Below are 57,671 nucleotides of genomic sequence, written 5' to 3' on the forward strand. Positions count from 1 at the left end.
GTGGCGAATGCTTTGAGATACGCGTTGGTGATCGCGGTATTCGGTGCCGGCTTGAGCTTGACCGGAATTGGTATGTCATCATGAGAGAAGCGCGATTCAACTTGAGGAGTAAAGATATTTACCAAGTCCGGTTCGTCTAACGACAAGCAGAGGGAAAGTCATCCGTGCTGACTTTTCCTCTTATCTCTTCACTAAGGACACGATTTCTGGCAAACCTTGGACACCTAACACTGTCATATTCCGGCCAATATGGGTTGGCAGTAACACGGATATGCTCAACCGAACCGGAATCTCGACACCTAAAGCGCAATCGTTAACTCCGAAATTGGCGGGCGGGCCGGAACGCCAGCTTCGGAAGCCCTCCCCGATGTCCCTTGCGGACTTGCGCAGCAAATACCGCAGCACCTTTCTTCTTAGCGGTCCCGCTTCAAAGCGCGAAGTGGCTTTAACGTTCGACGACGCGCCCGACGCGAACTTTACTCCGAAGGTATTGGATGCCTTAAAAAAAGAAGGCGTAAAGGCAACCTTTTTTGTCGTCGGAAACCGGGTCGAAGCCCATCCGGATATCGTAAGGCGCATGGTTCAGGAAGGGCATGTGATCGGGAACCATTCGTACAGCCACGCCAACCTCCCCAAGTTGTCGAACTCCGCCTTTCGGGAAGAAATCACGAAAACGGACAGCCTGATCAGGACATACACCGGGTATACCCCTCATCTTGTAAGACCTCCATACGGAAATATCGATGAGGATCAAATCCGTTGGCTGAGCAGCCAGCACAAAAAAATCGTGAACTGGAATGTCGATTCGCTGGATTGGAAAGGGTTAAGCACGGAGCAGGTCGCCACCAACGTTCTCGCGCATGTCCATCCGGGATCGATCGTCCTGCAGCATGCCGCAGGGGGAGCCGGCGAAGATTTGTCGGGGACGGTGAACGCTCTTCCGGAAATGATCAAGAAGCTGAGGGAAGACGGCGTCAAGCTCGTGACCGTTCCCGAGTTGCTTGACATATCGCCTTGAAGGGAACGTGTTCATATTGACCAAACGAACGGATTCCTTTGGGAATCCTTTTTCGCATGGGAAAAAGGGCGGCGCGTTCAAAACAAAGCGGACAGAAGGCGCGCGAACGTTTCCTTCGCCTTCAGGGAAGCCGGCCGTGCTCCGAATTCCTCGGGCTTTATTTCTTCGCATTCGTTCAGATCGCAAAAGAAATCCGCATGCAGGCGGTTGACAACCTGATCGTCAAAGAACATCGCGTTGATCTCATATTGGCCGGTAAAACTGCGCATATCCAGATTGGCGCTGCCAGCGCACGCGACGTCGTCGCACAGGATGACTTTGGCGTGAATGAACCCTTTTTGATATCGGTAAACCCGTACGCCTGCGTCCAGCATTTCCTGAACATAGGACAAGGAAGCCCAGTAGACAAGCTTCGTATCCGGAACGGCAGGAATGACGATGCGGACATCGACTCCGCGCATGGCAGCCGTTTTTAAAGCCAACAATACGCCGGAATCGGGCACAAAATAAGGGGTTTCGATGTAGATTCGCTTCTTCGCGGAAGCGACGAACGTGAAAATAAGCTCGAGAATGGTTTCATCCGGGCCGCTTTTGATGATTTGGATAAGCTCGTTTCCTTGCGCCGGCTGAACGGGATAATAAACCGGATCGGTCAGCAAGCGCCGTTTGACGCAGAACCAATCCTTGGCAAAGGTATACTGAATCCACAACGCCGCATCGCCTTGTATTTTGAAATGGGTATCCCGCCAATAGCCTGTTTTCGCATTCTTTCCCAAATATTCATCGCCGATGTTTAAGCCTCCGATAAAGCCGACTTGTCCGTCCACCACCACGATTTTCCGATGATTGCGATAATTGATTCGCTTGTTCAGGAATGCGGACAACGGGGGAGCGAAGCAACCGGTCTCCACGCCGGCATCCTGCAGCTCCTGCAAATACGTTTTCCGCAATCGATGGCATCCGATCCCGTCATATAAGAGCCGTACCTTCACTCCCTCCTGCGATTTGCGAATGAGCAGTTGTTGAAATTTCTCGCCAAGCCCATCGTCGCGGATGATGTAAAATTCAATGTGGATATGATGTTTCGCCAAGGAAAGGGATTCAAACATCGCCTCAAAGGCTTCCTTCCCTTCCGAATAAACCGTTGTTTGATTGCCTGCGGTAATGGGAAGGAAATTTTGGTTTTGCAGCATCGCATATAAACTGTCGTTGCCGGGCGGCCCGACCGGTTCGAGCGCCATCCGGCGCATGCAACGCTTCGCAATCTGTTCTTTTAGAGGAGCCAGCGTTCGGTTCACTTTGCGGTTTGCGGGATGGAAACGGGAATATTCTTTGGCGACGAATCCATAGGCCACGAAGCCGACAAGCGGAAAAACGTACAGCAAGACAAGCCAGGCGACCGCCTTTTGCGGACGGCAATATTCATTAATGAGAACGACTGCCATTTGGCTGATCATAAGCAAGAGGGCCAAAATAATCCAGAGCAAGGGTATCGTCTCTCCTCCATGGCCGCCAAAGCGTATTTGTGCGCTTAATAAGCATGGGCTCTGATTAACTTGTCCCAAATAAGTTCAAACCCGACATGGGAACTTCCGGTTTGGGATAAAATCGTCCCATATGTACAACCTAACCATGTCATAGGACTGGAAAAAGGAGTTGACCGTTATGGGATACGGCAAGCAAGGCAATTTAATCATCGGCATGGATGTGGGTTCAACCACCGTTAAAGCCACTGTTGTGGATCCCGAAAATAAACAAATCCTGTGGTCGGACTATCAACGCCACCATACGAAACAAGCGGAAAAAGTATTGGACATGCTGGTTGCGATCGGCAATGAATTTCCCGACATCAAACAAGAAAACATCCGCGTCTTTGCGACGGGTTCCGGCAGCGGTCCCATTGCCCCGCATATTGGCGCGAAGTTTGTGCAGGAAGTGAATGCCGTCACCATGGCGGTCGAGCATCTTCATCCGGATGTCGGGAGCGTCATTGAATTAGGGGGACAGGACGCGAAGATCATCATTTTTAAGGAGAACGAGGAGACGGGGAATAAGCAAGCGCTGACCTCCATGAACGACAAGTGCGCATCGGGGACGGGGGCCACCATCGACAAGTGCATGATCAAAGTTGGAATGCCCATGGAAGAAGTGGGAAAGCTGCATTTCGACGACAGCAAGCTGCACCATGTGGCCGCCAAATGCGGGGTGTTCGCGGAAACGGATATCGTCAATCTGGTGAAAAGCGGCATTCCGTCGCCTGAAATCATGTGCTCTTTGGCGGATGCCATCGTCATGCAGAACCTTTCCGTCCTTACACGCGGCAATACGCTGAGGCACCGCGTGCTCCTGCTGGGCGGACCGAATACATATCTGCCTTTCCTGCAAGAATGCTGGCGGAAGCGGATTCCTCAGACTTGGAAGGATCGGGGATATGCTTATCCCGAAGATATGCCCATCGAAGAATTGATTTTTGTGCCCGACAATTCGCAGTACTATGCGGCTTACGGCGCCGTGTTGTTTGGCATGCACGAACCGGCCGGCGTCGGCACCTATTCCGGACTGGAAGGGCTCAAGGAATTTATTGCCCATGGCCGGAAGGCGAAGCTGGGCGAGAAAGCGGGGCCTCCTCTGGTCACCAGCGAGACGGAACTGGATGAATTTCGCCGGCAATATCGCATTCCCCGTTTCACTCCGGCCTCTTTCGCACCTGGGCAGAAGGTGAGAGCCGCGATTGGTCTTGACGGCGGTTCGACTTCCTCCAAAGCCGTTTTGGTCGATGAGCAAGGAACCATCCTGCTGAAGGAATATCAGCTCTCCAAAGGCAATCCGCTTGAAGACACGAAAGAAATGTTGAAGCGGATTCGGGATAAGGTGAAAGACCAGGGAGCCGATTTGGAGATCATCGGTTTTGGCGCGACGGGATATGCCGCGGATGTGCTGGAAAAAACATTAAATGCGGATGTGAATATTGTGGAGACGGTCGCGCACATGATGAGCGCCGTCCATCAATTTGGCGATATCGACGTGATTTGCGACATCGGCGGGCAGGACATCAAGGTCTTGTTTCTGAAAAACGGGGATATCCGCAATTTCAAGCTGTCCAATCAATGTTCCGCCGGGAACGGGATGCTGCTGCAGGCGATGGCGGATCAGTTCGGCATTCCGGTTCAGGAATATGCGGACACCGCCTTCAGCGCCGGCTTAAGTCCTAAATTTTCCTACGGCTGCGCCGTATTTTTGGATGCGGATCGGGTGAATTTTCAGAAGGAGGGTTATTCCAAGGAGGAATTGCTCGCAGGTCTCGCCATGGTGCTGCCGAAAAACGTATGGCAGTACGTCGTGCAGATTCCCCGCATGTCCGAATTGGGGCGGAAATTCGTATTGCAGGGAGGAACCCAATATAATTTGGCTGCGGTCAAGGCGCAGGTCGACTATATCAAACAGCGTGTGCCCGACGCCGAAGTGTACGTTCATCCGCATCCCGGAGAAGCAGGAGCGATCGGGGCCGCCATGGAAACGCTGCGCGTGGTGAAACGGCGGGGGTATTCCACCTTTTTGGGACTGGATACCGCTATTAATCTGCGTTATGTATCGCGTAACGACGAATCGACCCGGTGCAATTTCTGTCCGAACCACTGCAGCCGCACCTTTATCGATTCCGAGACGCCGGACGGAAAAACCGCACGCTACATCTCGGGCTTCAGTTGTGAAAAAGGAACGGTGGAAGACCAAGATGCGGTCGTCAAATTGACCAGGGAGCGGCAAGAACTGAAAAAGCATTATCCAAACCTGGTGGAATACGAAGCACGCCGTATGTTTCAACATTTCTACGATCCGGATCCGCTGCCCGAATCGGATGCGCCGGTGGATGACGCAAGGCTTAAACGTGGTTGGCTTGGGCTTGGCGGAATGCGAAAAGACCGGTACCGCCGACAATTCAAACGCTCTTCAGCCGAGGCCATGGATCGGAGAAGCAAGCTCCGCATCGGGATTCCCCGGGTGCTGAACATTTGGTCTACGGCGCCTTTTTGGCGAACGTATCTCGAGACGCTCGGCGTGGGCCAACGGAACATCGTATTCAGCGACTATACGAGCGAAGAGATGTGGCAGGAAGGGGGCAAATACGGCTCCATCGATCCTTGCTACCCTTCGAAAGTGGCGCAGGCTCATGTGCATAACCTGTTGTTCAAACACCACGAAAAAACGCCGCTCGATTATGTTTTTTTCCCGTGCATCACCCATATTCCAACCCATCTGAACAATGTAATGGATTCCGCCAGCTGCCCGATTGTGGCCGGCGCTCCGAATGTGATCAAGGCTGCCTTCACGAAAGAAGTAAACTTTTTTGCAAATAAAGGGATCGTTTATTTGGATCCGGCGGTTACGTTTACCGAACCGAACCTGTTGAAGAAACAGCTGTATGAGGCATTCGCGGAGCATTTGCAGATCACGGAGGACGAAAGCGACTTTGCCGTGAACCAGGGATGGAAAGCGATGCAGCTGTTTGACGATGAAATGCAGGAGAAGGGCCGCATGATCCTGGAGCAGGTGGAACGGGAAAACCGCCTCGCCATTCTGATGATCGGCCGTCCCTACCACTCCGACCCCGGTCTGAATCACGGCGTTCTGGAGGAATTTCAGGTGCTTGGCTACCCGGTTCTTTCCATGCGGTCCATTCCCAAGGACGAGGCTTGGCTGCGCCGTTTTTTCGAGGGCGACTTGCAGAGCGGCCGGGTGCAATACGCGCTTGAAGTTACGGACGTATGGCCGGAAAACTTCAGTTCCAACAGTGTGCAGAAGGTATGGGCCGCCAAATTCGCCGCCCGCCATCCCCATGTGGCGGTATTGGACCTGTCCAGCTTCAAATGCGGACACGATGCCCCCACTTACGGGCTGATTGACTCCATTATCTCGGCCGCAGGCACTCCGTTCTCGGCGCTGCATGATATTGACGCCAACAAGCCTAGCGGTTCGATCAAAATCCGGGTCAAGACCTACGCGCACAGTCTGGGACTTCATGAAGAGCGGCTGCAGGATTTGGCCCGCAAAAAAGCGGAATTGCAACAACGTCTGGATCAAAAACGCGCCGAATTGCTGGGCAGTCAGCAAAACGAGCGAGCCGGGGTTATCTAGATACTCAAAAAATCAAAAAGGAGCGACACCAAGCATGGCGATTGCCAAAAACAAGGATAAGTCCGAGGATCGGCTGTCCATTGAAGAGAAACTGCTGCTGTATCAAAAGGAACAGGAAAAGGCGTTAGGCTTGGATTAGGCAAACAAGAACCAATGGTTCGATCCCGTCCCCCGCCAATTTCTGTCCAAAGACAAATCCACGACGACCCTGCTGTTCGGGGGACTGACGATGGCCCACGATTATTTGATCGAGGGAGCGCTGCAAGGGCTCGGGTACCGGGTGGAGCATCTGGACTGCCCGGATAACGAATCGCTGCGCTACGGGAAAGAGTTCGGCAATAGGGGACAATGCAACCCGACGTACTTCACCGACGGCAATTTGATCAAGCACCTCCATTACCTTCACGAAGTCGAAGGGAAATCCAAGGAGGAGATTATCCGCAACTACCTGTTCATCACGAGCGGTTCCTGCGGTCCTTGCCGCTTCGGCACCTATGTTACGGAATACCGGAAAGCGCTGCGGGATGCGGGATTTGACGGTTTTCGGGTTCTGCTGTTCCAGCAGACGGACGGCTTGAAACAGGCTACCGGAGGGGAATGTGCCCTGAAATTGAACACGTCGTTTTTCCTCAGCTTTTTGAAAGCCGTTCTGCTGGGGGATATTCTAAACGCGCTGGCTTACCGCATCCGGCCCTATGAAGTGGCGGCCGGTTCGACGGACGCCGCTCTGGAGCGCTGCAAGCAGTATTTGTACGAAGCCTTAAGCAGGCGAAAGCGGCTGAGACCGGCGCTGATTCGATGCCGCAAGGAGCTGCAGGCTGTTCAGGTAGACCGCACCCAGGTGAAGCCGAAAGTAAGCATCATCGGCGAGTTTTGGGCCATGACGACCGAAGGCGACGGCAACTATCAGCTGCAGAGGTTTCTGGAGACCGAGGGAGCGGAGGTTGAGGTACAGTCGGTGACGGCCTGGATCTTGTTCCTCATTTGGTCGGGCCGCTTCGACACCCTGAGGCGAATGAACCTGCGTGAAGCGGATTCCGGAAAATACGGACTGAAAGGAAAAAATCCGGCGCTGCGCCTGCGCATGCTGTGGCTCGCCGACCGCGTCCTCCGCGGCATGTTCCAAAGGTACGCCAAAACCATGGGGCTGTATCATTATCACCTGCCCGACATGGAAGAAATCGCGCGTGTCGCCCATGAACACTACAACAACCATCTGCGCGGCGGAGAAGGCCATATGGAAGTCGGGAAACTGATTCTCAATGTGGTCAAGCGCAAAGTAAATATGACGATTTCCGTCAAGCCATTCGGCTGCATGCCTTCTTCCGGCGTATCCGACGGAGTTCAGTCGCTGATTACCGAGAAATATCCCGACGCGATCTTTCTCCCGATCGAGACAACGGGAGATGGGGCGGTCAACGTTTACAGCCGGATCCAGATGATGCTGTTCAAGGCCAAACAGGCTGCGCAGAAGGAGTTTGAAGAAGCCTTAATGAAAAAAGGTTTGACGGTTCAGCAGCTTGTGAAAGCAGCAGGCCGATCCAAAATAACAAATTCGCTGCATACAAGCCGTCATGTCGTAGCTTGTACAGCGGCAAATGTAATCTATGGCATGCGCGGTATGCCCAACCGATTTACGTTCCATCGAAACAAAGAGGAAATTCAAGGAGTATAGGAGGCTTCCCATATGCCGGAAAACCGTGAAACGGAAATCCATTCGCCCGACCATCCGGAAATCGAACAGCAAAACCTTCCCGAGTTCGAACAATCGACCGTTCACCCGCAAGGGGATGATCCCCAAGCCCGGTCAGACAATCGTTGCGTTACGTAAACGCCTTTACCTCGCACGGTTCGCTGAGATTAAGCCGATCATTCCTTGTTCATGGGAATGCATCGGCTTTTTGTCGTTTCTTCTCCAGCCATGCCTAACTCAACGCGGCAGGCATGAAAAAATTAGTCCATACGCCAATTGTTTGCATATTTGGTGCGTGAACAATCCATACTTAGGAAGAACAACGATGATGCCGAATTTTTCAAAGAGGGGATTGTTATGGGTAAAAAAAAACGTTCTTGAGCCGTTTGCTGCGTGGCAAAAGGCGGCCGCCTGCAAATGACGGATTGCAGGTCAATAATCCGCAGCCCCAAATAGGTTTTTCCGAAAACCTGAACGAAACCCTTCAGCTGCTTCAGGCCGTCTATGCCGATTGTACCGATGTCATTTTTCACGAATTTTTCATTGGCGAACGAACTAAAGCCGTGCTTATCTACATTGATGGTCTTACGCATATCGAAGAGGTCGACCAGCATGTGCTTGCGCCGCTTCAGCAGGATTTCCCTCAAGAGCATACGCTTCCGAACATTCGCAAAAAAATCGCCGTCTCGTCCATCAAAGATGTGCAAAGCGTAGATGATGTCATTGCCGAAATATCCGGCGGAAATCCCGTCCTGTTCATGGAAGGAGAAAACCGGGGATTGTCGCTCGGATTGTCCAAATTTGAGAAACGGTCAATCGAAGAGCCGACGGCCGAGTCGGTTTTGCGGGGGCCAAGGGAAGGCTTCATTGAAACGCTGCGTTCCAATACGGCTTTGCTGCGGCGGAAAGTCCGAAGTCCGAATCTGAAAATCAAATCGTTGAACCTCGGCACGTATTCCGGAACGGCGGTCGCCATTGCTTACATCGAGGGGATTGCGGCTCCCGAATTGGTCGAGGAAGTGATGAGCCGGCTGCGGCGAATCGAGAACGACGGCTTATTGGCGAGCGCTTATATCGAGGAATTTATTGAAGACAATCCGGCGTCTCCTTTTCCTCAGGTTCTTTCGACGGAACGGCCGGATGTGGCAAGCGCCTATTTGCTGGAAGGACATGTCGTCATCATCGCCGACGGAACCCCCAGCGTGCTGATCGCGCCCGTAACCTTTTTTTCCTTGCTGCAATCGCCCGAAGACTATTATGAGCGGTATGTAGTCGGTTCGGCGATCCGTTGGCTGCGTTATCTGTTTTTTGCCATCTCTTTGCTCGGGCCTTCGCTGTACGTCGCCGTTCTTTCGTTTCATCAGGAGATGATTCCGACCACTCTTTTATTAACAGTGGCGCAATCGCGTGAACAAGTACCGTTTCCCGCCCTTGTGGAGGCCGTTCTGATGGAATCCATGTTTGAAGCGCTGCGCGAAGCCGGCGCCAGACTGCCCAAGCAAATCGGATCGGCCGTCAGCATTGTCGGGGCGCTCGTCATCGGTCAAGCGGCCATTGCGGCCGGCATCGTATCCGCTCCGATGGTGATGGTGGTGGCCATTACGGGGATCGCTTCGTTCATGGCGCCCCGGTTTACCGTGGGAATTGCCATCCGGCTCCTTCGCTTCCCCATGATGTTTCTTGCGGGGTTCCTGGGCTTTCTCGGCTTGATCCTGGGAATCATCGTGATTTTGAATCATCTTCTCACCCTTCGTTCTTTCGGGGTTCCCTATTTGTCGCCTTTGGCTCCGATGAAGAGCCGCGAGCTGAAAGACGTGCTTCTGCGGGTACCGCGTTGGATGGCGAACACGCGTCCGCACCTGACCGGAGAATGGAACCCCTATCGGCAAGCTCCCGGACAACGGCCAAGACCCCCTAAAGGGAATAACGGAGGTTAATTCGGAAGGGGATTTTCATGGGTACAACAAAACGAAAAAGCGTTCTTGTCCTGGTTACCCTTTCTATCCATGCGTTATTGCTTGCCGGCTGTTGGGACCGGACGGAACTGAACGATCTGGCCATTATTACGGCAGCCGGTTTGGATCTGACGGAGGATCATCAACTGGAACTGTCCGTCAAAATCTATTTGACGTCCCCTTCCTCATCTTCTCAACAGATGGGAGGGACCTCTGGCCCCGATAAAGGAGCGGCCGGACTGTCGGTTGTTCGTTCGGCGGTAGGCTTGAACATGGCGGATGCGGCATCCCGATTGCAGCAGTTGCTCAGCCGCAGGATGTTTTGGGGGCAGGACGAGGTGTTTGTTTTTGGAGAAAGATTGGCGAAAGAGGGACTTGCCGAACCGATGGAATTCTTGACGAGGCACTACGCTCCGAGGGAACGCGCAAATGTATTCGTCAGCAAAGGCGCTGCGAAAGATGTGCTGCTGCTGAATCCCCCTATTGAACGTTCGGTTGCGGATATGTTGCGGGAAATGTCCAAGTCGCAAACCGGACTGAATGTCAAGATGAAAGAACTGGCGCAAATGATGGCCGGCAGAGCCAAGGCGGCTGTCGTCCCATTGGTGGAGATCGAATCCGAACAGGAAAATCCGACCTCGTTTCCGCTTATTCGTGGAACGGCAGTCTTGAAAAACGGGAAAATGGTCGGGAGCGTGAACGATCGCGCAACCCGCGGAATCATGTGGCTTCGAAATGAAATCAAAGAAGGCACCTTAACCATTTCCCCGAACAACACCAAAGGATATGTTTCTATCCAACTGCTAAGAGCCCATACGGAATTGATTCCGCATATTCAAGGGGACGAATGGAGCATCACCGTCCGAATAAACGCCCGGGACGACATCGTTGAAAATACAACGGATCTCGATCTTTCGAATCCGAAGCATATTAAAAAATTGGAAACGGAATTGGGATACGATATGAAGCAACGCACGGACATGGCCTTGGCAAAGGCGCAAAAAGAATTAAATGCCGATATTTTCCGTTTTGCCGACGCTTTTTACCGCAAATATCCGAAAAAATGGAATGAAAACAAAGATCGCTGGGACGACATTTTTCCTAAGGTGAAAGTCAAGTTGGAGGCCAACCCTAAAATTTCCAGGCCGGGATTGACAGGCAAAAACCTATTTAAGCCGAATCAGAGGTGAGCAAAAAATGGACTGGGCGGCGGTCTTGGGGATTGCAGCGGTTCTGGTTATTATGGTCCGGTACGAATGGCCGCAACTGAAACCGCAAATGAAAAGGGAAAAAACCGCCTATGCTGTTTTAACCGCCGTGGGGGGGGCTCTGGCTTTGTTGCTCGTGTTCTATCCGGAAATGCCGGGACCAACGCAAGGCCTTGATGCCCTGTACAAACCGCTGGTGAAATGGATGGATCATTTTATCGAGAAAAGGAGCGGATAAAAAGATGATCGAAAAAGGGAAAATTTCCGCATCCCAAATGGGAAAGATGCTGTACTTGGCCATCCTCCCTACAGCGATTCTTACTACGCCTGCGATTACGTTCAAATTTGCGAAGCAGGATTTATGGATTTCGCCGATTTGGGCCCTTTGCGGGCTGATCGTCATTTTTGTCTCGTTGCGGCTCCATCGCATGTATCCCGGACTGAATATCGTTCAGGCGTGCGAACGCATCGTCGGCCGGTTTCCCGGAAAAATCATAGGGTTCATTTTCCCGTTATTTTATTTGTATTTCAACGGGATTATCGTACGGGAATACAGCGAATTCGTGGTCGGCGCCTTCCTGATTCGTACCCCTCTTATCGTGGTGTCGGGCAGTATCGTGCTGGTATGCGCCATAGCCGCACGCGGAGGCGTTGAAATTGTGGGAAGGTTTTCCGAGCTCATTTTGCCCGCTTTTATTACGTTATTTTTGCTTATCGTGGTGCCGATCATTCCGGATCTGCAGGTGACGAACATGCTTCCCATCATGCCGGAAGGGATTAGGCCTTCTATTGAGGGGGCCATCGTCCTGCAGACCTGGTTTAGCGAATTTCTCACGGCATCGTTTTTGCTTCCGTTTGTAGCGGATCAAAAAAAGTCGCAAAAAAGCGTCTATATCTCCTTGTTGGCGGTCATCCTGACCCTGATCGTTTCCAATCTGGTGACCCTGCTGCTCCTGGGAGAGTTAACGGGTAATTATACCTATCCCTTTCTGACTGTTGCCAGGTACATCAATTTGGCCGATTTCTTCACCCATTTGGAATCGCTGTTCATGGCCATTTGGGTGTTGGGGGCGTTTGTGAAAATCTGCGTATTTTTTTACGTGACCGTTCTCGGCGCCGCCCAATGGATGAACCTGTCCGATTACCGGCCGATCGTGTTCCCGCTCGGGTTGCTGTTGATTTTGTTCAGCATGTGGGTCGCCCCCAATTTTCAGGAACTGACGCATGCGATCGCCACGTCCGTGACGCTGGCCATTATCACTTTATTCGTGATCATTCCTGGACTGCTGTTCTGCATAGCGTGGGTGAAAAGACGCTTGTGGATCAAGAGCTGATCTTTGGAGTCTAGAGGGAGACTCCTCAAAAAAATATAGCGCTTACACCTAACAATCGTGTCGCTTGAAAGCGTTACCAACCGTGTTACGATACAATTGTAAAACAATCATGGCAGACCAAGCAAAAGGGAGGTTAAACGACAGCATGAGAACGACGATGAACGCCATAGCCGCCGTACTGTTGATCCTTTCGGTAGCGCTTGCAGGCTGTTCGCAACGGCCGAGCGGAGCGGACGGAAGCGCCGGAAGCCAGAGCCCGGCCAGCAGCCCGGCCAATCCGGAAAGCGTTGACGCTTCAAGCGGCGGCGACCAAATCCGGCTTACCGTTTACAGCACGATGAATGAAACGAAAAACCAGGAAATGATGAAAAGCATTGCCGCCGACTTTATGAAAGAAAATCCGAATATTCAAGTCGACTTTCAATTCCCGGGCTCCGAGTACGAGAACATTCTGAAAGTGAAGATGGCGGCGAACGATTTGCCCGACGTATTCGATACCCACGGTTGGGCGGTCATCCGCTACGGCCAATATTTGGCCGATCTCAGAGATGAAGCATGGGTATCGCAATTGACCGATACGATCAAGCCGGTCGTCACCGGCGAGGACGGCAAAGTCCACGCTCTCGTTCTGAGCGAAGCCAAAGACGGCATTACGTACAATGCCGATGTTCTGGAAAAATACGGAATACAGCCGCCGCAAACGTTCGAGGAATTGATGAATGCGGCCGAAAAAATCAAAACCGAAAGCAAAGGCGAAGTATCTCCGTTCTACATGTCCGGCGTCGACAACTACATGATCGGCCAATTCCTCGACCAATATGCGACGTCGCTCTTGATTAGCCCGGAACAGAACGATGCGCAAAGCCTGCTTGACGGGACGTTCGATTGGAACAAATGGACGCCGCTCGCGAAAAGCTTGCTGGAACTGAAAAATAAAGGCTACCTCAACAAAGACGTGCTGACCGCCAAATTCAGCGACATGCCGCAGCGGTTCGCGCAAGGAAAAGTCGCGTTCGTGATCGGCGGACCCTCATTCGCGGACGACGTGTACAAAGTGAACCCGAACGTGAAAATCGGCTATATGCCCGTCACTTCGATGGTGGCCGGCGACAGTCCGAACTTCTCCGGGGGCGAGCGCTATACGATGGGGGCGTGGAAAGACGGCAAACATTTGGCGGAAGCCAAGAAGCTGATCGCCTTTTTCGCCAAGCCCGAAAATATGTCGAAAATCGCGAACGCCACCAAACTGCCGGCCGGATTGAAAAACATCGAATCGAGCCACGAATTTTCATCTTACTACGAGCAATATGCAAACGTACGCGTATTCCCGTACTTCGACCGCGTTTATTTGCCGAACGGCATGTGGGACGTCATGTGCAAAACGGGTACCGCGCTGCTTGCAGGAGGCGTTACGCCGGAACAATTCTCCCAAAAGATGAAATCGGAATATGAACGTCTCCGCAACCAATAATCGGCCGAACGGGAGGGAGAACCCTCCCGTTTGCTCGCCAAGCCACCTTATGCCCAAGGAGGGGATGCCCATATGGCCGCACCGGTTCGGCAAGCTTCGACCGCGCCGCCTGCCAAAGCGGGTTATGTCAAAAGGCTCGTCCGCAGCGGCGCGCCGCTGAATTTGCTATACGCACCGGCGCTTCTTCTTTTTGCCGTGTTTATTTTTTATCCGTTCCTGAAAGGCATTCAAATCTCGTTTACGAATTGGAACGGCTACAACCAGGACTTCAAGTGGATCGGCTTCGGCAACTATTCCCGCCTGCTTGCCGATCCGGATATCAAAACCGTTGTCAAAAACACGTTCATCTACGGGATCGGCAGCACGATTTTGCAGAACGTGGTCGGCTTGCTTTATGCGCTCTTGCTGAACACGAGCATCCGCACGCGCGGCGTCGTCCGAACGGTTGTCTATTTGCCGGTGATCATAAGCGCCCTGATTATGGGCTATATATGGTACTTCTTCTTTCAATACGACGGCGGGGCGATTAACGACATTTTGCTGCTGTTCCAGGACCAGCCCGCGAATCTGCTCGGCAATCCGAAAGCGAACGTATGGGTCATTACGTTCGTCAATACGTTTCAGTATCTGGGCATCGCCATGGTGCTGTTTCTGGCCGGATTGCAGTCGATTCCGAAAGAGTACGACGAAGCCGCTACGATCGACGGCGCGGGTCCCGTATCGAGGTTCTTCCGCGTGACGTGGCCCTTGCTGGCGCCGTCGTTCACCGTCAGCATGGTGCTCAATCTGATCGGCGGCTTGAAGCTGTTCGATGTGATCGCGGCCATGACAAACAGCGGTCCCGGCTATGCGTCCGCGTCGCTTTCCACGATGATGTACCTGCTCTATTTCGGCCGCGAAGATGCGGGTTACGCAGCCACGATCGGCGTGCTCATGTTTGTCATCATATCCGTGATCAGCATCGCGGCTCTTGTAATGTTAAGAAGACGGGAGGTATCGGCATGACAGGCAAAAGCAAAACCGGGTGGCTGACCTTCCTTTCGGTCCTGATTTGTTTGATTCATCTGCTGCCGTTTTACATTTTGATCACGACCTCGTTCAAGGCCCGCGACGACTTGAGCTCCAAGTGGGTGCTTCCCGGCTATCTGTACCTGGACAATTTCGTCAACGCCTGGCGCGAAGCCCATCTGGCCGCCGCCTTCCGCAATAATCTCATCGTCACTGCGCTCTCCGTCCTCTTGATCGTCCTGATCGGTTCGGTCGCGGCTTATCCGCTGGCCCGGCGGCAAACAAGCTGGAACAAGTTCGTCTATGCGCTGTTCGTGTCGGCCTTGATCGTGCCGCCGCTCACCATTTTGGTGCCGCTGTACAAATATATGGTCGATATCGGGGGCATGAACACGTACTGGGGCATCGTCCTGCTGCATGTCACGTTCAACTTGCCGATGACGATTTTCCTCTATACCGGATTTATCGGCACGATACCGCGCGATTTGGACGAAGCGTCCATGATCGACGGCGCCGGAAGGCTCGCCTTGTTTTACCGGATCATTCTGCCGCTGCTGAAGCCGATCACGGCGACGGTGGTCATCTTGACCGGCGTGGCCGTTTGGAACGACTATCAATTCTCCGTCTTTTTCCTGCAAAAGCTAGAGCTGCGCACGTTTACGGTCGCCTTGTCCAGCTTTTTCGGCTCATACACGAACGAAATCGGCTGGGTGGCCGCGGGGTCGCTGATCGGCGCGCTGCCGATGGCCGCGATCTACTTGTTCCTGCAGCGGTATTTCATTACGGGACTTTCGTCCGGCGCGGTCAAAGGTTAGTTTCCGGATTTCCGGGACGAGGCGCATCCGCTAAAATGGTGGAGAGAAGACGGCCATCCATAAGGAGGAGCGCATGCTGCAATCGATCCGGTTCAAATTGTCGATGCTCTTTCTCGCCACGGTTGTCATCCCCGTCGCCGCTCTCGTGGTCACGCTTCCGTCCTATTATCAAAAGCTGATCACGAAGCAGGCGTCCTCCTTGACGGAAGGGACGCTGACCGCGCTGACGCTCCAAATCGAGACCTATCTGGACGACTTGGAGCGCATGACGATCGCCCCCTACCTGAACGATGAAGTGATGAGAGCGTTAAAGGCCAAGACGTCGTCCCAATGGCATTCGCTTACCCCGTACCAGCAATGGTATGCGGATCAGCAGCTTTATTCGACATTGCCGAATTACTTGAAAAATATGCGTCAGGATATTTTGGGCACGATTCTGCTGCCGATGGACGGCACCGTCTACGTGACGTCGCCAAACGGCTACACGAACCAGGCGGTCAAAGGGTTTCCGTTCGAAAAGCAGGACTGGTATATCAAGGCGCTGGAGGCCGATGGAAAGGTCGCGTTCATCAGCGCGCATATGCAGGACTATTTGATTGACGGGGGAGAGAGGGTGTTCTCCGTTGCCCGCCTGATCAAGGACCCCGATTCGCGGCGTCCGCTCGGCGTCATGATGGCCGATGCGGATACGATCGTGCTGGAACGGATGATTCGCGGGATCAAGCTCACCTCCGGCTCGATCGCGGCGATCCTGGACGACAAGAAAAAGATCATCTATGCCAGCAGCCCGCTGCCCGCCGAGATGCAGCGCCAATTGGCGGCCGGGGGGAACGTACTGGCCGATGCGAAGGACCGTTATTCGGTTGTAAGCAAGACGGTCAGCCGGTCCGGCTGGCAGATCGTCGTCCTGTTTCCCGAATCGGCGATAAAAAGCCAGCTCGAACGAATCTATTGGGTCGGCTTTTATGTCGCCGTATCCGGCCTGATCGTGATGCTGCTGCTCTACTTTACCGTTTCGCGCTGGCTGACGAATCCGTTCAAGAAGATGGTGCGCGTCATGAAAAGGGTGCAGCGCGGCGATTTGAACACGTTCTATCCGGTGCGGGGCAAAGACGAGGTCGCCCAGCTCGGCAGCCATTTGAATACGATGATCGCCCGGCTCGGCGAACTGATCGACAGGGAGTTCCGCGCGGAGCTAAGCAGGCGAAACGCCGAATATCGGGCGCTGCAGGCGCAAATTCAGCCGCATTTTCTGTATAATACGTTAAACAGCTTGATCGGGTTGAACCGTACGGGGCAGAGCGTTTTGCTCGAAAGGGCGATTCTGGCGCTCAGCGGCATGCTGCGGTATACGCTTGATCGACACGACACGGTGCGGCTTAAGGATGAGCTGGATTTTATCGCCAAATACGCCGAGCTCCAGCAAATCCGGTTTGCCGAAAAGCTGGACGTCCGAATCGATTGCGATCCGAGAACGGAAAACGCGCGCATTCCGAAGCTGCTGCTTCAGCCGATCGTCGAAAATGCGATCATTCACGGCGTCGAACCGAGCGCCGAGCCTTGCACGCTCACCGTTGAAACGTCGGTCGAGCCGTTCGGCGAAGGCGGCGCCTGCATCGGCATCCGCATTGCCGACAACGGAGCGGGTTTCGATCCGGGCCGGACACGCCAAGGCATAGGCTTGACCAACGTCCGGGAACGACTGAAATTCGCGTATAAGGAAGCGGTCATGCACGTAAGCTCGGCTGTCGGCCGCGGCACGCTCGTCCGCATACAAATTCCGCTAAAGGATGTGAACGGAGAGTGAACCTGGTCATCGCCGATGACGAAAGCCTCGTCAGAGCCGCCCTGACAAGCATGATCAAGGAGATGGAAGCGGCGTGGAGTATTGCCGGCGAAGCCGCAAACGGCGAGGAACTGCTGGAACTGGTCGCCGAACATAAGCCGGACATCGCCATCGTAGACCTCCGCATGCCGAAGATGGACGGACTGGAAGCGATCCGCGCCGGCAAAGCCCTGTCTCCGCTGACCAAATGGATCATTCTGAGCGGCTTCTCCGATTTCGCTTATGCGCAGCAGGCGTTAAAGCTCGGCGTCTCGGACTATTTGCTGAAGCCGGTCGCGCAGGCGGAACTGGAGAAGACGCTGCTTAATCTTTACAAGGACAACAAAGAATATATCCGTTTGCTGAATCAGCAGTTTGAGAACCATTTGTCTGCCCTTTGCAACGGCCTCGCTTCGCTCAGGTACGAGGAACGGGACAGCATGTTTTTCCGCGGCCGCTTTGCCGGCTGGATATTCGTCTTGGACGCGCCGCATCCCGCAAACCGCGTGTCCGCATTGGAATGCGAGTTCTACGAAGAGCTGCGCCGGATCGCGGATCGGCATCTCGCCTACGGCATGAATGCGGCGGTGCTCTCGCTGCCGAGCGGGAAGATTGCCGCCGCGGCGGCGTGGGATCCGGAGAAAGGGCGGTCCGGCGAAGAGAGCGTCAGCCGCTTCTTCGGCAAGGTCAAGGAAGCGGCGGAGAAGCGGCGCAATCCGGAGATGATGATGACCGTGCTGAAGACGGACGAATGCGCGGGCTTTGAAGCGATGAACCGCCAGTTGCAGCAGTTGATGCAGTGGACGGAGCTCCGGGCTCTCTTCGGCATCGGCAGGCATGTGGCTTATTCGGAAGCCGCCAGGGTAGCGGGCGATCCGGAAAAGCTGAAAGCGAGCCGGCTGCTCTCCGCCATCGCGGAGCATGTGCAGAACCGGATGCATCTGCAGGTTCAGCACGCCATTGGCAGCCTGGAAACGCTGCTGGAAGCATCCCCCCTTGCCGAACAGCCCTGCATCCGGCAAGCTGCCCGTCTGTTCATCCGCTATACGATCGGGCTCGAACTGCCGGGACAGGCGCCGGCTTCCGAGACGATCGAAGCGCTTCGCAAGTTCGGGGAACGCTTGCTTCGGGAAGCCAAAGAGCCGGTGCCGGCCAATCTCGCGGATCAGGTGATTCAATATATCGAGCAGCGTTACATGGACGATATCGGCATCGGGCAAATCGCAGGCGAGCTTAACGTTTCGGCCGCTTACTTAAGCACGCTGTTTCACAAGAAAACCGGCGTGACCTTCGTCAAATATTTGACGCGCATCCGCATGTACAAAGCAAAGGAACTGCTGCTGAACACCAATCTGCAAATCAAGCAGGTCGCCGAACGTGTCGGCTATTATAGCACGCGCCATTTTACGAAGCTGTTTACGGAAATGTTCGGATGCTATCCCTCGGAAATCCGCAAAATCGAGCAGAACCGGTTCCCTCGCGAATAAAAATCATATTGCGGTTTGTTTGAAAGAGAAGCTTCAGCCGCCGGCATGAGGCTTTTTTGCGTTTTGCATGGTCAGGGCCGGGCAACGTTTGCAAATGTATAAAACTGGAGACCGGTAGAAATCATATGTTTGGACATGGAAAGAAAAAGGTGATTATCATTCCGCAAATCAACACCGGCAATAAAATTACGCTGTTTCAAGCCTATATCCTGATTATGATGGCTGTCGGCATTTTGAATCACGTCATCATTGTTCCGATATTGCTGACAGCCGCAAAGCGAGACGCGTGGCTATCCGTCCTGGTTACATTGGCGGTCGCTCCGGTCTGGGTCGCTTGTCTATCCTATATTATCAAAGACATGAACGGCACTCCGTTCAGGGTTTGGCTGGCAAGGCAGTTTGGAAAAACGTTGGCCAGGATGATGCTGCTCATCTTTTCGGCCTACTTGTTTTTCATGGGAATCATTTCGTTGAAAGATACGGTAACCTGGACCGTGGCCTCCTATTTGCCGCAAACGCCGGTTTTGGCGATCGTGCTCGCGACCGTCATCGGCTGCGTGTTGGCGGCCAACGCCGGTTTGCGTTCCTTGGCCATCCTGGCCGGCATTCTGCTGCCCGTGGTGATTGTGCTTGGCGAATTTGTCATGTCCGCAAATTTTAAGTACAAAGATTACCATCTGTTGTTTCCCGTCATGGAATTTGGCATGACGCCGATTTTGAATGGGATGGTTTACGCTGCCGGAGGGCATCTGGAACTGATGGGCTTGCTTTTTTTCCAGGAACACTTGTCCAAGCGTCCCAAGTTCGGCAGCCTGATGATCGTCAGCGTTCTGTTGGCCGGTCTGATCCTGGGACCGCTGATGGGGGCCATTGCCATCTTTGGGCCGGACGCGGCGGCCGAGCAGCGTTACCCCGCTTTCGAACAGTGGCGTATGGTACAGCTCGGACAATACTTGGCCCATTTAGACTTTTTTTCTATTTACCAATGGCTTTCAGGCACGTTTATTCGGGTATCGCTGGCGCTGTTCTTGATGGTTGACATCTGGAAACCCAGAAACCGTTGGACTTGGCTAGCTGCCGCGGGGTTGGCCATGATCGTGGCGATTATATGGCCTCTCAGCGACGCCCGTTTTCTGAACCTGCTTAGAGACGTGTATTTTCCGGTTTTTGTTTGCGTTTCCCTGGGATTGACCGCGCTGTTTGTCATCAAAGTCTCGATAGCCAGAATCAGGAGAAGGTGAAATCCAATGGTCCGCCAATCTCTGTTCACCCAAATGCTCAAAAGGTTGATCGCCAAATCGAATCCGCCCGGGAAACGGGAAACCGCGGACCGCCCGCCGATATCGGCCAAGATGTCGGCGGCTCCGGAAGCCGCCGACATCTTGGATTTGTTCAGCCGATGCGGCGACGTCAAGCATCATTTTTACGTATTGAAGCCGGATGATCCCGAGTCGACGGTTCTGTTCGTCAATTGCGAAAGTTTAAGCGATAATCAACTCATGCTTCACGAGGTGGTTCTTCCCCGCCTGAGCCTGTTTTACGAAACGCATGGTTTTAAGGACGCCAATCTGTTGAAGAAAGAGAGCCAGTTGCAGCTGGAGATTTTCCCGGAAGAGGATTGGCAAAGCCAAACCGAGCAGCAGGCGTTTGAAGGCAAACTTATCCTGTACATTCCCGCCCTTCGCGTTATCGGCTCCGTTGACATTGCCTTAACGCCATCCCGAAATCCGGAGGATTCGAATATTGACGTTTCGGTCCGGGGACCCAGAGACGGTTTTGTAGAGGAGGTTTCGACCAATATCGCGCTGATCCGCAAACGGATTCGGTCGGTCTCTCTGGCATCCGAGATGACCACGATCGGCAAACGCACGAAGACGAAAATCGCCTTATTGTATATGTACGATATTGCGGATCCCAAGATCATTCAAGAGGTAAAGCGGCAGCTTCAGACCATCGACATGGATGGAGTCATCAGCGCGACGCAACTGGAGGAACTGCTGTCGCCATCATTCTCCTTGTTTCCGCTGATGCTTTATACGGGCCGGCCGGATTTTGCGGCGACCTGTTTGCTGAACGGCCGTTTTGTCCTGCTGGTGGACGGCACTCCTGCCGCCCTGGTCGCCCCGGCTACCTTGACCATGGTGCTGAAAACGCCGGAGGACAACCATATTTCGTGGTTTTCCGCATCCTTCGGGCAAACGATCCGCTTGCTGGGATTGGTCGTTTCATTGCTGCTGCCCGGATTTTGGGTTGCGCTTTTGGCTCATCATCAGGACCAAATCCCCTTTTTTCTGCTGGCCACCATTACGGTGAATCGGCTGGGGATTCCGCTTTCCATTACCCAGGAAATGTTGCTCGCCTTGATATTCCTTGAAATCTTAAGGGAAGCCAGCGTCCGGCTTTCGCCTTCGATCGGTTCGACGCTGACGGTTGTCGGCGGCCTGATCATCGGCGACGCCGCCATTCGGGCCGGGTTTCTGTCTCCGGCAATCGTCGTCATCGGGGCGATTACACAGGTATTCGGCGCCACGGTTGCCAACGTATCCCTGATCGGAACAGTGAGCACGTTGCGGTTCTTTATTTTTTTTCTGGCCGCCATGTTCGGGCTTTACGGATTTTTTCTGGCCGTATTCGTGCTGCTCATTCGTTTGTCAAGTTTGCAGTCCTACGGCGTGCCGTATTTGGCGCCGTTTTCCCCGATGTTTTTCAAGGATATCGCACACGCCTTTTTCCGGATGCCATGGATATGGAGAAAAAGAAGGCCGACGTATTTGCATCCGGACGATTCGACAAGCGGGGGAGAAGATAAGAAATGAAGCGCCTGAAAGCGCTGTTCGCGCTGCTTTTGATGCTTGCCGCGACCACCGGCTGCTGGAGCAGTCGGGAGATCCAAAACGTAAATTATCCTGCCGCCATCGGCGTCGATTACGAAGAAGGAAATTATATCGTGTATGTGCAGTTGCTGGATTTCTCCTCGGTCGCCAAGCTGGAAGGACAGCAAAAAAAGGAAGAGACGCCTGTCTGGGTCGGCAAAGGGATCGGAAAGTCGTTTACGGATGCGGTGAATCATTTGTATGAAACTTCGCAGCAACACGTGACGTGGGGGCATGTCGAAGCGGTTGTTTTCAGCGAACGCATTTTGAAACTAGACAGATACCGGGAAGCGTTGGAATTGATCGACCGGTACCGGGAAATCCGTTATTTGATTTGGGCATACAGCACCAGGGAATCGCTTGATGAGGTGCTTAGCGTCACCCCGTTTTTCAGATTGTCGCCGAAGTCTTCGATCTTGCATAATCCGGTCGAGCATTACCGGCAGCGTTCCATGGTGCGTCCGATCAGGCTGTACGAGTTCATCATGGCGTTGGAAGAAAAGCCGCGCACGGCCTATTTGCCCTCCCTGAAAATCAATCGCACCCAATGGAAAGAAAGCAGGCAAGAACACGCCCTGTTGGAGTACGACGGTTTGCATCTGTTTCATTGTAATCGGCCTGCGGTTCACATGAAACTGGCCGAACTGGAAGGGGTCCCGTGGGTGAACAACAGCACGGTCCGCATATCGCTTTCAATCGGCCGCGGCGACGAATTGGCCGCCGTGCTTGTGATGGAAGCGCCGGAAATCGACATCAGGCACACGATCCGGAACGGTCGTGCGTATTTCGACATCAACGTGAACGTTAAAGCCGTAATCAACGAGCAGTTTGAAGAAATGACCGAGGGCGAACTGGCGAAGATGGCCGGACAAAAAATCGAAGAACAAATTCGAAACACCTACACGAAAGCCTATCGGCGGAAGGTGGATATTTATAATTTGGGCGAAACGCTTTATCGGCATAATCCGGCCGCGTTTCATCGGCTGGCGGACGAGAATCAGTTTGTTTTGCACGAAGACGCTTTGCGCAATGTTCATGTCAACGTTCACTTAACCAGTACCGGCAGATACAAATTCCACTCCGGTATAAAGTGATGGCGATTCGGAACGGTAACTGTCATTCCCCGCGATCTTTTGCCGGCCGTCCGGCTGCCGCGGCCTATTGACATATAGGGTGGGGGGGTATATGATAAGGGCAATCAAAATATAGGGTGCCGGGGTATTCTGTCATCAGAGAAAACTGTATTTTGCAAGGAGTGAACGCTCATGGAATCGGCAGCATCGTTTGCAACCAGGCAGACCTCGCCGGAAGCGGACGGCAAGGCGGTCGCCCGTTTCAAGCTGGAAGGCATGACCTGCGCCGCATGCGCGAACCGGATCGAGAAGGGTCTGGGCAAGCTGGCCGGCGTGACGAGCGCTTCCGTCAACTTCGCCATGGAAACGGCGCAGGTCGAATACGTGCCGGGAGAAGTCTCGGTCGAAGACATGCGGAACAAAGTGAAGCAACTTGGCTACGAAGCGATCCCGGAGCGGCCGGACGCGCAAACGCCGGACCGCCGCGACCGGCTGGCGCGGCAAAAACGGAAGCTGCTCGTTTCGGCCGTTCTCTCGTTTCCGCTGCTGTGGAGCATGGTCGCGCATTTCTCGCTTGCATCCTGGATTTACGTGCCGGACCTGCTGATGAACCCGTGGTTTCAGCTTGCGGTTGCGACACCGGTTCAATTTTATATCGGCATGCCTTTTTATGCGGGCGCCTACAAAGCCCTGAGAAACCGCAGCGCCAACATGGACGTGCTGGTCGCCCTCGGAACTTCGGCCGCGTATTTCTACAGCCTGTATTTAACGCTCGATTGGGCTGCGCACGGCGGCGGAGCGCATCATATGCCTCCCCTGTATTACGAGACGAGCGCGATCCTGATCACGCTGGTCGTGATGGGGAAGCTGTTCGAGTCGCTCGCCAAAGGGCGGACCTCCGCCGCCATTTACGCTTTGATGAAATTGCAGGCGAAGACGGCCGTCGTGCTGCGCGGCGGCGAGGAGCGGACCGTGCCGGTCGAGGAAGTCGTGCCGGGAGACATCGTGCTGGTCCGTCCCGGCGACAACATTCCGGTGGACGGCACGGTGGCGGAAGGCGAATCGACGGTCGACGAGTCGATGCTGACGGGCGAAAGCCTTCCCGTGTTCAAAACGGCCGGCGACCCCGTTTACGGCGCGACGATCAACAAGAACGGCGCCCTTCGGATTCGGGCGACCAAGATCGGCAAAGACGCGGCGCTGGCGCAAATCATTAAGGTCGTCGAGGAAGCCCAAGGCTCGAAAGCGCCCATTCAGCGGATCGCGGACGTCATATCGGGCATCTTCGTCCCGATTGTGGTCGGCATCGCGGCTTTGGTGTTCATCGTCTGGTATTGGCTCGCCGCGCCCGGCGAACTGGCGACCGCGTTGAAAAACGCGATCGCGGTTCTGGTCATCGCTTGTCCCTGCGCGCTCGGCCTGGCGACGCCGACCTCCATTATGGCAGGCTCCGGCCGTGCGGCCGAGCTCGGCGTCCTGTTCAAGGGCGGGGAGCATTTGGAGCAAACCCATAAAATCGACACCGTCGTGTTGGACAAAACCGGCACCATCACCAGCGGGAAGCCGGAGTTGACGGATGTGCTGGCGGAAGGGGACGAGGCGGAATTTCTCCGGCTTGTCGCCGCCGCGGAAAAAAATTCCGGGCACCCTTTGGCGGAGGCGATCGTGGCCGGCGCCCGGGCGAGAAACCTCGAGATTCCGGACGCGGCCTCCTTCGAAGCGCTTCCCGGCTATGGCGTGAAGGCGACGATCGAAGGCAAAGAGCTGCTGGTCGGCACTCGCAGGCTGATGGAGAAATACGGAGTTGCGGATGCGGCGCGCGCCTATGATACGATGGCCAAGCTGGAGGAAGCGGGCAAGACGGCGATGGTCGCGGCGATCGGCAACCGCTATGCGGGGATCGTCGCGGTCGCCGACACGATCAAGCAAACGTCGAAAGCCGCCGTCGCCCGTCTGAAGGAGATGGGCATCGAAGTCATCATGCTCACGGGGGACAACGAGCGTACGGCGAAAGCGATCGCGCGGCAAGCCGGCATCGAACAGGTGCGCGCGCAAGTGCTTCCGGAGCAAAAGGCGGCGGAAGTGAGGAAGCTGCAATCGATCGGCCGAAGGGTCGCGATGGTCGGGGACGGCATCAACGACGCGCCGGCGCTCGCGGCGGCGGACGTCGGGATGGCGGTCGGCACCGGCAGCGATATCGCGATCGAAACGGCGGACGTGACGCTCATGCGCGGAGACCTGAACAGCATCGCCGACGCCATCGAGATGAGCCGCCTGACGATGCGCAACATCCGGCAAAATCTGTTCTGGGCGCTCGGCTACAACACGCTGGGGATTCCGGTTGCCGCCCTGGGGCTGCTCGCGCCTTGGGTGGCCGGCGCGGCGATGGCGCTAAGCTCCGTTTCCGTCGTGCTGAACGCGCTTCGCTTGCAGCGCGCAAGCTTGCGCCGGTAAAGCCTACTTCCGGTTCAAGGCGAACAAATAGTTGTATTTCGAGGCATGCCTCAATTCGTCCGTAATAATTTCGAAAAGCATATCCCGGTACGGGCCGCCGGCGGGCAGGCATTGCCGGATCCGGCGGTAGTTCTCGACCGCCTTCAACTCGCCGAACAGCGCCGTCCGGATTCCGTCCAGGTAGGAAGAGGGCCGCTCGAACGGCGTTTTTTCCGGGGCCTGGATTTCTTTTCCCGTGAGATCCTTGTAGATTTGGCGGAACATCCGGTTGTGCTTCCGCTCGTCGTCCCGGATGGACGCGATGATGCCCTTTTCCTCCTTGGAAGGAGCCAGGGAAATGAGGTGCTGATAAAACAACTCGTCTTCCCGTTCGCCCTGAACGGCTTCCTTGATGAGCGGCAGCGCCTTCTGCAAGCAGGGCGCTTCGCCGCCGGCTCCTTCCGCGGGCGCAACCCGCACCGGAATCCACCCGTAATAGGCGTACTGTTGGGGATACATGTTCGCGCTCCTTTTTTTATGGTCCTGCATCAGTCTATGCATTGCCCGCCGCCGGGTGAATGCCCGCCTTTCGAAGCCGTTTTCCCGAACGAACGCGAAGCCCGGACCGCTCGAATTTTGCCTTGCTCAGCCTCGGATGGTAAAATAAATATGGTCTTCGGACAAATTTTCCGAATATTGAAAAATAAGAGGGAAGGGGAGCTATGAAAGGCGTATCCGTACTAAATTTCGACCAATCTTTATGTCCTCAGCTTAGTTTTCGCAAGCCGGCGTACGAATGGATCGATTTTACGGATATCAGGCAGACAAACGGATACTGTGTAAAAGATTCGGTCCGCAAAATAGACGCCAGATTGCGAGCGCGCCGAAATCGCGGCGTCACCGTCATCGGCGGCGGAAATTATCATTACGTCAGCTATCTGCTTTTGTCGGAAATGGCCCGGCCTTTTACCCTGGTGTTGTTCGATTATCATACGGAAATGCTGGAGCCGCCGGACGAATCGCTTCTGTCTTGCGGCTCCTGGGTGCTTGAGGCCATCCGGAACAATCCTTTTTTGGCCAAAGTGCTGCTGCTCGGCGTCGGCGAGGAGGGGCTACGGGAGATTCCCGCGTCGGTCGGCTCCAAAGTCGCCGCCTATTCGGTCCGTTCGATCGAGGGATTGGAATCCGACGTCCGGTCGATTGTGTCGCAAATTCCGACGGAGCTCGTCTATGTCAGCATCGACAAGGATGTGCTGAACCGGAACGAGGCGGTAACCGATTGGGACCAGGGCAATGTCACGCTTCGCCAGCTGCTCGGCATTCTGGACGGCATCGCGTCGAGCCGGAAGATTGCCGGCGTCGACATCTGCGGGGAATACCCGTATTCGCCTGTCCATGCTTACCGCAAGGAAATCCGCAGGGCGCTCAACATCAACGAGCGAACGAACCGGGTGCTCGTGGATCGGGCGATCCGGTGGATCGAGCGCAAAGACGCATCATAACCATCCGCTTTCAACATATTTCGACATACTTCGGCATAGTTCAACAAAAATCTTGTCAACAGCTTTCATGACGAAAGCTGTTTTTTCTTTGATTGAAACTGAAAACGCTTGCACAGTATCATGGATTCAGACCGCAGTGGGATACTAATCGAAATCCGCTGCTCCAAATCCAAAGGAGGTTATTTTTCTCATGAATACGCAACCCGGCCCTTCCGGACAGGGGGCGAAAGTGGCCGTCCAGCGGTTCGGACGATTTCTGAGCGGTATGGTCATGCCGAACATGGGCGCTTTTATCGCGTGGGGACTGATTACCGCATTGTTTATTCCGACCGGCTGGATCCCGAACGAAAGCCTGGCTTCCCTTGTCGAACCGATGATCAAATACTTGCTTCCGCTGCTGATCGGCTATACGGGCGGTACGGCGATTCACGGAACGCGCGGCGGAGTGATCGGCGCCGTCGCGACGATGGGCGTCATCGTCGGTTCCGAAATTCCGATGTTTCTCGGCGCCATGATCGTCGGACCTTTGGCCGCCTGGATTTTGAAGCAATTCGACAAAGCGGTCGAAGGCAAAATCCGCTCGGGCTTCGAGATGCTCGTCAACAACTTCTCCGCGGGCATTATCGGCGGCCTGCTGGCGATCGGGGCGTTCAAAGTCATCGGGCCGGTGGTTCAAGGAATCAGTAAAGCGCTCGCTTCCGGCGTGCAATGGCTCATCGACGCGGGACTGCTTCCGCTGATCAATGTGCTGATCGAGCCCGGCAAAGTCCTGTTTTTGAACAACGCGATCAACCATGGCGTACTGGGTCCGATCGCGCTTGAGCAAGCGTCCAAGGCGGGCAAGTCCATTCTCTTCATGCTCGAATCCAATCCCGGACCGGGACTTGGCATTCTGCTCGCGTACTGGCTGTTCAGCAAGGGCAGCGTCAAGCAATCGGCTCCCGGCGCCATCATCATTCACTTTTTCGGCGGGATCCACGAAATCTACTTCCCTTACATTTTGATGAATCCCCGCCTGATTCTGGCCGCCATCGCCGGCGGCGTAGCCGGAGCGTTGACCTTTACCGCTACGGGGGCCGGGCTTGTGGCCACTCCGTCGCCCGGAAGCATCTTCGCCTACCTGGCCATGACGCCCAAAGGCGGTTACGTGCCGGTTCTTAGCGGGGTCTTGATTTCGGCCGCCGCATCGTTTATCGTAGCATCGCTGCTGCTGAAAACAAGCCGCAAGACGCAGGAAGAAGATCTGGATGCCGCTAAGGAAAAGGTAAAAGAAATGAAAGCCGCTTCCAAAGGGGAAGTGCCTGCGGCGGCCGCAGCGGCCGCTGAGGCTGCGGAAATCGTCAAATCGGCTTCCGAAGTCCAAAAAATCGTTTTCGCCTGCGATGCGGGCATGGGTTCCAGCGCCATGGGCGCCTCCATTCTGCGCAAGAAGCTGGAGGCGGCCGGCAGCAAGGTGAAGGTGACCAATTCGGCGATCAGCGACATTCCGGCGGACGCGGACATCGTCATCACGCAAAAAACGCTGACCGATCGCGCCAAGCTGAAAGCGCCGAACGCCGAGCACATCTCCATCGACAATTTTCTGAAGAGCCCTGCGTACGACGAGCTTGTCGAGCGTTTGAAACAATCCTAAACAGCGGCGCTTCGTAAGGCGCACAGGCGCTTGCGCTCAATTCAGAGATGAGGTTTAACCGGAATGAAATTGTCCAATCGGCAGCGCCGCCTGTTGAATTTGCTGCTTGACCGGAAGGAAGGAGCAACCGCAGGCGAATTGGCGGAAAAAGTTCAGACCAGCACGAGAACGGTTCACCGGGAACTGATGGAACTGGAGACGTTGCTGGCCGCCCACGGGTTGTCTCTCGTCAAAAAAACCGGCATCGGCATCGCGCTGGCGGAAAGCGGCGGCGATCTGGACAAGTTCCGGGAAGAGCTGCGCAAATCGGATACGTCGGAATTCTCGGCGGAAGAGCGCAAAGGATGGATGCTTTGCCGGCTGCTGGAGGAAGCCGAGCCGGTGAAGCTGTTTGCGCTGGCCAGCGACGTCCGGGCGGCGATTCCGACGGTAAGCCGGGATCTGGACGAGCTTGAGCCCCTGCTGGCTCAAAACGGCTTGCATTTGGTGCGGAAACGGGGCTACGGCGTGGAAATCCGGGGCCCCGAACGCTCCAAGCGCAACCTGATTGTCTGGATGGCGGAGGAATATTTGGACGCGTCCGATTTCTACGGGTCTTTGCGGGAGCATGCCGACCGCTGGCCGTTTGCCGGCCGGCTGCTCGAACTGGCCGGAAAGCCGTGGTTTCTGGCGGTTGAGCGGTCATTGTGGAAAGCGGGCGAGGATTGGATCCGAAAGTTGCAGGAGCCGGAATATACCCGTCTCCTGCTTCGGCTGTCGGTAGCCGTCGCCCGGATGAAGCGCGGCCATCCGGCGGAGCGTCCGCCGCGGAAAGCCGCCGGCCGCAGGAGAAACGCGGACGAGACCGTCAAGCGGATCTTCGACGCGCTCGGCCTTGAATGGCGCGAGCCGGAAGCCGCGCATCTGCACTCGCTGATCGAGGACGCCAAGGCCTCCGCCGCCGAGACGTCCGTATCCTTTCTTCTTGACGCGAGCGGCTTGGAACTGGCGGAAAAAACCCTCGGGCTGATTCGGCGGGTCGGGGAACGGATCGGGCTTCCGCTCGATCAGGACCGGTCGCTGCTGGACGGCCTTGTGCGTCATCTCGGCCCCGCCCTGGAGCGGCTGGCCCGCGGGGAAGTGCCGAGAAATCCTTTGCTGGCGCAAATCCAGAAGGATTACGAGCGGTTGTTTGCCGCCGTCCGGGAAGGAATGGACGCATTGTGGCAAGACGTGCCCATTCCGGCTGAAGAAATCGGCTATGTCGCGATGCATTTCGGCGCCGCGATCGAGCGGTGGCAGATGGCGCCCAAGCACGTCAGGGCGCTTCTGGTGTGCACAAGCGGCATCGGCTCCTCGAAGCTGCTTGCGGTTAGGATTACCAAGGAAATACCGCAAATCGAAATCATCGGCAATTACTCGTGGTACGAGGCTTCGCGCGTGCCGCAGGATCAATATGATTTCATTATCTCTACGGTCGATTTGCCGATCGAACCCGAACGGTATATCAAACTGAGCCCATTGCTGACCCGGGAGGAGACGGATAAACTCCGGGGTTACATTCGCCGTCTTCCGGGCGACCCCAAGCCGACGGCGCCCGAGGTGCCGGAGGAGGAACGGGGGGCGTGGGAGCGGCTTAAGCGCATGAACCGATCCCTTAACGAAATGGTCGTCGTTCTGGAAAGGTTCCGGGTCTATTCGCTCAACGTGCCGGTTTCCGCGGAGGAAGGCGCGCTTAAGGCCGCGCTTTCCGCCATGCTCGCCAAGCTAAGACCCGGGAAGGCGGTCGCCGACGAAGCCAAGGTCGCGGAGCAGCTTATGGAAAGGGAGCGCCAGGGCAGCGTCCTTCTTCCCGAAACGCAGCTGGCTTTCTTTCATGTCAGAAGCGAGTGGGTTCGCGCTCCCGTCCTTGCGCTGTTCCGGCTGCAATCGCCGCTTCGGACGACACCCGCCACGGAGGCGAAGCAAGCGTTTCTGATGCTGGCTCCCGCCGGCGCAAGCGAAGAGACGCTGGAAGTGCTGAGCGAAATCAGCGCGCTCCTGCTGGATCCGGAAGCCGGCCGCCTGCTTCGGGAAGGCGATGAGGACGCCATCCGGGCGTTTTTCTCGAAGCAGTTGGAAATATACATTAAAACAAAACCGGAATGGAGAGAACCATCATGAGTTTTTTATCCAAACAAAAAATTAAGCTGAACGTAAAAGTCAACGACAAATTCGAAGCCATTCGCCTTGCCGGGCAATTGCTGGTCGAAGCGGGACATGTCGAAGCGGGTTACGTGGAAAAAATGGTCGAGCGCGAAACGCTGTCGTCCACGTATCTCGGCGGCGGTCTTGCCCTGCCTCACGGAACGAACGACTCGAAGCACTTGATCCGTTCCACGGGCATGTCCATTCTGGTGCTTTCGGACGCCGTGGACTTCGGCGGAGAGCCGGTGCGTCTGGTCATCGGGCTTGCCGCCGTCGGCGACGAGCACCTGGAGGTTTTGTCCAGCCTGGCGTTGATGGTGTCCGAGGACGAGGAAATGGAACGCATCCTGAAGGCCTCTTCGGAGGAAGAACTGCTTGCCATCTTTGAGAAAGGACTGCAGCTTTCATGAAGGCCGTTCATTTCGGAGGAGGAAACATCGGCCGGGGCTTCATCGGTCTGCTGCTGTCCCAAGCCGGTTACCGGGTGGAATTTGTCGACGTGAACGACGAGCTGGTCCGGCTCCTTCAGGAGCGGGGAGCGTACACGGTCCGGCTGGCCAATGCGGAAGCGGAAGAAACGGTTGTCCAAAACGTTACGGCGATCCACGGCAATGAAACGGAGCGGGTGGCGCAGGCGATCGCCGAAGCGGAGGTAGTGACGACCGCGGTAGGCGCGGGCGTGCTGAAGCACATCGCCGGCGCCATCGCCAAAGGCATCGAGCGCCGTCTGGCCTTGTCCGAGAAGCCGCTGCACGTTATCGCCTGCGAGAACGCCATCGGCGCCAGCACCCGGCTGAAGCAGCTCGTCTTCGAGCTTCTGCCCGAGGGGATTCGGGAACGCGCCGAACGCTTCGTCGCTTTTCCCGACGCCGCCGTCGACCGGATCGTGCCGATTCAGCAGCACGAAGACCGGCTGGCCGTTACCGTCGAGCCGTTCTACGAGTGGGTGGTGGACCGTTCCGCGATGCTGGACGGTTATCGCGAAATTCCGGGCGTGCACTATGTCGACCGGCTTCAGCCGTATATTGAGCGGAAGCTGTTTACGGTCAATACGGGCCATTGCACCGCGGCGTATCACGCTTATGCCCGCGGCGGTGAAAACGGCTACCGCACCATTCAGGAAGCGATGGGCGACCCGTCCGTCGTCGCGGAAGTGCGCGGAGCGCTCGGAGAGACGGGCGCGGTCCTGACCCGCCAGTACGGCTTCGATGAAGCCGAGCATGCCAAATACATCGAGAACATCCTGGAGCGGTTCCGCAATCCGTTCCTGACGGACGAAGTGGTCCGGGTCGGACGTTCGCCGATCCGCAAGCTGTCGCCGGACGAACGGCTCGTCCGCCCGTTAACGATCGCGCGCGAACTTGGCATCGAAACGCCTTATCTCATCAAGGCGATCGCGGCGGCCCTGCTGTTCGATTACCCCGAAGATCCGGAGGCGAAGGAGCTTCAGCAAACGCTGCGGGAGCTTGGCGTTTCCGAAGCGGTCGCCCGGTATACCGGACTGGCCGAAAGCGATCCTCTGCACGCGCGGATTCTCGATTCCTACGAGACGCTTAAGAACAACAACCCGCATACGAAAGGAAGTGCCGCGCGATGACACGATACTTCAAAGGCATCGGGGCTTCGCCCGGGATCGCCATTGCGAAAGCTTATCCGCTGAAATCGGAAACGTTCGTTCCGGAAAAACGGACCGTCGACGATCCGGAGCGGGAAGTGGAGCGTTTTCGCGAAGCGGTCAAACAGGCGCAAGATGAGCTGGAGCTCATCCGCCGGCAAACCGAAGAGAAGCTCGGCCAGGAAAAAGCGGAAATCTTCGAGGGTCATCTGCTGATTCTGGAGGACCCCGAGCTGATCGATACGATTGAGGGGAACATTCGGGATAACGCGGTCAATGCGGAATTCGCGCTGCACGAAGCGTCGGCGTTTTTCGTCGAAACGCTGCTTCAACTGGACGACGAAACGCTCCGGGGCCGGGCGGCGGACGTTAAGGACGTATGCGGGCGCGTCATGAACCGTTTGCGCGGAACGGAATCCGCCGATTTGTCCGGCATTTCCGAAGCGTGCATCGTGATCGCGTCCGATTTGACGCCTTCGGATACGGCCCAGCTCAATCTCGAAACGGTCTACGGATTTGCGACCGAAGTGGGCAGCCGCACTTCCCACTCGGCGATCATGGCCCGTTCGCTGGGCATACCGGCGGTCGTCGGTGCGGGCGAGGCGCTGCGCGAAATCCGGCCCGGCGCATGGGTCGTGCTGGACGCGGAAGAAGGAGTGGTCGTAGCCGATCCTTCGCCGGAAGAGCTTGAGGAATACCGCAAGAAAAAAAGCCGCTACGACGCCCGCAAGGCGGAGCTTGCAAAATGGGTGGACCGTCCGAGCGTGACCCAAGACGGCCATCGCGTCGAACTTGCCGCTAACATCGGCCAGTTGGAAGACGTGCAGAAGGCGCTTGACAACGGGGCGGAAGGGATCGGCCTGTTCCGCACGGAATTTTTGTACATGGGCCGCGACCGGCTTCCGACGGAGGACGAACAATTCAACAGCTATAAATACGTGCTGGAGAAAATGAACGGCAAACCGGTCGTCATCCGGACGCTCGATATCGGCGGGGACAAGGAGCTTTCGTATATGGAACTGCCGAAGGAAAGCAATCCGTTCCTCGGACAGCGGGCGCTTCGACTCTGCCTGACGCGCCCGGAGCTGCTTCGAACGCAGCTTCGGGCGCTGCTTCGGGCCAGCCGGTACGGCAACCTGAAGATTATGTTTCCGATGATCGCCGTGCTGGACGAACTGCTGGCGGCCAAGCGGATGCTGGAGGAAGAGAAGGCGAAGCTGATCGAAGAAGGCGCGGAGCTGGCGGAAACGATCGAAGTCGGCATGATGATCGAAGTGCCGGCCGCGGCGATCGCGGCGGACCAGTTCGCCAAAGAAGTCGATTTTTTCAGCATCGGGACCAACGATCTCATTCAATACACGATGGCGGCGGACCGGATGAACGAATCGGTGTCGTATTTGTACCAGCCGTGTCATCCGTCGATTCTCCGGCTGATCCGGATGGTCATCGACGCGGCGCGCCGGGAAGGCAAGTGGGTCGGCATGTGCGGCGAGATGGCCGGAGACGAAACCGCGATTCCGCTGCTGCTCGGGTTGGGTCTGCATGAATTCAGCATGAGCCCCGGCAGCATTCTTCCGGCGCGCGAACAGATCGGCAAGCTGTCTTACGGCGAGTGGACTGCGCTTGCCGACCGGGCGCTGCAATTCGCCAGCCAAGACGACGTTCAAACGTTCGTGCGCCAACAACTTTCGGGAGGGGACAACAAGTGATTGCAAAAACGTTCACGGTAGTCAATCCGACGGGATTTCACGTGCGGCCGACCAAAGCGTTCGTCCAGGCCGCCGCTGGGTTTCCGTGCAAAATAACGGTTTCCAGCAAAGGAAAAAAAGCGAACGGCAAGAGTTCGCTCAGCATGCTGACCTTGGGCATTGCCCAGTATGACGAAGTGACGCTGGAAATCGACGGCGAACAAGAAGAACAGGCGATGGAAACGCTGGGTAAACTGCTGACGCAGGTGCACGAATAAGCGGCAACGCAAACGCAGTGGCAGGAACGGGCAAAAGACGCTGAACGGCGCTCTTTTGTCCGTTTTTTTGATGAGAGGGAAACCCCTCCGCCTCAAGCCGGGGCTTGAAGCGGAGGCCGCGAGGGCAATGAGAACGCGAATAATCAGCGGCGTTTGCGCAGGCCGGCGAGGCGCGGTCCGCCGCGGTAATCGTGGGGACCGGCTCCTCCGCAGAAGACGTCTTTGCAGGAGACGGTATAAACGTGGTGCGGAACCGGCACGCAATGATGGCGGCGGATCACTTCAATCGGATGAATCACTTGAACGACCTGCGGATGAAAGTAGTCTTCGTAAACGACTTCCGGCGGATCGACGACGGATTGGGCCGGACAAGGGGAGTGTCCGTGATGGGAAGACAAGGCATTCATCTCCTTTCGTTGGGTTTTTACAATATACGAAAGGATAAATGCATACGCTTGTATGGATGCCTAAAGAGGCCGGAGTCCCGATTATTCCGCGCATGCATAGCTGCGCCTTCGGCTTGATGGCCGGGAAACGAATCGGCTTTGGGAACCCGGCCGCCGAACATGAACCTGCGGATCTCCGGGAATATTTTGGCGGCCGGCTAGCCACAATGATAGAAGATTTGCTTCCAGCGGCAGTCAAGGAGGGTTAAGGAGAAGGTGGAAAACAAAGGACATGCGGCGGACGGATCGATCCGCCGAATTGGGCTGTGGCTGGCTGTGGCCGTGGCGATCGGGAGCCTCTCGGCGGGCTCCCTGTCTGCGGCCGCGGCGGCCGAGCCGATTCCGATGACGCCGGAACCGACCGAAACGTCTAGCCGGATCGCGATCGTCATTGACGATTTCGGCAACAGGATGAAGGGGACGAAGGAAATGCTGGAGCTGCCGGTTCACCTGACCGCGGCGGTCATGCCGTTCCTTCCGAGCACCCGTGAAGACGCGGAGCTTGCCCATGCCAAAGGCCATGACGTCATCGTTCATTTGCCGATGGAGCCGGTGCGGGGCAATCCGAACTGGCTTGGGCCGAAAGCGATTTTGACGTCGCTGCCGGACGAAGAGATCCGCAAGCGGGTCGAGGAGGCCATCGCCGACGTGCCGCATGCGGTCGGCATGAACAACCATATGGGCTCCAAGGCGACGGCCGACGAGCGCGTCATGCGGGTGGTGCTTCAGGTGTGCAAGGAGAAAGGGCTGTTTTTCCTGGACAGCCGGACCTCCTACAAAACCGTCGTGCCGAAAGTCGCCCGGGAGCTCGGCGTTCCGCTGCTGCAGAACGACGTGTTTCTCGACGACGTTTACACGGCCAATCACGTCGCGCGGCAGCTTGCCGTCGTCAGAAAGAAGCTGGAGAAGGACGAGAAATGCGTCGTGATCGGCCACGTCGGGCCGCCGGGGCTCATTACCTCGGGAGCGCTGAAATCGGCCATTCCGGAACTGCAGAAGAAGGTCAAATTCGTTACGCTGTCGCAGATACTGCCGGACGAGGCGCTTAAGACGGGCCAATAACGGCGAGGCTGTCCCTTGCGCAAGTTTATTGCTAAGGGACAGCCTCATGCATCTTTCCGCACCCGCCGGCGATCCGGTTCGTCCGTCTCTACGGGGCGATGCAGCGATAAAAGAAAATGCCTTCGGCAATGGCCGCCGCAACCCGCGTCTGGCCGCGCGGGGACGTCAGCATGGCCCGGTCTCCGTCATGGTTCAGGAACCCGGTTTCGACGATGACGCTCGGCACCTTGATCCGGTTCAGCACATAGTATTTGCCGCCGGATTGCGGGAGGCGGCGCGTATTTTGCTGGCGGTTCAAGGCTTGCTGGATGAAGGAAGCAAGCAGGGCGCTGCGGCCTTCCTTCTGGTGAATGACGAGGGGGCCGCGTTTTTTCCCTTTCGGCGACCAGTTGACATGGATGCTGACAAACAGCTTGGCTTCGATCTCCTCGGTCAAGCTTCCGCGCTGCGACAAATCCCTCATATGGCGCGATGCCCGGTGCCAGCGGTTGTCGTTGCTCAGCGCGTAATCGCCGGTCCGGTTCAGGACCGCCCGAACGCCGCGGCTTTTCAGAATCAAGTAGAGCTTGCGGGCGATGGCCAGATTGATGTCTTTTTCCAAAATATCCTTGTAATGCGTCCCGGAATCGATGCCGCCGTGTCCCGCGTCGATCAGCACATCGGCCACCGGCAGGCTGTGCGGAGTTTGGACGGCCGCTTTGCGATCGTCCTCTTCGAAACTGCCGTCTTCCGGGGTTGCCGCCGCAGGCAGCGGAACGCTCCATGCCAGCGTGGCTGCTGTCAGGATGGCGATGCCAAGCTTGCGAACGATGGAGGACCTCATGGGGATTTACCCTCCTTCCGAAACGGATTTTCTTCCTTTAGCGTGGCTCGTGAAAGCGGCTCCCATGCAAAGAAGGCCAAAATTTCGCCGCGTTTGGGAAATTCGCCGGCCGGACATGATATAGATAGCAAGCCATAAAGGGGGAATTGCGGATGAACGACGGATTGGAATGGCTCAAATGGGTGGCGAACCGGTTCGCGGTTTACCTGACGACTCCGGCCGAAAGCCGAAAAGAGCTTCGGCGGCAGCGCAAGCAGATCCGCGAGCCGTGGGGCGTCCGCTGGTTTGGAATGCTGGCCGTAGGCATCCAGTTATGGTGGCAAGACCGGAGAAAAAACAAGCCGCACGTTCCGGGCTCATAAGCCCGGGACCTGCGGCTTTCGTTCGTTGTCGGAGCTTTTTGCTCTTATTATCGATAAAACAGTCCGAGATCCATGAGCGTTTCCGCCGGAATAAACCGAAGCCCCGCCATGTCCAGCGCAAGATCGAGCCGAGAGGACGACCATTCCTGGTACCCGACGACCGGCAGCGCATACAGCATCGATTCGCCGAACGGCGTGGCGACGAACCGCAGATGGCCCTTCGCATCCAGTCTTTGCTTGAGTTTGGCGCCGTCTGACGCATAAGGCCGTTCGTCCATCAGCCAGGGAAGCCGCTCGTACGGATCGAAGGTTTCGTTCAGCGTAAGGAGGGCCGGACGGTCGTCCGCATCCGGCGCGGGAGGACCGCTTGTCCGGCTTGCGGAAGCGAGCCGGGCCTTGAGCTCCGCCCAGCCGTCCGGCCGGATCGGGAGCAGCTCGGCGGTTTTGGCGTCGAGCCAGTACGTATCTTCTCCCGTGTTCACTTCCCACATGGCGGCGAAAGGATGAAAGTAATGCCGCGTCGCCTGATACGACCCGGATTCGGCATCCCGGGACCGGATCAACCCGTTTTCGACGAGCGACCGCTTGAGCGCCGCAGCGTCGAACAGCGGCTGGGAGCCCGTCCCGTATTCGCCCAATCGGAAGGAGCCGTCTTCGGCGGCATAGAGGATTAAGTATCCGACCGCTCGCCCGTCCTTCAGTACGGTGGCGATCCAGGCATGCGTTCCGGGCCCGAGCGCTTCGATTCGCGAGGCCGCGTTCCGCCATTGCGCAAAAGGCGCTTCCTGCGCCAGCCGGCCGATCCACCGCTCCGCTTCGGCGTTCAGCTTCGCCTCCAAACCCGCCTGCTCGGGCGCCGGCGGTTCCAGAGCCAGCGAAGCGCTCTGCACCGAGGCGAAGCGAAGCGTCTGCGCCGCTCCGCCGGCCGGCAGTGCGGCCGATGGCGTCCCGGAGAGCGCGGCGACAGCGCCCGGCGGGATGACGGCGGCCGCGGCCGCAACGGGCGCCGCGGCGGCAAGCGCGGCAATGAGCATCGCCCGGAGTACAAGACGATTCCGTCCATGCCGGCGGCGATTCACGTTGATTTTCATTTCGATTCCACCTGCCCTTTGATCTTCTTCCCAGCGCTGCGGTCGTTTGCGATGCTGGTCTTCATGCGGACAAGCCATCGGACAATCGGACGGGCGTATTGCCCGTTCTCTTGCATTGTAGCGGACAAGCCTTGCCGATGCTGTTGAAACGTGACCGCGTTTTTTCGCCGAGGAGGAACGGTTGTGTCGATTGGTGCTTTCTATTTCTTTACCCGATTCCCGGCAGGTGAAAAAGACCGCAATTCATGACGGACATCGTCACGCGGGGCCGGTACTGCCAGTCGATTTCTTCGGAGCGCTGCTTCAGCCTCGCTCGGAGCGCCTCCTTCGGCTCGCCTTCCTCCGCTTGATCGATCATCGGCCGGTAATAGGCTTCCAGCCGGGCGAGCTCGTCCAGCCTGCGCTCCTCGGCTTCGGCCGCCCACTGGAAATCGGCGGCTTTCAGCTTGCGCTCCAGCGCATGCTCCAACTGCGCCATCGCCTTGCGCAGCGACAGCCCGTTCGGAAGCAGGTGGACGTTCGGGGGCAGCTTGGGCGTCAGCCGGCGTTCCCGCACCCGCTCCAGAAACGCTTCGTCGATGACGCCCGTCGCCAGCGAAATGCCCCAGCCGTACAGCTCCTCGCGCTTCATGTCGCATTCGTAGCCGACCTTGAAGTTGACGCCGAGCCAAGCCGTATAGGGAACGGAGCCGAGCGGGCCGACGCCGGTCCGCTTGGGCGGCTCCTCGAACATCGTGACGCAGCGTCCGAACTGGCGGACGGATTCGAAGATTTGATCGAGCCGCCGCGAGCCGAAGTAAACGTCGTCGCGAATGACGCGGGGACCGTTCTGCAGCAAGGGCATGGGCATTCCGGCAGCAGGCTGGGTTCCGGCTTGGGGCTGAACCTGCGGCTGGGCCCCGGCTTGGCCATCCCGCGCCGCCTCCGGCCCGGATAGCTCCGCTTCGGACGGATGCACGAAGCTCCAGCGGAACGTCATCGTCTCCGGCTCGGCACCGGTCCGGTCGACAAAGCTCCAGTAATACGGGCGGTTCGTCAGCGCGCGGTCGGCTTCCGGCGACAGCTTCACGGTGACGTGTGTCGGGCTTTTCTCGATAATGCTGCTGCCCGTCGCTTCCAGATAGGAGATGACAAAGCGTTGCACTTGCTTGGCGTTCATGTCCGTTCACTCCCGCTGTCGTTGATTCCGCGTCTGCAGCAGCGCATCGCCGAGACCGTCGATCCGGCTGCGCAGTTCCCGCTCGTCGGCGGATTCCAGCAGCATTTTGGCAAGCCTCCGCTCCAGCGATTCTTCGCGTTCGATCCGCTCCACGATTTCGTCCAGCTCGCCGATCACCGTTTCGAACATATTGATTTTTTCGTGAAGCAAATGCAGAATATGCTCCTCGATCGTCCCGAGCGTGCACAGGTTGAAGATGCGGACGTCTTCGGTCTGGCCGAGCCGGTGCACGCGCCCGATCCGCTGTTCGACCCGCATCGGATTCCAGGGGAGGTCGAAATTGACGATATGGTGGCAAAATTGCAGGTTGATCCCTTCGCCTCCCGCCTCGGTGGCGACAAGCACCTGCGCCCTGCGCCGGAACAGGTCCATCATCCAGTCCTTCTTGCCCCGGTTCATGCCTCCGCGGTACGGCACGGCAGACAGGCCGTGCTCCTTGAAATAACGGAGCAGGTATTCCTGCGTCGCCCGGTATTCCGTAAAGACGATGACTTTTTCGCCGATGTTCTCGACAAGCTTCATGGTGGCCTCGGCTTTGGTGTTCGCCTGGATGCTGCGAATCAGCTCGACCAGCTCCCAAATCCGGGCGTGCAGCGGGGAATCGGGCGGGATTTTTTTCGACAGGTTGATCAAGGTCAGAAAGACGGCGTCGCGGCTTGAGCACACTTCCCGCTGCAGCGTCACGAGCGAGAGCATGCTGGCCAGATCGCCCCGCTCGGCTTGCGCGTGCTGCCGGACATATTGCGTCACGCCGTCGTACAAGGCCTGCTCGTCTGGAGACAGCCGCAGCGGCACGTTGGTGACCGTGCGCTTGGTGAACTCCAGGCCGCCGTCGCTGCGCCGGTTGCGGATCATGACCTGGCCGAGCGCCTCTTGCAGCTTGTCTTCGTTTTTGGCGACCCGGCGGCCAACGACGAAGTTGGCGGCGAACTCGCCCTCGCCTCCCAATTGTCCGGGCTTGAGCAGCGTAATCAGGTTGTACAGCTCGGACAAATCGTTCTGCACGGGCGTGGCGGTCAGCAGCAGGCAGTATTTTTTGCGCAGGTCGCTGACGAATTGGTAGTTGCCGGTTTTTTTGTTTTTCAGCTTGTGCGCTTCGTCGATGATGAGCATGTCGTATTCGCTTCCGTGCAGGAAGGAGCGGTGCGGCTCGCGCTTGGCCGTATCCATCGAGGCGACGACGATGTCGTGCTCCCAGTGATACATTTTTTTGTGCGCGACGGCGGGAATGCCGAACTTGCCGTTGAGCTCCCGCACCCACTGCAGGACAAGCGAAGCGGGGACCAGAATGAGCGCGCGGCGGACAAGTCCGCGGACGAGATACTCTTTCAGCACTAGGCCGGCCTCGATGGTTTTGCCGAGACCGACCTCGTCGGCCAGAATCGCTCTGCCCCTCATTTCGTACAGGACGCGGCGCGCCGTTTCCGTCTGGTGGGGGAGCGGCGTAAATCCGGGCAGCAGCCGCAAGCACTGCAATTCGTGAAAATCGGCGACGCGCCGGGCTTCTTCGGCCTCCCAGGCCATTTGGTACAGCGACCAGTCGTCCCAAGGCCCGTTGCGCTCGATTCGGCGCTCCAGTTCCTCGAACGCGCTCCGGTCGACGTGCAGATCGACGAGCGGATGAAGCTTGCGTGCCGGTTGGGCGGCGCGGTCCGGCGCGGCCGGCGTCTCGCTCCGGGAACCGGAAGAAGCGGCGGAATCGGGTTCGGCGGCGGGCTGCGGGAGACGGTCCTCTTGAATCGCCGGCGTTCCGGACGGTTGCGAAGCGGGTTGAATGGGCACGTGTCGGTCCTCCTTCTCGTTGCTGTCGCAGGGACAATCTTTCTTTGTTTAGTATGAGCAATCGGAACCTTTTCAAAACAAGCGGGCGGCGCAAAAGGGAGAAAACGGGAGCATGCCGGAACAGGCCGCCGCCAGGCTCGGCTGAGCCCGTCTGATGTCGCGATAGGCCGGTGGAAATACAATATGTTGTATATTAAAATAGAATTTACGCACAATATATAGTAAAATGTACATACTTTACGGTATTGTTGCGTAGGATTCGCGATTTGCTTGCGAAAGTCGGTTCGTGATTCGATACGAAGCCAAAGGGAGAGGGTGCAACGGATGTCTACGACGACGAACAAAGCTCGGCTTGAGGGATTGAGCGAAAAAATATTTTTGGACCGTTACGCCTGGAAAAACGCGAATGCGGACGACGCCAAGGTCGGGGATGTCGTTCTCGTGCTGACGAAGGACGATCCGAAGTTTCCGACCAAGGAGGTCGGGGAAATCGTAAGCCGCAGCGGCCGTCAAGTTACGGTCCGCTTAAGAAGCGGCGAACTGGTCGAATCGACCGTCGAGAAGCTTACGCTGACGATCGAAAAGACGCCGGAAGAAATGTGGGACCGCCTGGCGAACGCGATGGCCTCGGTCGAGGCGACGGAGGAGAAGCGGAAGGAGTGGAACGCCAAGTTTCGCTGGCTGCTGGACGACTGGAAGCTGGTTCCGGGCGGCCGAATCGCGGCGGGAGCGGGAGCCAGCGACGAGCTGACGCTGTTCAACTGCTACGTCATTCCTTCTCCGCACGACAGCCGCGGCGGCATCATGAAGACGCTGAGCGAGATGACGGAAATTATGGCCCGCGGCGGCGGGGTCGGCATCAACCTGTCGTCGCTTCGTCCGCGCCGGGCCGTTGTCAAAGGCGTCAACGGCACTTCGAGCGGCTCCGTCTCCTGGGGCGGGCTGTTCAGCTACACGACCGGCCTGATCGAGCAGGGGGGAAGCCGGCGCGGGGCGCTCATGCTGATGATGAACGATTGGCACCCGGACGTCGAGGAATTCATCACGGTGAAGCAGACGCCGGGACGGGTGACGAACGCGAACCTGTCCGTTTGCGTGAGCAACGCCTTTATGCGGGCGGTCAAGGAAGACCTCGACTGGGAGCTGGTCTTTCCGGATACGTCCGACCCCGAATACGACGAAGTATGGGATGGGAACCTGGAGAAATGGAAGCGGCTCGGCAAGACGGTCGTGACCTACCGCACCGTCCGGGCGCGGGAGATTTGGAACACGATCATCGAATCCGCTTGGAAGTCGGCCGAGCCGGGCGTCGTGTTCATGGAATATTACAACCAGATGTCCAACAGCTGGTATTTTAATCCGATTATCTCGACCAATCCCTGCGGGGAACAAGGTCTGCCCGCGTGGGGCGTATGCAACCTGTCGGCGATCAATCTGTCCAAGTTCTACGATGCCGGCAAGCACGACGTCGCCTGGGACGAGCTGGCCCGCGTCGTCCGTTACTCGACCCGTTTTCTGGACAACGTGATCGACAAGACGCCGTATCATTTTCCGGAAAATGAAGCGAACCAGAAAAAGGAGCGCCGCATCGGCCTGGGCACGATGGGACTCGCGGAGCTGCTCATTCGCCTGGAAATCCGGTACGGCAGCCCGGAGAGCCTGGCGTTTCTGGATAAGCTGTACGGATTTATCGCCCGCGAGGCTTATCTGGCTTCGACGGAAATCGCGGCGGAGAAAGGCTCGTTCCCCGCGTTCGAGGCCGACAAGTTCCTGCAAAGCGGCTTTATGAAAAACATGGCCGAAGCGTTCCCGGAAGTGGCGGAAGCGGTGCGGAGCAAAGGCATGCGGAACGTGACCGTCATCACCCAGGCGCCGACGGGTTCCACGGGGACGATGGTGGGCACCTCCACCGGCATCGAGCCTTACTTTGCGTTCGAATATTACCGGCAAAGCCGCCTCGGCCTCGACAAACAGTACGTGCCGATCGCTCAGGAGTGGAAAGAAGCGCATCCGGGCGAGGAGCTGCCGCCGTGGTTTGTGACCGCGATGGATCTGTCGGCCGAAGACCATATCCGCGTTCAAGCGGCCATTCAGCGCTGGGTGGACAGCTCGATCTCGAAGACGGCGAACTGCCCGGCCGACTTTACCGTCGAAGAAACCGCCAAGCTGTACGAGCTTGCGTTCGAGCTCGGCTGCAAAGGCGTCACCATCTACCGCGACGGCAGCCGGGACACGCAGGTATTGAGCACGACGAAGGACGATAAAGGCGATGGCGGCAAGGAAAAAGCCGCGCCGGCGGAGAACGGAGCGTCCGGCGAGGCGGCCGCGGCTTCGGACAACGCGGCGATCGGCGGGCTGAACGCCGCGCTGAACGCGAATGTAACGCCGGAGCAGGCGAAGGTGTTCGACAAGCAGTACAAGAGCCGGCCGAAGGTGCTCCGCGGCGCGACCTACAAGTTCAATACGCCGTTCGGCATGGCCTATATTACGGTGAACGACATCGACGGCACGCCGGGGGAAATCTTCCTCAACGTCGGCAAAGCCGGTTCCGACGTGTTCGCCATGGCGGAGGCGCTCGGCCGCGTCTGCTCGCTGTTCCTGCGGTACGGCGACCACGGCAACAAGGTGCAACTGCTTATCAAGCACCTGAAGGGCATCGGCGGCACGGGAGCGGTCGGCTTCGGACCGAACCGCGTTGAGTCGATCGCCGACGCCGTCGCCCAAGCGCTGGAGCTGCACATCGGCCTTCTGCGGGAGGAGCAGGCGGCGTCCAAGGAGCTTCCGGCCGCAGCAGCGCGCAGCGCCGCAGACGGCGGCAAGGCTGCGGCGGCGGTCCCGCCGGTCGTTCCGTACACGTCGACGGACCTCTGCCCGTCCTGCGGCTCGGCCTCGCTGCTGTACGTCGAAGGCTGCAAGACGTGCGCGAACTGCGGGTACAGCAAGTGCAATTGAACTTGATGAAAATGCGATAAAATATCATATGTGAAATTCCATAATTAATTGGAATTGGTTCAAAATTAGTTAGATATTTTATTGCTGAATTAATAGGATTCGAATAAAGTTTCAAAATGACCAGACAGCGATGCTGCTTTCTGGTCATTTTCCGTTTATCAACCCCATATTTATCAGCAATACGATGGCATTTCTATCTCATGGAACTTACGATTCCACAAACACTCGCCACCGGCGCCTGTTTTGACGCGGGAGCGAAAGAAAGAACTTTCCATTGAATTCCAACGTCTAACAAATAGGATTATTTTCGATTATTTGATGGACGGAGAGGAGACACGGTCGATGGATAAAGGATGGGTACCGACGCTGCTTGCCGTCGTACTCGTAATGATGGTAGCCGGCGCAATCAAACAATCGCTGCAGTATGCGCCTGCAACTCCTGTTTCGAATCAGTATTCGCCCCAGGAAGCGTCTGTCGAGGAGGGCGTCGGAAAAAATGGGGCGGACGCTCCCAAGCCGGCTGACGAGGTCTCCGAAGCAGAAGAAAAACGTGCGCTTGAGCCGGGTGCCGACGCATCCGAAGCGGCGAAGTTATCGATTGTGGTCGGTGACGACGTCAAGTTGGAAACCTCATTGGAGCACGAAACGGCGACGTTCGATGGAACGGAATACACGATCGAGCCCTATGGCGTGATCTTCGCGGTGCGAACGGATATGGGTGAACCTGTTGTAGAGGGCGAGAGAATCGTTTTTTCGAGAGATTTGTCGGGAGAGGCAACGATATCGTATGAAGTGATGGAGAATACGTCTTTGAATGAAGCAGTGGTCAAGGAGCTGCAAGATCACGAGGACTCTTTCTACGGTGAGTTTATCGAGACCACCTCAAAAGGCGGCCTGAATGGCAAACACAATCAATATAAAGATGATTCCGTCTTTTCCGGCGTTTTTTTCTACGAGTTCGATCGACATGTTCTTCGGATCGATTATCGATGTCCGATCGCCGCCGTCGACCCAATGGTTCGAATCGTAAATGAAACCGTAGATTCGGTAAAGATGCGAATATAATCTGCCCGTTAGCTTAATGGCGCATGGCCAGTCTATCCTGAAAATATCGTTCGGCGAGAGAACTAAATTCCCAAGCACCCCGCCGGGAAATTGTCATCCTATATCCAGCCCTATCGGGAACTCCCAGCGCTCGAAGTTCGCGGTTTCGTGGTTCACTTTGAAGTGGGTGTCCGTACCTTGTGGGTACGGGCTTTTTTATGTTTTTCTCACAACATACGATGGTTGCCTCCAGAAAAGGAAGAGTCAAGATGAACCCTAACCTGAATGCCACGCCGTTGCAAGAACGAACGATAGCTGAGGAACTTTTGCCCAAAGGAACGGACACCAAAATGAACATGCATTCATGCGGCAATGCAGGGATGTGCAACACGCAAGGTTTGCAAACCCGTATCGACGCTGCGGGCATAACAACCTTTTTTGAAAAGACGCTTGACATGGAATGCATTTCATACTTTACGCTGTGTGCGAACAGAAGCTCCGGCCCTATGCCGGCAATCGGCAGGCGTTCGTTGCGTTCCGGGAGTGGTGAGGAGGTGAAAATGAAAAGGCTTTCTAAGCTTCATTAAATCAATAAACGTTGTTTTTCCGGTTGCCGCATCGTTAACGCCGCTTGCAAATATGAACCGCTGGAGGGGAATGTCCATGAAACAAGAAAATGCACTCAACAACATATTGGAAGCCGATTTTAAGCTGAATGAACGGCCGAACCATGAACCGCTTCGCGTGCTTAGCGAAGAGGATTGGAAATTCTGGAAGGAAAACGGTTACGTCGTTGTTCCGAATGCGGTCCCGCAAGAAAATCTCGACCGTCTGGTCAATTTGATTTGGGAGTTTGAAGAGAAAGATCCGAACGATTCCTCGACCTGGTATAAGCCCGCACGCCGGGAGATCCAGATGAAAGAACTCGTAAATACGGGAATGGTGGAGCTTTATAACCATCAATATCTGTGGGATAACCGGATGAATGAAAGGGTTTATCAAGCTTTTGTCGATATTTGGGGTACGGAACGTCTTTGGGTCAGCATCGACCGCTGCAACCTGAACCTCCCTATTCGCCCAGGTTATGAATATAAAGGATTTATCCATTGGGACGTAAACACTTCTCTGGATCCGCTTCCTGTCAATGTTCAAGGCATTCTCACCTTGGCGGATACCGATATCGACATGGGCGGGTTTCAATGCATCCCTGAATTGTACCGGAATTTCCATGAATGGGTCAAAACGCAGCCCGCCGACCGGGATCCGTACAAACCGGATACCACCGGATTTACGCCGACCAAGGTGGTAGCGAAAGCCGGAGACCTGATTATTTTCCACAGCATGCTCGCGCACGGCATCCGGGCCAACCATTCCGCCAAGCCGCGTCTGGCGCAATATATTTCCATGTTCCCCGCACAAGAGTATAACGAGGAGCTGCGGCAATCCCGAATTGAATCCTGGAGAGACCGCATCCCGCCGAAAGGGATGGCATTCCCGGGGGATCCGCGAAATTGGGAGCAAACGAAATACGAGAGAGCCAATTTGACAGAGTTAGGCGAAAAATTGCTCGGATTGAAAAATTGGTAACCGGGTTTGCAGCACTTTTTAGATGCCGTGCGAGCGGATTTTGCCTATTCCTTGGCGGTCGGCTCGGGCGGCCTCTTTTTTCGCCGACAGATGATATAAAATAAAAGAAAGGAGGGCTGTTCAGATGGCTAATATTAAAGAAATCGCCAAGAAAGCGAACGTGTCCGTGTCCACGGTTTCTCGCGTTTTGAACGGTCACAATTATGTCAGCGATGAAAAGCGGGAAGCGGTTTTAGCGGCGATCGAGCAACTGAATTACACGAGAAATATGAATGCGGTTCACTTAATTAAAGGGAAAACCAATGTCATTGGCGTGATGCTTCCTTTCATTAACCACCCCTATTTTTCAAGATTGTTGGAAGGGATTTCAGCCAGTGCGTTACAGAAAAACTATCAGTTGATGCTTTGCCAAACCGACTACAAGGAAGAAATTGAAATCAAAGTGCTCGATATGCTGAAAATGAAACAGATTGACGCCGTGATTATTTGCTCGAAACATTTGCCCTTGGACCGGATTGAACCCTATACCCGCTATGGCCCCATTGTCGCGTGCGAAGACGTCGGGGATTCATCGGTGTCGTCCGTTTTTCTAGACCATTACACGAGTTTTTATAATGGGATGCGCTATTTAATCGACCGCGGTCATCGGGCCATTGGATTTTGCTTGGGGAGAAGCAGCGGCGTGAACAGCCAAATGCGCCGTAAGGCGTACGAGGATGCGCTGGCTTTGATTCACGAACCGGTCAGAGAGGAATGGATCTTTTATCAAACTTACCGAATTGAAGACGGCGTGAAATTGATGCGGGACATGCTGCAGATGGAAGAACGGCCTTCCGCGATGCTGGTCACCAACGATCAGGTCGCTGCGGGAATGATTATTGAAGCGAAAAAGAACGGCTTAACCGTTCCGGACGATTTGGCGGTTATCGGGTTCGACAATCAGCCGATCGCTGAAGTTTTTAATTTGACGACGATTGATAATCAACTGTTTGAAATGGGAAGCAGCGCTTTTCAGATTGCGCACGACCAAATTATGAAAACAAGAGATGAACCGGAACATCGGGAGCTTGAATACAGGTTGATTGAACGGTTCAGCGTGTAAATACATAATCAAAAATCCTAGTGAACAATAAAGAATAAGCCTGGAATTTTCACGAAGGCTATATTATCGCCAAAGAAATCCAAAATTTCGGGGTTTTAGTCGTGAAGGATCAAATGAATATCAAGAACAAGTCCGTTAACGAGATTCTGCGGAAAGCCGATCCTCATGCCATTTGGATTTCGACCGACAAAGAAATTATCACTCGGTTGAAGTTGGTGACAAAGTAAATATTTTAATGAACGGAACGGTAATCTTTACGTACCCCGCTCAGTCAACGGGGAAGCTAATCAAGATCGAAACGAATGAGTAGCCATTCAAATATAGGCGCTGTTCCCCAGTTGTTCTGCCAAGACATGATGCGGGACGTTTTTTTCATTTTTGAACCTCTAACGATCACGTCTTCATTTAATCCCCGGTTTTACATCCGTCCCTTCCTAAAGGCCTCGCTATAAAAAATCCGTTTGCATATTGACTTGGAGTTAGCTCCAAATGGTAAGCTCCATTATATCTTCCAGGAAGAGGAGAGGATTGATCAATGGAGTATGTCAAGCTTGGAAATACCGGCTTGGATGTATCCCGGCTTTGCATCGGCTGTATGAGCTTCGGTGTGGCAGAGAGATGGATTCATCCGTGGGTGCTTGATGAGGAACACAGCCGTCCGATTATTAAAAAAGCACTTGAGTTGGGCATCAATTTTTTCGATACGGCGAATGTGTATTCAGACGGAACAAGTGAAGAAATTCTCGGACGCGCATTGAAAGATTTCGCCCGTCGTGATGAAGTCGTCATCGCGACGAAGGTTCATTTCCCCATGCGTCAGGGTTCCAATGCCGCAGGGCTTTCCCGGAAGGCGATTATGACGGAAATCGACAACAGCCTTAGACGTTTGGGAACGGATTATGTGGATTTGTACCAAATCCATCGTTGGGATTATTACACGCCGATCGAAGAAACGATGGAAGCTCTTCATGACGTTGTGAAGGCGGGGAAAGCGAGGTATATTGGCGCTTCGGCCATGTATGCATGGCAGTTTTTGAAGGCCTTGCATGTGGCCGAGAAACATGGATGGACCCGGTTCGTATCGATGCAGAATCATTACAACCTCATATACCGTGAAGAGGAGAGGGAGATGCTGCCGCTGTGCAAGGAAGAAAAAATCGCCGTGATTCCGTATAGCCCGCTTGCCAAAGGAAGGTTGACGCGCGATTGGGAGGAAAAGACGCATCGTTCCGAAACGGACCAAGTGCAGAAAGCCCAATACGATGCGCATGCGAACGCCGATCGGTTGGTCGTGGAACGGGTGAAGACCATCGCCGAAAAACGCGGCGTTCCCCGCGCCCAAATCGCGCTGGCCTGGTTATTGCAAAAGGAACCCGTCACCGCTCCCATCATCGGGGTTACGAAAATGTCCCATCTCGAAGATGCGGTAGCTGCGCTTTCAGTAAAATTAACGCTTGAAGAAATGGCGTTCCTGGAAGAGCCGTATGTCCCTCACCCGATCATTGGTTTTCAGTAAGAATGGAAGTCAGGAGATGAATCCATCCGTATGATGACAATCGCAGAAGTAAGTGAAAAATTTGATCTTTCACAAGATACACTGCGCTATTATGAACGCATCGGACTGATTCCTCGCGTAAACCGCAACAAAAGCGGAGTCAGAAATTATACGGAAGAAGACTGTAAGTGGATCGAATTTATCAAATGTATGCGAGGCGCAGGTCTTCCCGTAGAAGTGTTGATTGAGTATGTCGGGCTGTTTCAGCAGGGCGATGAAACCCTTGAGGCAAGGAAAGAACTCTTAATCGAGCAACGCAATCAGCTGATCATGAGAATAGAAGAAATGAAGAAAACGTTGGAACGCCTGAATTACAAAATCGAAAGATATGAACAGGCTATCGTCGCAAAAGAAAAAACGCTGAAAAGGCCGGAGAATTAATCCTCGCCTTTAGCCTGGTTGCATCCGAGGAGGGAGGAATCGTGGAACGCCTTTGGACGAAGCCGTTTATTCTGATGTCCGCAGGGATGCTTTTCCTGTTCACCGGTTTTTATTTGTTGCTTCCGACGCTTCCGCCGTTCATCAAACAGATGGGCGGCAACGAAGCGGAGGTCGGTTTGGCGGCCGGCGCCTTTATGCTGTCTGCCGTTATGATTCGTCCCATCGTCGGCGGTCTGCTGGATCGGTTCGGCAGGCGTCCGTTTATCGTCTGGGGGCTGCTTCTATTCGCCTTGGCGATGTATATGTACGACTGGATCGGCGGTATTGCCGTTCTGATGGGACTCCGCATATTGCACGGGATGACCTGGGCCGTCTCCACAACCGCCGTTTTCACGGCGGTTACGGATATCATCCCGTCCGCACGCCGCGGAGAAGGCATGGGCTGGTTTAGTACGGCCATGACCTTGGCGATGGCGGTCGGCCCGATGCTCGGCGTTTGGGTGATACAAAGCTTATCGTACCACGCTCTGTTTCAATTCGCCTGCGCTCTTTCTGCCGTAGCGCTGCTCCTGACATATAGCGCAAAAGTGCCTTTCCGGCAGCAAACGGGCGAAAGGAGAATCGAATTTTTCGAGCCATCCGTCTTGCCTGTCGCGGCATCCGTCTTTTTTCTGACCATCGCTTATGGCGGAATTACCACGTTTGTCCCGCTGTTCGCAGACTCGATCCAAGTCAATTCCGGCACGTTTTTTCTGGCCTATGCCGTAACCCTTGCCCTGATCCGCCCCATTGCGGGAAAACTTTCGGACCGGCACGGCGAGTCATTCGTTATTATACCCGGGCTTGCGGTAACGATTTCCGCTTTACTTGTATTAAGCATTTCCACGGGATTGTTCGGCGTGCTGGTTTCGGCGGTTCTGTTCGGGGTTGGTTTCGGATCCGCGCAGCCGGCTCTTCAAGCGGCAACGATACGACTGGCCCGCCCGGATCGGAAAGGGGTTGCGAATGCTTCTTTGTTGACAGCAACCGACCTTGGCATCGGGCTTGGCGCGATCCTGTCGGGCTGGGTTTCACAGCACACGAGTTACCAGGTGTTGTTCACGGTCGGCGCCGCGTCGGTTGCGATGTCGTTGTTGCTGTTCGCGTTCTTTGTGGTACGTTTGGTGAAAACCAGGAGTACGCCTTCTGACACCGATTCTCGCCTGGACATGATGAGAGTCCCCAAACGATTTGAAAGATAATGAACATTGTTCATGGATCGTTTCACTAGCGGTCACACTTTATTTAGGAGAAGGAGTAGAGAAAAACATGTGTAAAATCCATGCTCTAAGCGTCCCAAGGGCAAAAGCGCCGTTTGAAAAGACCACGATTGAACGGAGAGAATTACGTCCGGACGATGTCTTAATCGACATTAAGTATTGCGGGATTTGCCACTCCGACATTCACAATGCTTACGATGAATGGGGAGGCGGAATGTTTCCGATGGTTCCCGGTCACGAAATGGCCGGAGTCGTAACAGCCGTTGGACCAAAAGTTACGAAATTTGCCGTTGGCGATCGCGTTGGCGTCGGTTGCTTCGTCGACTCCTGCGGAGAATGCGAATACTGTCTCCGCGGCGAGGAGCAATTTTGTACGAAAGGCGTTGTCTTATCCTATAATTCGCTAGACTACGACGGCAATCCGACGTACGGAGGATACAGCCAAAAAATCGTTGTAAAAGAAGATTTCGTTGTCCTTATTCCCGACGCACTGGATTTGGATGTGGCAAGCCCGCTATTGTGTGCCGGCATCACCACATACTCTCCATTGAAAAAATGGAGTGCCGGCCCAGGCAAGAAGGTTGCTATTGTGGGAATGGGGGGACTTGGCCACTTGGCGGTCCAATTCGCCCATGCCATGGGTGCTGAAGTAACGGTCTTGAGCCAGTCTCTGAATAAGAAAGACGAAGCACGGAGTTTGGGTGCAGATCATTACTTTGCAACCAGCGATCCCGCTACATTCTCGGCGTTGGCTAGCCGATTTGACCTCATCTTAAACACTGTGTCTTCGAATCTCGATATGGATGCGTATTTATCCATGCTTCGCGTAGATGGAACGCTGGTCAATGTCGGTGCGCCAAGCCAGCCGGACAAATACAATGTCTTTTCGTTAATCATGCATCGCCGCAGCATTGCGGGTTCACTCGTTGGCGGAATTCGGGAAACGCAAGAGATGCTCGATTTCTCCGCTCAACACGGCATTGCTCCTAAGATTGAAATCATCCGTGCCGATCAAGTGGACGAAGCGTATGGGCGTGTGCTTCGCAGCGATGTGCGGTATCGGTTCGTTATCGACATGGCTACTTTGTAATTTGGAAAGATGCACTTTATCCTCTTGGGTTTACTCTAATGAAAGCGTTCATAGGTCCCCCCTTCCGAGGCGAAGGGGGTTTTTCAGGTTGCGGGATGATTCGTCTTGTTCCGGAAGCATGAATTGTGGCATATCCATTTTTGCAAATGCAATACGATAAAATAACGGAGCGATCCAAGGATGAACGGCATGTCCTCTCCGGCAAAGGAATTGATCGGGAAAGGAGGAGGCGATCCATGGAAACCATCGGAAAGAGCGTTTACCGAAAAGAAGCCCCGGACAAAGTTACGGGCGCGGCGAAGTATACGGCGGATGTTCAGAAGCCGGGCATGCTGCATGCGAAATTGGTAATCAGTCCGTATGCTCATGCCAGGATCAAGGACATCGATATTTCCGAGGCGCGGAAAATGCCGGGCGTTCGAGCCGTCCTGACGGGGCAGCCGACACCGCTTGTGGGCGAGGAAATCCGCGATCGTCCTCCGATCGCGTTCGGAAAGGTACGGTATCACGGCGAACCGGCAGCCGTCGTCGTGGCCGATACGCCGGTTCAAGCGCAGGCCGCGGCCGAGCGAATCCGCATCGCTTACGAGCCCCTTCCGGTCGTCAACAGCCCGGCCGACGCCCTGCGCAAGGACGCGCCGTTGATCCACGAGAACCTGGAACAGTACGAAAAGGGCGTCATGACGTATGCCGAGCCGAATACGAACATCGCCAGCCGAATCCGAATACGGAAAGGCGACGCAGCGAAGGGATTTTCGGAAAGCGACGTCATCGTCGAAAACCGAATTTCCTTTGCCCCGTCCGACCATGCCGCCATGGAAACGAGATGCTGCGTCGCCGAAATCGCCGCGGACGGCACCGTGACGATCATCACTTCATCCCAGGCCCCCTTTATGGCGAAAAAGATCATCAGTGCCGCTTTCGGCGTCGAGATCGGAAAAATCGTCGTTCATGCGCCTTTGGTCGGCGGAGCGTACGGAGGCAAAAGTTCCGTTCAATGGGAAATCATCGGCTATCTGGCCTCGAAAGCCGTCGGCGGAAGGCCGGTGAAGCTGGATTATACCCGGGAAGAAGATCTCCTCACGGCGCCTGTTCATATCGGACTTGACGCCACCGTAAAGCTCGGATGCAGCAAAGACGGCAAGCTGCTGGCGGCCGAGATGGTCTATTTGTTCGACAGCGGCGCCTATGCGGATAAGTCTCCCAATCTCAGCCGTGCGGGAGCCGTCGATTGTACGGGCCCTTATCATATTGACCATGTCTCGTGCGATTCCTTAAGCGTATACACGAATCATCCTTATCCGTCGGCGTTCAGGGGATTCGCCCATTCGGAGGTTTTGTTCGCTTTTGAACGAACGATGGATATGCTGGCTGCCAAACTTCAAATGGACCCGTTGGCGCTTCGGCGCAAAAATGCCATTGCCCCCGGTCATACGACGCCCACCCAGGTGCTTCTGAACACAAGCAATGTCGGCAATTTGCCGCGATGCCTGGAGAGGCTTCAAGAGCTGATGAATTGGGAGGAAGGGGCGCTGATCCGGCTGTCCGACCGCAAAGTCCGCGCCAAAGGCATCAGCTGCATATGGAAAACGTCGACGATAGAACCGGACGCCTCTTCGGGCGCCGTTTTGCTGGCGAATCCGGATGGAAGCATCAACCTGGTGTCGGGCGTCGTCGAAATCGGAACCGGTACCAAAACCGTTCTTGCCCAAATGCTTGCGGAAAAGCTGCGGATGGACGTCAGCCGGATTCATGTCAAAATGGAGGTCGATACCCAAACGACCCCGGAGCATTGGAAAACCGTAGCCAGCCGGGGCACGTTCATGGCCGGCAGAGCGGTGCTGGCCGCTGCGGAAGACCTGATTCGCCAGTTGAAGGATATCGCATCGCGTGTGTTAAGATGCTCGCCCGACGATTTGGAGGTGGGGGGCGAGCGAGTGTTTTTGAGGGATGACCCCAAGACGGGCATTTCCATAAAGGATATCGCGTACGGATATACGTATCCGAATGGGAATGCCATCGGGGGGCAGATCATCGGCCGCGGAAATTATATATTAAGGCATTTGACCTGCCTGGACCCCGAAACCGGCGCCGGCGTGCCCGGACCGGAATGGACGGTAGGCGCGCAGGGGGTTGTGGTGGAATATGACCGGCGGGATCATACCTATCAAATCCTCAAAGCCGTTTCCGTCATCGATATCGGCAACGTTCTGAATGCCAAAGCGGCCAGAGGTCAGGTCATCGGCGCGATGAGCATGGGTCTTTCCTTCGGCGGAAGGGAGACGTTCGAAATCGACCGGAACGGCATCGTGCTTAATCCGCAACTGCGTACGTACCGGCCGCTCCGTTTTGGCGAGCATCCCGAATATATCGTCGATTTCGTAGAAACCCCTCAGTTGGATGCTCCGTTTGGCGCGCGCGGGGTTGGGGAACACGGTTTGCTCGGGATGCCCGCAGCGCTCGCCAATGCGCTTTCCCTCGCGTCCGGAACGGATTTAAACCGGCTGCCGCTCACCCCCGAATTCATCTGGAGAACGAAAAGGGGAACTTCCCATGATTCCGTATGACTTCGAATATTACCGGCCGGCATCCGTCGCAGAGGCGATTCGATTATACGGGGGGTTGGAGAAACAGGGGAAATCCCCCGTCTATTATTCCGGCGGAACGGAGATCATTACGCTTGGCAGGATAAATCTGGTCAAAACCGGCGCCGTCATCGACATCAAGCACATTCCCGAATGCCAGGTTCTCGGATTCGAACAAAATCGGCTCATCCTGGGAGCGGGGCTGAGTCTGACGAAGCTGGAAGAAGCGGACCCGTTTCCTCTATTAAGCAAGACAGCGCGGGAAGTCGCGGACCGCACGTCCAGAAACAAGATCACGCTGGGCGGGAATATTTGCGGACGCATTTTTTACCGGGAAGCGGTGCTGCCGTTCCTGCTTGCGGACAGTCAGGTCGTCCTTGCCGGAAGGGACGGCATCAAACGCCGGTCCGTTCATGACGTATGTAACGGAAATTTGCGGCTGGACAAAGGGGAGCTTCTCGTGCAGCTGCTTACGGAGCGTTCCTATCTGGAGCTGCCTCATGTGAGCATCAAAAAACGGAAGCAATGGGAGACCGGCTATCCCCTGATTACCGTTGCCGCGCTGCGCAAGGACGACCGTATTCGCGTGGCGTTCAGCGGATTGTGCCCGTTTCCTTTCCGCTCCGTCGAGCTGGAAGAGGAATTGAACCGGCGGCACGTTCCGCTTAAGACAAGGGTCGATCAGGCCGTCCGCCGCCTGCCTTCTCCCATTTTGAACGATATCGAAGGGTCCGCGGAATACCGGATATTCGTTTTAAGAAATTTGCTGGAGGATGTTATGGAGGAAATGGAGGGGAAATAAGTGCACCCGTCTTCATACGGCAAAATCGGCTTACATTTGAATATCAACGGGGAAGAAAGAACCGTAACGATAAGACCGGCGGATACGCTCCTTGACGTGCTCCGGGAGCATCTGGGCTTAACCGGCTCTAAACCCGGCTGTCTGAACGGGGACTGCGGCGCCTGCACGGTGATCGTCGGCGACCTGCCCATGAAATCGTGCCTGATGCTTGCGGTTGAAGCCGCAGATCATCAGGTGATCACGATCGAAGGGCTGAACCATGCGCCGATCCAGCAAGCTTTTATCGAAAAGTTCGCGTTTCAATGCGGCTACTGCACGCCGGGGTTTATTATGAATGTCCATGCTTTAATCAACCGCCATCCTCAAGCCGACTGCGAAACGGTCAAAGAGTGGCTCAAATCGAACATTTGCAGATGCACCGGTTATACGGAAATCGAAGAGGCGGTTAGGTCTTGTTTGCTGCCATGAATTTCATGGATTCGATCTGACGGACTTGGTATGATACGACTCAAGCTGAGAAGCCGACGGATCTCATTCGTTGGTTTTTTGTGTTTAAATCACAACCAAGAGGAGCCATTCAGTATGACGAGACGCCTTCAAGCCTACATCCTGCTCTTAGCGATTGCGGTTGCCGTCGGAACCCTGTACTCCCCGGTACAGAGCAGCGCCGCCGCGCCCGCAACCTACACGTACGGCAATACGTGGGGGAACGTGCAGAACGATGCGATCGTCGCGCAAAGCGGCGATTGGATCTACTTCAATCCCCGCAACGCATCGAGCGGAGAGAACGCCTACCTCTACAAGATGAAAAAAGACGGAACGAGCGTGACGAAGACACCCATCAAGGCGCAGTACCAATTGAATATCGTGAACGGATGGGCATATTTTAGCGGCAGCAAAGGGTACTATTACCGCCAGAAGCTGGACGGCACGATGAAGCAGAACTTGGGCTTCAAGGGCGAAGACATCCAAATCGTGAACGGCTGGATCTACTATCTGGACGCCGCGAAGCATTCGCAGCTCTGGAAATCCAGTCTCGACGGCAAGACGAAAAAGATCGTCACGAAAGACCCCGTTAACGATGTTCAGGTTTTAGGGGATTGGATTTTTTACGTGAACGGCAAGGACGGCAATAAGCTGTATAAAATCAAAACAGACGGTACGGGCCGCACGAAGCTGAACAATGCGTTTGCCGTCAGCTACATGCTTGTCAACAAGGATTGGCTCGTTTACGAGGCGAATCAACGCATCTACAAGCTTCGCACCAACGGGAAAGACCTGTCGGTTCTTACGGAAGACCAGCCGGGCCCGATGAATACCGACGGCAAATTCGTCTACTACGCGAACAACGACGACGACCGGAAGCTCTACCGGATCTCGCTGGACGGCAAGACGAAGCAGAAGTTGACCGACGGCATGACCACCTTCATCCACGTCATCGGCTATTGGCTGTACTTCACGGAACAAGTCGATTACTAGCCCCTTCTTGCGCTCGACGCTTAGCTGTCGCTGCGGGAATACGGCTTGACGCTGGATTCCCTGACGATAAGCCGGGGCTCGAATTCCACCCTCTCGTATTCCAGAGGCTCCGGAGACTGAATGCGCTTCAGAAGCAGTTCTGCCGCGAGGCGCCCGACTTCGGCGCCCATGATGGACACCGAGCTGATCTGCGGGCTGGTAACGGTCGTCCACAGGTTGTTGTCGATTCCGCAGACGGCGACATCCTCCGGCACGCGTACGCCCAGCTCCTTGAACCGGTTGACGATTCCGATGGCTACCATATCGTTTACGGCATAGATGGCATCCGGCATATTCTTCAAACTGTAGAAATAGTTCGCGGCTTGACGGCCCGTTTCGAACGAGAAGTCCTCTCCGAAGTAAACCAGCGAAGGATCGACCTGCCTTAACGATTGCTCATAAGCGCGGTAGCGCTCCTCGATTTTATCCTTGGGAGCGCCTGCATAGGCGATCCGCGTTCTTCCGATCTGCAGCAAATGCTCCATAACCAGCTTCCCCTCCTGCCGGGCCAGACCGACAATATCCGCCTTCAGGTCACGGCTGAGCGTTTTGCCGTAATTAATAACCGATACGGGAATGCCGGCATGGTTAATCATGTTTTCCAGCGTCTTGGGATACGCCAGGGGCATGATGACCAGCCCGTCCACATGGAGCTTTTTAATTTCCCGCAGCGTTTCCAATTCCAATCGGGCATTTCCGAGCGTGTTAATCTGCACGACCCGATAATCGTGCTGTTTGGCTGCCTGCTCGACGGCCCAGGCAATGTCGGGGATAATGGCGTTGCGGATATCGGGAACGGCAAG

47 protein-coding genes and 1 pseudogene (1 of these 48 running past the window's edge) are annotated in these 57,671 nt (G+C 55.6%); 40 read left to right on the plus strand and 8 right to left on the minus strand.

Features of this window, described 5'->3' with window-relative positions; genetic code table 11:
- Together F560_RS25970 and F560_RS0115395 are read left to right on the plus strand one after the other, a co-directional pair.
- Positions 1-140: DUF5348 domain-containing protein (locus F560_RS25970; protein WP_019006641.1), on the plus strand; the 140-nt coding region annotated here is incomplete at its 5' end.
- Positions 141-310: 170 nt separating this feature from the next.
- A pseudogene (locus F560_RS0115395) lies at positions 311-1,018 on the plus strand (polysaccharide deacetylase family protein); the annotation flags it as partial.
- 77 nt (positions 1,019-1,095) lie between these two features.
- Here the strand turns inward: F560_RS0115395 and cls are convergent.
- Positions 1,096-2,505 carry a cardiolipin synthase gene (gene cls / locus F560_RS0115400; RefSeq protein WP_019006643.1) on the minus strand — a complete coding sequence of 470 codons (1,410 nt, stop codon included), beginning with the start codon at positions 2,503-2,505 and terminating at the stop codon, positions 1,096-1,098.
- A 178-nt stretch (positions 2,506-2,683) separates the two neighbouring features.
- On the opposite strand from cls, the gene F560_RS0115405 reads away from it, so the two are divergent.
- The 16 genes from F560_RS0115405 to F560_RS0115480 all read left to right on the plus strand — a co-directional run bounded on the left by F560_RS0115405 (position 2,684) and on the right by F560_RS0115480 (position 25,347).
- A complete protein-coding gene (locus F560_RS0115405) occupies positions 2,684-6,151 on the plus strand; it encodes a BadF/BadG/BcrA/BcrD ATPase family protein (RefSeq protein ID WP_019006644.1) in 3,468 nt (1,155 codons plus the stop codon).
- Positions 6,152-6,380: 229 nt separating this feature from the next.
- A complete protein-coding gene (locus F560_RS24230) occupies positions 6,381-7,826 on the plus strand; it encodes a hypothetical protein (RefSeq protein WP_019006646.1) in 1,446 nt (481 codons plus the stop codon).
- A gap of 12 nt (positions 7,827-7,838) precedes the next feature.
- Complete coding sequence (locus F560_RS25630) at positions 7,839-7,982, plus strand: hypothetical protein (RefSeq protein ID WP_019006647.1); 144 nt, start codon at positions 7,839-7,841, stop codon at positions 7,980-7,982.
- A gap of 287 nt (positions 7,983-8,269) precedes the next feature.
- The gene (locus F560_RS0115420) at positions 8,270-9,781 is read left to right on the plus strand and encodes a spore germination protein (protein WP_019006649.1); all 1,512 of its coding nucleotides are present in this window, start codon (positions 8,270-8,272) and stop codon (positions 9,779-9,781) included.
- 17 nt (positions 9,782-9,798) lie between these two features.
- On the plus strand, positions 9,799-10,989 hold the full coding sequence (locus F560_RS0115425; protein WP_019006650.1) for a Ger(x)C family spore germination protein: 1,191 nt from the start codon (positions 9,799-9,801) through the stop codon (positions 10,987-10,989).
- Between the two features lie 7 nt (positions 10,990-10,996).
- Positions 10,997-11,245 (plus strand): hypothetical protein, encoded by a 249-nt coding sequence (locus F560_RS0115430; protein WP_019006651.1) that lies wholly within the window; start codon positions 10,997-10,999, stop codon positions 11,243-11,245.
- 4 nt (positions 11,246-11,249) lie between these two features.
- A complete protein-coding gene (locus F560_RS0115435; protein WP_019006652.1) occupies positions 11,250-12,341 on the plus strand; it encodes a GerAB/ArcD/ProY family transporter in 1,092 nt (363 codons plus the stop codon).
- A gap of 145 nt (positions 12,342-12,486) precedes the next feature.
- The gene (locus F560_RS0115440) at positions 12,487-13,812 is read left to right on the plus strand and encodes an ABC transporter substrate-binding protein (protein WP_019006653.1); all 1,326 of its coding nucleotides are present in this window, start codon (positions 12,487-12,489) and stop codon (positions 13,810-13,812) included.
- Positions 13,813-13,884: 72 nt separating this feature from the next.
- A complete protein-coding gene (locus F560_RS0115445; RefSeq protein ID WP_019006654.1) occupies positions 13,885-14,817 on the plus strand; it encodes a carbohydrate ABC transporter permease in 933 nt (310 codons plus the stop codon).
- Positions 14,814-15,635, plus strand: coding sequence for a carbohydrate ABC transporter permease (locus F560_RS0115450; RefSeq protein ID WP_019006655.1), 822 nt, complete (start codon positions 14,814-14,816; stop codon positions 15,633-15,635). Before F560_RS0115445 ends, F560_RS0115450 begins: the two co-directional genes overlap by 4 nt.
- A gap of 73 nt (positions 15,636-15,708) precedes the next feature.
- Positions 15,709-17,442, plus strand: coding sequence for a cache domain-containing sensor histidine kinase (locus tag F560_RS0115455; RefSeq protein ID WP_019006656.1), 1,734 nt, complete (start codon positions 15,709-15,711; stop codon positions 17,440-17,442).
- Complete coding sequence (locus tag F560_RS0115460; protein ID WP_019006657.1) at positions 17,439-18,947, plus strand: response regulator transcription factor; 1,509 nt, start codon at positions 17,439-17,441, stop codon at positions 18,945-18,947. Before F560_RS0115455 ends, F560_RS0115460 begins: the two co-directional genes overlap by 4 nt.
- A gap of 149 nt (positions 18,948-19,096) precedes the next feature.
- Positions 19,097-20,188, plus strand: a complete 1,092-nt coding sequence (locus tag F560_RS0115465; protein WP_026298325.1) for a GerAB/ArcD/ProY family transporter — start codon at positions 19,097-19,099, stop codon at positions 20,186-20,188.
- A gap of 6 nt (positions 20,189-20,194) precedes the next feature.
- Positions 20,195-21,763, plus strand: a complete 1,569-nt coding sequence (locus tag F560_RS23400; RefSeq protein ID WP_019006659.1) for a spore germination protein — start codon at positions 20,195-20,197, stop codon at positions 21,761-21,763.
- Entirely contained in the window at positions 21,760-22,914 is a 1,155-nt protein-coding gene (locus tag F560_RS0115475) for a Ger(x)C family spore germination protein (protein WP_019006660.1), read from the plus strand. The genes F560_RS23400 and F560_RS0115475 overlap by 4 nt, the downstream gene beginning before the upstream one ends.
- 171 nt (positions 22,915-23,085) lie before the next feature.
- On the plus strand, positions 23,086-25,347 hold the full coding sequence (locus F560_RS0115480) for a heavy metal translocating P-type ATPase (RefSeq protein WP_019006661.1): 2,262 nt from the start codon (positions 23,086-23,088) through the stop codon (positions 25,345-25,347).
- Between the two features lie 3 nt (positions 25,348-25,350).
- Here the strand turns inward: F560_RS0115480 and F560_RS0115485 are convergent, their stop codons facing one another.
- Positions 25,351-25,845: a ferritin family protein gene (locus F560_RS0115485; RefSeq protein WP_019006662.1), complete on the minus strand. Its 495-nt coding sequence runs from the start codon at positions 25,843-25,845 to the stop codon at positions 25,351-25,353.
- A 203-nt stretch (positions 25,846-26,048) separates the two neighbouring features.
- Here F560_RS0115485 and F560_RS0115490 point away from each other — a divergent pair, with 203 nt between their 5' ends.
- The 7 genes from F560_RS0115490 to F560_RS0115520 all read left to right on the plus strand — a co-directional run bounded on the left by F560_RS0115490 (position 26,049) and on the right by F560_RS0115520 (position 34,208).
- Complete coding sequence (locus F560_RS0115490) at positions 26,049-26,828, plus strand: arginase family protein (RefSeq protein WP_019006663.1); 780 nt, start codon at positions 26,049-26,051, stop codon at positions 26,826-26,828.
- A 190-nt stretch (positions 26,829-27,018) separates the two neighbouring features.
- Entirely contained in the window at positions 27,019-28,461 is a 1,443-nt protein-coding gene (locus tag F560_RS0115495) for a PTS mannitol transporter subunit IIBC (RefSeq protein ID WP_019006664.1), read from the plus strand.
- 63 nt (positions 28,462-28,524) lie between these two features.
- Positions 28,525-30,603, plus strand: coding sequence for a BglG family transcription antiterminator (locus tag F560_RS0115500; RefSeq protein ID WP_019006665.1), 2,079 nt, complete (start codon positions 28,525-28,527; stop codon positions 30,601-30,603).
- Positions 30,600-31,037 (plus strand): PTS mannitol transporter subunit IIA, encoded by a 438-nt coding sequence (locus F560_RS0115505; RefSeq protein ID WP_019006666.1) that lies wholly within the window; start codon positions 30,600-30,602, stop codon positions 31,035-31,037. Before F560_RS0115500 ends, F560_RS0115505 begins: the two co-directional genes overlap by 4 nt.
- Positions 31,034-32,224 carry a mannitol-1-phosphate 5-dehydrogenase gene (locus tag F560_RS0115510; RefSeq protein ID WP_019006667.1) on the plus strand — a complete coding sequence of 397 codons (1,191 nt, stop codon included), beginning with the start codon at positions 31,034-31,036 and terminating at the stop codon, positions 32,222-32,224. Before F560_RS0115505 ends, F560_RS0115510 begins: the two co-directional genes overlap by 4 nt.
- Positions 32,221-33,951: a phosphoenolpyruvate--protein phosphotransferase gene (gene ptsP, locus F560_RS0115515; RefSeq protein ID WP_019006668.1), complete on the plus strand. Its 1,731-nt coding sequence runs from the start codon at positions 32,221-32,223 to the stop codon at positions 33,949-33,951. The genes F560_RS0115510 and ptsP overlap by 4 nt, the downstream gene beginning before the upstream one ends.
- On the plus strand, positions 33,948-34,208 hold the full coding sequence (locus F560_RS0115520; RefSeq protein ID WP_019006669.1) for an HPr family phosphocarrier protein: 261 nt from the start codon (positions 33,948-33,950) through the stop codon (positions 34,206-34,208). The genes ptsP and F560_RS0115520 overlap by 4 nt, the downstream gene beginning before the upstream one ends.
- A 143-nt stretch (positions 34,209-34,351) precedes the next feature.
- Here F560_RS0115520 and F560_RS23405 read toward each other — a convergent pair whose 3' ends face one another.
- Entirely contained in the window at positions 34,352-34,606 is a 255-nt protein-coding gene (locus F560_RS23405; protein ID WP_019006670.1) for a hypothetical protein, read from the minus strand.
- Positions 34,607-34,870: 264 nt separating this feature from the next.
- Here F560_RS23405 and F560_RS0115535 point away from each other — a divergent pair, with 264 nt between their 5' ends.
- Positions 34,871-35,716: a divergent polysaccharide deacetylase family protein gene (locus F560_RS0115535; RefSeq protein ID WP_019006672.1), complete on the plus strand. Its 846-nt coding sequence runs from the start codon at positions 34,871-34,873 to the stop codon at positions 35,714-35,716.
- A gap of 88 nt (positions 35,717-35,804) precedes the next feature.
- Here F560_RS0115535 and F560_RS0115540 read toward each other — a convergent pair whose 3' ends face one another.
- On the minus strand, positions 35,805-36,539 hold the full coding sequence (locus F560_RS0115540) for an N-acetylmuramoyl-L-alanine amidase (RefSeq protein ID WP_019006673.1): 735 nt from the start codon (positions 36,537-36,539) through the stop codon (positions 35,805-35,807).
- 152 nt (positions 36,540-36,691) lie between these two features.
- Between F560_RS0115540 and F560_RS0115550 the strand changes: the two genes are divergently transcribed.
- Complete coding sequence (locus tag F560_RS0115550; protein ID WP_019006675.1) at positions 36,692-36,901, plus strand: YqzE family protein; 210 nt, start codon at positions 36,692-36,694, stop codon at positions 36,899-36,901.
- A gap of 47 nt (positions 36,902-36,948) precedes the next feature.
- Here the strand turns inward: F560_RS0115550 and F560_RS23410 are convergent, their stop codons facing one another.
- The 3 genes from F560_RS23410 to F560_RS0115570 form a co-directional block, all read right to left on the minus strand.
- Entirely contained in the window at positions 36,949-37,992 is a 1,044-nt protein-coding gene (locus F560_RS23410; protein WP_019006676.1) for a hypothetical protein, read from the minus strand.
- Between the two features lie 208 nt (positions 37,993-38,200).
- A complete protein-coding gene (locus tag F560_RS0115565; RefSeq protein WP_019006678.1) occupies positions 38,201-39,151 on the minus strand; it encodes a YqhG family protein in 951 nt (316 codons plus the stop codon).
- Positions 39,152-39,157: 6 nt separating this feature from the next.
- Positions 39,158-40,993: a DEAD/DEAH box helicase gene (locus tag F560_RS0115570; protein ID WP_019006679.1), complete on the minus strand. Its 1,836-nt coding sequence runs from the start codon at positions 40,991-40,993 to the stop codon at positions 39,158-39,160.
- Positions 40,994-41,317: 324 nt separating this feature from the next.
- Here F560_RS0115570 and F560_RS0115575 point away from each other — a divergent pair, with 324 nt between their 5' ends.
- From F560_RS0115575 to F560_RS0115640, 13 genes are all read left to right on the plus strand, one after another.
- Positions 41,318-43,945: an adenosylcobalamin-dependent ribonucleoside-diphosphate reductase gene (locus tag F560_RS0115575; protein WP_019006680.1), complete on the plus strand. Its 2,628-nt coding sequence runs from the start codon at positions 41,318-41,320 to the stop codon at positions 43,943-43,945.
- A 342-nt stretch (positions 43,946-44,287) separates the two neighbouring features.
- On the plus strand, positions 44,288-45,010 hold the full coding sequence (locus F560_RS0115580; RefSeq protein ID WP_019006681.1) for a hypothetical protein: 723 nt from the start codon (positions 44,288-44,290) through the stop codon (positions 45,008-45,010).
- Positions 45,011-45,258: 248 nt separating this feature from the next.
- On the plus strand, positions 45,259-45,576 hold the full coding sequence (locus tag F560_RS0115585; RefSeq protein WP_019006682.1) for a hypothetical protein: 318 nt from the start codon (positions 45,259-45,261) through the stop codon (positions 45,574-45,576).
- A gap of 76 nt (positions 45,577-45,652) precedes the next feature.
- On the plus strand, positions 45,653-46,576 hold the full coding sequence (locus F560_RS0115590; RefSeq protein ID WP_019006683.1) for a phytanoyl-CoA dioxygenase family protein: 924 nt from the start codon (positions 45,653-45,655) through the stop codon (positions 46,574-46,576).
- A gap of 124 nt (positions 46,577-46,700) precedes the next feature.
- Positions 46,701-47,678 carry a LacI family DNA-binding transcriptional regulator gene (locus F560_RS0115595; protein WP_019006684.1) on the plus strand — a complete coding sequence of 326 codons (978 nt, stop codon included), beginning with the start codon at positions 46,701-46,703 and terminating at the stop codon, positions 47,676-47,678.
- Between the two features lie 535 nt (positions 47,679-48,213).
- The gene (locus F560_RS0115605) at positions 48,214-49,194 is read left to right on the plus strand and encodes an aldo/keto reductase (protein WP_019006686.1); all 981 of its coding nucleotides are present in this window, start codon (positions 48,214-48,216) and stop codon (positions 49,192-49,194) included.
- Between the two features lie 30 nt (positions 49,195-49,224).
- A complete protein-coding gene (locus F560_RS0115610) occupies positions 49,225-49,614 on the plus strand; it encodes a MerR family transcriptional regulator (protein ID WP_019006687.1) in 390 nt (129 codons plus the stop codon).
- Between the two features lie 41 nt (positions 49,615-49,655).
- Entirely contained in the window at positions 49,656-50,855 is a 1,200-nt protein-coding gene (locus tag F560_RS0115615) for an MFS transporter (RefSeq protein WP_019006688.1), read from the plus strand.
- A 67-nt stretch (positions 50,856-50,922) separates the two neighbouring features.
- Positions 50,923-51,963 (plus strand): NAD(P)-dependent alcohol dehydrogenase, encoded by a 1,041-nt coding sequence (locus F560_RS0115620; protein ID WP_019006689.1) that lies wholly within the window; start codon positions 50,923-50,925, stop codon positions 51,961-51,963.
- 236 nt (positions 51,964-52,199) lie between these two features.
- Entirely contained in the window at positions 52,200-54,530 is a 2,331-nt protein-coding gene (locus F560_RS0115625) for a xanthine dehydrogenase family protein molybdopterin-binding subunit (RefSeq protein WP_019006690.1), read from the plus strand.
- Positions 54,517-55,350: an FAD binding domain-containing protein gene (locus F560_RS0115630; protein WP_019006691.1), complete on the plus strand. Its 834-nt coding sequence runs from the start codon at positions 54,517-54,519 to the stop codon at positions 55,348-55,350. The genes F560_RS0115625 and F560_RS0115630 overlap by 14 nt, the downstream gene beginning before the upstream one ends.
- Positions 55,351-55,818, plus strand: coding sequence for a (2Fe-2S)-binding protein (locus tag F560_RS0115635; protein ID WP_019006692.1), 468 nt, complete (start codon positions 55,351-55,353; stop codon positions 55,816-55,818).
- A 114-nt stretch (positions 55,819-55,932) separates the two neighbouring features.
- Entirely contained in the window at positions 55,933-56,829 is an 897-nt protein-coding gene (locus F560_RS0115640; RefSeq protein WP_019006693.1) for a DUF5050 domain-containing protein, read from the plus strand.
- A 20-nt stretch (positions 56,830-56,849) separates the two neighbouring features.
- Here F560_RS0115640 and F560_RS0115645 read toward each other — a convergent pair whose 3' ends face one another.
- Positions 56,850-57,671 carry the 3' portion of a LacI family DNA-binding transcriptional regulator gene (locus F560_RS0115645; RefSeq protein ID WP_019006694.1) on the minus strand. It continues 204 nt past the right edge of the window, so the window shows 822 of its 1,026 coding nt (coding positions 205-1,026); its start codon lies off the right edge, out of view; it ends in the stop codon at positions 56,850-56,852.

The sequence above is a fragment of the Cohnella laeviribosi DSM 21336 genome, assembly GCF_000378425.1.
GTDB classification, from domain to species: Bacteria; Bacillota; Bacilli; order Paenibacillales; family Paenibacillaceae; genus Cohnella; species Cohnella laeviribosi.

What these genes read in the sequence shown, in the direction of transcription:
- F560_RS0115585 (WP_019006682.1), top strand. Translation starts at nt 45,259, where the DNA reads ATGAACCCTAACCTGAATGCCACGCCGTTGCAAGAACGAACGATAGCT.
- F560_RS0115480 (WP_019006661.1), top strand. Translation starts at nt 23,086, where the DNA reads ATGGAATCGGCAGCATCGTTTGCAACCAGGCAGACCTCGCCGGAAGCG.
- F560_RS0115595 (WP_019006684.1), top strand. Translation starts at nt 46,701, where the DNA reads ATGGCTAATATTAAAGAAATCGCCAAGAAAGCGAACGTGTCCGTGTCC.
- F560_RS0115450 (WP_019006655.1), top strand. Translation starts at nt 14,814, where the DNA reads ATGACAGGCAAAAGCAAAACCGGGTGGCTGACCTTCCTTTCGGTCCTG.
- F560_RS0115440 (WP_019006653.1), top strand. Translation starts at nt 12,487, where the DNA reads ATGAGAACGACGATGAACGCCATAGCCGCCGTACTGTTGATCCTTTCG.
- F560_RS0115425 (WP_019006650.1), top strand. Translation starts at nt 9,799, where the DNA reads ATGGGTACAACAAAACGAAAAAGCGTTCTTGTCCTGGTTACCCTTTCT.
- F560_RS0115605 (WP_019006686.1), top strand. Translation starts at nt 48,214, where the DNA reads ATGGAGTATGTCAAGCTTGGAAATACCGGCTTGGATGTATCCCGGCTT.
- F560_RS0115475 (WP_019006660.1), top strand. Translation starts at nt 21,760, where the DNA reads ATGAAGCGCCTGAAAGCGCTGTTCGCGCTGCTTTTGATGCTTGCCGCG.
- ptsP (WP_019006668.1), top strand. Translation starts at nt 32,221, where the DNA reads ATGACACGATACTTCAAAGGCATCGGGGCTTCGCCCGGGATCGCCATT.
- F560_RS0115430 (WP_019006651.1), top strand. Translation starts at nt 10,997, where the DNA reads ATGGACTGGGCGGCGGTCTTGGGGATTGCAGCGGTTCTGGTTATTATG.
- F560_RS0115510 (WP_019006667.1), top strand. Translation starts at nt 31,034, where the DNA reads ATGAAGGCCGTTCATTTCGGAGGAGGAAACATCGGCCGGGGCTTCATC.
- F560_RS0115455 (WP_019006656.1), top strand. Translation starts at nt 15,709, where the DNA reads ATGCTGCAATCGATCCGGTTCAAATTGTCGATGCTCTTTCTCGCCACG.
- F560_RS0115590 (WP_019006683.1), top strand. Translation starts at nt 45,653, where the DNA reads ATGAAACAAGAAAATGCACTCAACAACATATTGGAAGCCGATTTTAAG.
- F560_RS0115575 (WP_019006680.1), top strand. Translation starts at nt 41,318, where the DNA reads ATGTCTACGACGACGAACAAAGCTCGGCTTGAGGGATTGAGCGAAAAA.
- F560_RS0115445 (WP_019006654.1), top strand. Translation starts at nt 13,885, where the DNA reads ATGGCCGCACCGGTTCGGCAAGCTTCGACCGCGCCGCCTGCCAAAGCG.
- F560_RS0115495 (WP_019006664.1), top strand. Translation starts at nt 27,019, where the DNA reads ATGAATACGCAACCCGGCCCTTCCGGACAGGGGGCGAAAGTGGCCGTC.
- F560_RS0115610 (WP_019006687.1), top strand. Translation starts at nt 49,225, where the DNA reads ATGATGACAATCGCAGAAGTAAGTGAAAAATTTGATCTTTCACAAGAT.
- F560_RS0115485 (WP_019006662.1), bottom strand. Translation starts at nt 25,845, where the DNA reads ATGTATCCCCAACAGTACGCCTATTACGGGTGGATTCCGGTGCGGGTT.
- F560_RS23410 (WP_019006676.1), bottom strand. Translation starts at nt 37,992, where the DNA reads ATGAAAATCAACGTGAATCGCCGCCGGCATGGACGGAATCGTCTTGTA.
- F560_RS0115565 (WP_019006678.1), bottom strand. Translation starts at nt 39,151, where the DNA reads ATGAACGCCAAGCAAGTGCAACGCTTTGTCATCTCCTATCTGGAAGCG.
- F560_RS0115620 (WP_019006689.1), top strand. Translation starts at nt 50,923, where the DNA reads ATGTGTAAAATCCATGCTCTAAGCGTCCCAAGGGCAAAAGCGCCGTTT.
- F560_RS0115640 (WP_019006693.1), top strand. Translation starts at nt 55,933, where the DNA reads ATGACGAGACGCCTTCAAGCCTACATCCTGCTCTTAGCGATTGCGGTT.
- F560_RS24230 (WP_019006646.1), top strand. Translation starts at nt 6,381, where the DNA reads ATGGCCCACGATTATTTGATCGAGGGAGCGCTGCAAGGGCTCGGGTAC.
- F560_RS0115550 (WP_019006675.1), top strand. Translation starts at nt 36,692, where the DNA reads ATGAACGACGGATTGGAATGGCTCAAATGGGTGGCGAACCGGTTCGCG.
- F560_RS0115580 (WP_019006681.1), top strand. Translation starts at nt 44,288, where the DNA reads ATGGATAAAGGATGGGTACCGACGCTGCTTGCCGTCGTACTCGTAATG.
- F560_RS0115405 (WP_019006644.1), top strand. Translation starts at nt 2,684, where the DNA reads ATGGGATACGGCAAGCAAGGCAATTTAATCATCGGCATGGATGTGGGT.
- F560_RS0115505 (WP_019006666.1), top strand. Translation starts at nt 30,600, where the DNA reads ATGAGTTTTTTATCCAAACAAAAAATTAAGCTGAACGTAAAAGTCAAC.
- F560_RS0115630 (WP_019006691.1), top strand. Translation starts at nt 54,517, where the DNA reads ATGATTCCGTATGACTTCGAATATTACCGGCCGGCATCCGTCGCAGAG.
- F560_RS23400 (WP_019006659.1), top strand. Translation starts at nt 20,195, where the DNA reads ATGGTCCGCCAATCTCTGTTCACCCAAATGCTCAAAAGGTTGATCGCC.
- F560_RS0115625 (WP_019006690.1), top strand. Translation starts at nt 52,200, where the DNA reads ATGGAAACCATCGGAAAGAGCGTTTACCGAAAAGAAGCCCCGGACAAA.
- F560_RS25630 (WP_019006647.1), top strand. Translation starts at nt 7,839, where the DNA reads ATGCCGGAAAACCGTGAAACGGAAATCCATTCGCCCGACCATCCGGAA.
- F560_RS0115500 (WP_019006665.1), top strand. Translation starts at nt 28,525, where the DNA reads ATGAAATTGTCCAATCGGCAGCGCCGCCTGTTGAATTTGCTGCTTGAC.
- F560_RS0115435 (WP_019006652.1), top strand. Translation starts at nt 11,250, where the DNA reads ATGATCGAAAAAGGGAAAATTTCCGCATCCCAAATGGGAAAGATGCTG.
- F560_RS0115540 (WP_019006673.1), bottom strand. Translation starts at nt 36,539, where the DNA reads ATGAGGTCCTCCATCGTTCGCAAGCTTGGCATCGCCATCCTGACAGCA.
- F560_RS0115490 (WP_019006663.1), top strand. Translation starts at nt 26,049, where the DNA reads ATGAAAGGCGTATCCGTACTAAATTTCGACCAATCTTTATGTCCTCAG.